General features: G+C 70.4%; 44 protein-coding genes and 2 pseudogenes (1 of these 46 running past the window's edge). 32 read left to right on the forward strand and 14 right to left on the reverse strand.

Annotated features, from left to right (window positions below; translation table 11 throughout):
* A pseudogene (locus GWK61_RS58335) lies at positions 1-288 on the forward strand (hypothetical protein); the annotation flags it as partial.
* A 480-nt stretch (positions 289-768) separates the two neighbouring features.
* Here GWK61_RS58335 and GWK61_RS04850 read toward each other — a convergent pair.
* Positions 769-4107 carry a DUF4132 domain-containing protein gene (locus GWK61_RS04850; protein ID WP_194905378.1) on the reverse strand — a complete coding sequence of 1113 codons (3339 nt, stop codon included), beginning with the start codon at positions 4105-4107 and terminating at the stop codon, positions 769-771.
* A gap of 184 nt (positions 4108-4291) precedes the next feature.
* Here GWK61_RS04850 and GWK61_RS04855 point away from each other — a divergent pair, with 184 nt between their 5' ends.
* The gene (locus GWK61_RS04855) at positions 4292-4996 is read left to right on the forward strand and encodes an AIM24 family protein (RefSeq protein WP_194905379.1); all 705 of its coding nucleotides are present in this window, start codon (positions 4292-4294) and stop codon (positions 4994-4996) included.
* A gap of 59 nt (positions 4997-5055) precedes the next feature.
* Here the strand turns inward: GWK61_RS04855 and GWK61_RS04860 are convergent, their stop codons facing one another.
* Positions 5056-5505 (reverse strand): MarR family winged helix-turn-helix transcriptional regulator, encoded by a 450-nt coding sequence (locus GWK61_RS04860; RefSeq protein WP_194905382.1) that lies wholly within the window; start codon positions 5503-5505, stop codon positions 5056-5058.
* 82 nt (positions 5506-5587) lie between these two features.
* Here GWK61_RS04860 and GWK61_RS04865 point away from each other — a divergent pair, with 82 nt between their 5' ends.
* A complete protein-coding gene (locus GWK61_RS04865) occupies positions 5588-5944 on the forward strand; it encodes a VOC family protein (protein ID WP_194905384.1) in 357 nt (118 codons plus the stop codon).
* A 54-nt stretch (positions 5945-5998) separates the two neighbouring features.
* Here the strand turns inward: GWK61_RS04865 and GWK61_RS04870 are convergent, their stop codons facing one another.
* From GWK61_RS04870 to GWK61_RS04890, 5 genes are all read right to left on the reverse strand, one after another.
* On the reverse strand, positions 5999-7276 hold the full coding sequence (locus GWK61_RS04870) for a sensor histidine kinase (protein WP_194905386.1): 1278 nt from the start codon (positions 7274-7276) through the stop codon (positions 5999-6001).
* The gene (locus GWK61_RS04875; protein WP_194905388.1) at positions 7273-7932 is read right to left on the reverse strand and encodes a LuxR C-terminal-related transcriptional regulator; all 660 of its coding nucleotides are present in this window, start codon (positions 7930-7932) and stop codon (positions 7273-7275) included. Before GWK61_RS04875 ends, GWK61_RS04870 begins: the two co-directional genes overlap by 4 nt.
* Positions 7933-8120: 188 nt before the next feature.
* Positions 8121-9206, reverse strand: coding sequence for an RICIN domain-containing protein (locus GWK61_RS04880; protein ID WP_194905390.1), 1086 nt, complete (start codon positions 9204-9206; stop codon positions 8121-8123).
* 14 nt (positions 9207-9220) lie between these two features.
* Positions 9221-10111, reverse strand: a complete 891-nt coding sequence (locus GWK61_RS04885; protein WP_194905392.1) for a CHAP domain-containing protein — start codon at positions 10109-10111, stop codon at positions 9221-9223.
* A 23-nt stretch (positions 10112-10134) separates the two neighbouring features.
* Positions 10135-11331 carry a golvesin C-terminal-like domain-containing protein gene (locus GWK61_RS04890; protein ID WP_194905394.1) on the reverse strand — a complete coding sequence of 399 codons (1197 nt, stop codon included), beginning with the start codon at positions 11329-11331 and terminating at the stop codon, positions 10135-10137.
* A 251-nt stretch (positions 11332-11582) separates the two neighbouring features.
* Between GWK61_RS04890 and GWK61_RS04895 the strand changes: the two genes are divergently transcribed.
* A complete protein-coding gene (locus tag GWK61_RS04895; protein ID WP_194905397.1) occupies positions 11583-12107 on the forward strand; it encodes a hypothetical protein in 525 nt (174 codons plus the stop codon).
* Positions 12108-12467: 360 nt separating this feature from the next.
* Here GWK61_RS04895 and GWK61_RS04900 read toward each other — a convergent pair whose 3' ends face one another.
* The gene (locus GWK61_RS04900) at positions 12468-14828 is read right to left on the reverse strand and encodes a M4 family metallopeptidase (protein WP_323747407.1); all 2361 of its coding nucleotides are present in this window, start codon (positions 14826-14828) and stop codon (positions 12468-12470) included.
* Between the two features lie 344 nt (positions 14829-15172).
* Here GWK61_RS04900 and GWK61_RS04905 point away from each other — a divergent pair, with 344 nt between their 5' ends.
* The 5 genes from GWK61_RS04905 to GWK61_RS04925 all read left to right on the forward strand — a co-directional run bounded on the left by GWK61_RS04905 (position 15173) and on the right by GWK61_RS04925 (position 21674).
* Positions 15173-15691 (forward strand): protealysin inhibitor emfourin, encoded by a 519-nt coding sequence (locus GWK61_RS04905; protein WP_194905399.1) that lies wholly within the window; start codon positions 15173-15175, stop codon positions 15689-15691.
* A gap of 304 nt (positions 15692-15995) precedes the next feature.
* Complete coding sequence (locus GWK61_RS04910; protein WP_194905401.1) at positions 15996-17057, forward strand: porin PorA family protein; 1062 nt, start codon at positions 15996-15998, stop codon at positions 17055-17057.
* A gap of 197 nt (positions 17058-17254) precedes the next feature.
* Positions 17255-18229 carry an RNA polymerase sigma factor gene (locus GWK61_RS04915; RefSeq protein ID WP_194905403.1) on the forward strand — a complete coding sequence of 325 codons (975 nt, stop codon included), beginning with the start codon at positions 17255-17257 and terminating at the stop codon, positions 18227-18229.
* A gap of 184 nt (positions 18230-18413) precedes the next feature.
* Positions 18414-20585 (forward strand): S53 family peptidase, encoded by a 2172-nt coding sequence (locus GWK61_RS56015; protein WP_267254215.1) that lies wholly within the window; start codon positions 18414-18416, stop codon positions 20583-20585.
* Positions 20586-20729: 144 nt separating this feature from the next.
* Entirely contained in the window at positions 20730-21674 is a 945-nt protein-coding gene (locus tag GWK61_RS04925) for an alpha/beta fold hydrolase (RefSeq protein ID WP_194905405.1), read from the forward strand.
* On the opposite strand, the gene GWK61_RS04930 is transcribed toward GWK61_RS04925, so the two are convergent.
* On the reverse strand, positions 21671-23287 hold the full coding sequence (locus GWK61_RS04930; RefSeq protein ID WP_323747408.1) for an MFS transporter: 1617 nt from the start codon (positions 23285-23287) through the stop codon (positions 21671-21673). The genes GWK61_RS04925 and GWK61_RS04930 overlap by 4 nt on opposite strands.
* A gap of 96 nt (positions 23288-23383) precedes the next feature.
* On the opposite strand from GWK61_RS04930, the gene GWK61_RS04935 reads away from it, so the two are divergent.
* Complete coding sequence (locus GWK61_RS04935) at positions 23384-23983, forward strand: TetR family transcriptional regulator (RefSeq protein WP_194905407.1); 600 nt, start codon at positions 23384-23386, stop codon at positions 23981-23983.
* Between the two features lie 27 nt (positions 23984-24010).
* On the opposite strand, the gene GWK61_RS04940 is transcribed toward GWK61_RS04935, so the two are convergent.
* A complete protein-coding gene (locus GWK61_RS04940) occupies positions 24011-24157 on the reverse strand; it encodes a hypothetical protein (protein WP_194905409.1) in 147 nt (48 codons plus the stop codon).
* A 424-nt stretch (positions 24158-24581) separates the two neighbouring features.
* On the opposite strand from GWK61_RS04940, the gene GWK61_RS04945 reads away from it, so the two are divergent.
* From GWK61_RS04945 to GWK61_RS04955, 3 genes and pseudogenes are all read left to right on the forward strand, one after another.
* Complete coding sequence (locus GWK61_RS04945; RefSeq protein ID WP_194905411.1) at positions 24582-26123, forward strand: hypothetical protein; 1542 nt, start codon at positions 24582-24584, stop codon at positions 26121-26123.
* Between the two features lie 188 nt (positions 26124-26311).
* Positions 26312-26458: pseudogene (locus GWK61_RS04950) on the forward strand (NADP oxidoreductase); the annotation flags it as partial.
* A 112-nt stretch (positions 26459-26570) separates the two neighbouring features.
* Positions 26571-28478 (forward strand): Na+/H+ antiporter NhaA, encoded by a 1908-nt coding sequence (locus tag GWK61_RS04955; RefSeq protein WP_228561757.1) that lies wholly within the window; start codon positions 26571-26573, stop codon positions 28476-28478.
* A gap of 7 nt (positions 28479-28485) precedes the next feature.
* Here the strand turns inward: GWK61_RS04955 and GWK61_RS04960 are convergent, their stop codons facing one another.
* Positions 28486-28716 carry an ArsR/SmtB family transcription factor gene (locus tag GWK61_RS04960; protein ID WP_194905413.1) on the reverse strand — a complete coding sequence of 77 codons (231 nt, stop codon included), beginning with the start codon at positions 28714-28716 and terminating at the stop codon, positions 28486-28488.
* Between GWK61_RS04960 and GWK61_RS04965 the strand changes: the two genes are divergently transcribed.
* A complete protein-coding gene (locus tag GWK61_RS04965; protein WP_194905415.1) occupies positions 28708-29991 on the forward strand; it encodes an alpha/beta hydrolase in 1284 nt (427 codons plus the stop codon). The two genes, GWK61_RS04960 and GWK61_RS04965, sit on opposite strands and share 9 nt — an antisense overlap.
* Positions 29992-30025: 34 nt before the next feature.
* Here GWK61_RS04965 and GWK61_RS04970 read toward each other — a convergent pair whose 3' ends face one another.
* A complete protein-coding gene (locus GWK61_RS04970) occupies positions 30026-32029 on the reverse strand; it encodes a glycoside hydrolase family 36 protein (protein WP_499699561.1) in 2004 nt (667 codons plus the stop codon).
* A 460-nt stretch (positions 32030-32489) separates the two neighbouring features.
* Between GWK61_RS04970 and GWK61_RS04975 the strand changes: the two genes are divergently transcribed.
* From GWK61_RS04975 to GWK61_RS05000, 6 genes are all read left to right on the forward strand, one after another.
* Positions 32490-33506 carry a LacI family DNA-binding transcriptional regulator gene (locus tag GWK61_RS04975; protein ID WP_369125550.1) on the forward strand — a complete coding sequence of 339 codons (1017 nt, stop codon included), beginning with the start codon at positions 32490-32492 and terminating at the stop codon, positions 33504-33506.
* Between the two features lie 59 nt (positions 33507-33565).
* Complete coding sequence (locus tag GWK61_RS04980; protein WP_194905420.1) at positions 33566-34882, forward strand: ABC transporter substrate-binding protein; 1317 nt, start codon at positions 33566-33568, stop codon at positions 34880-34882.
* Between the two features lie 3 nt (positions 34883-34885).
* Positions 34886-35920, forward strand: coding sequence for a carbohydrate ABC transporter permease (locus GWK61_RS04985; RefSeq protein ID WP_194905422.1), 1035 nt, complete (start codon positions 34886-34888; stop codon positions 35918-35920).
* Entirely contained in the window at positions 35917-36747 is an 831-nt protein-coding gene (locus GWK61_RS04990; RefSeq protein WP_194905424.1) for a carbohydrate ABC transporter permease, read from the forward strand. The genes GWK61_RS04985 and GWK61_RS04990 overlap by 4 nt, the downstream gene beginning before the upstream one ends.
* A 64-nt stretch (positions 36748-36811) precedes the next feature.
* Positions 36812-39466, forward strand: coding sequence for a CBM35 domain-containing protein (locus tag GWK61_RS04995; RefSeq protein WP_194905427.1), 2655 nt, complete (start codon positions 36812-36814; stop codon positions 39464-39466).
* A gap of 49 nt (positions 39467-39515) precedes the next feature.
* Positions 39516-39662 (forward strand): hypothetical protein, encoded by a 147-nt coding sequence (locus GWK61_RS05000; protein ID WP_194905431.1) that lies wholly within the window; start codon positions 39516-39518, stop codon positions 39660-39662.
* 407 nt (positions 39663-40069) lie between these two features.
* Here GWK61_RS05000 and GWK61_RS05005 read toward each other — a convergent pair whose 3' ends face one another.
* Positions 40070-41020, reverse strand: coding sequence for a helix-turn-helix transcriptional regulator (locus GWK61_RS05005; protein ID WP_194905433.1), 951 nt, complete (start codon positions 41018-41020; stop codon positions 40070-40072).
* A 40-nt stretch (positions 41021-41060) separates the two neighbouring features.
* On the opposite strand from GWK61_RS05005, the gene GWK61_RS05010 reads away from it, so the two are divergent.
* Entirely contained in the window at positions 41061-41933 is an 873-nt protein-coding gene (locus GWK61_RS05010; protein WP_194905435.1) for a sterol desaturase family protein, read from the forward strand.
* A gap of 36 nt (positions 41934-41969) precedes the next feature.
* Here GWK61_RS05010 and wsfD read toward each other — a convergent pair whose 3' ends face one another.
* On the reverse strand, positions 41970-43514 hold the full coding sequence (wsfD, locus tag GWK61_RS05015; RefSeq protein WP_194905437.1) for a glycan biosynthesis hexose transferase WsfD: 1545 nt from the start codon (positions 43512-43514) through the stop codon (positions 41970-41972).
* 634 nt (positions 43515-44148) lie between these two features.
* On the opposite strand from wsfD, the gene GWK61_RS59290 reads away from it, so the two are divergent.
* The 11 genes from GWK61_RS59290 to GWK61_RS05070 form a co-directional block, all read left to right on the forward strand.
* Complete coding sequence (locus tag GWK61_RS59290) at positions 44149-45441, forward strand: beta-ketoacyl-[acyl-carrier-protein] synthase family protein (RefSeq protein ID WP_323747410.1); 1293 nt, start codon at positions 44149-44151, stop codon at positions 45439-45441.
* 71 nt (positions 45442-45512) lie between these two features.
* The gene (locus tag GWK61_RS05025) at positions 45513-47282 is read left to right on the forward strand and encodes a CoA-transferase (RefSeq protein ID WP_323747411.1); all 1770 of its coding nucleotides are present in this window, start codon (positions 45513-45515) and stop codon (positions 47280-47282) included.
* Positions 47279-48307 (forward strand): 3-oxoacyl-ACP synthase III family protein, encoded by a 1029-nt coding sequence (locus tag GWK61_RS05030; RefSeq protein ID WP_194905441.1) that lies wholly within the window; start codon positions 47279-47281, stop codon positions 48305-48307. Before GWK61_RS05025 ends, GWK61_RS05030 begins: the two co-directional genes overlap by 4 nt.
* A gap of 14 nt (positions 48308-48321) precedes the next feature.
* On the forward strand, positions 48322-49320 hold the full coding sequence (locus tag GWK61_RS05035; RefSeq protein WP_194905443.1) for a ketoacyl-ACP synthase III: 999 nt from the start codon (positions 48322-48324) through the stop codon (positions 49318-49320).
* A gap of 21 nt (positions 49321-49341) precedes the next feature.
* Positions 49342-50163: an SDR family NAD(P)-dependent oxidoreductase gene (locus GWK61_RS05040; RefSeq protein ID WP_194905445.1), complete on the forward strand. Its 822-nt coding sequence runs from the start codon at positions 49342-49344 to the stop codon at positions 50161-50163.
* Complete coding sequence (locus GWK61_RS05045; protein ID WP_194905447.1) at positions 50135-51019, forward strand: SDR family NAD(P)-dependent oxidoreductase; 885 nt, start codon at positions 50135-50137, stop codon at positions 51017-51019. The genes GWK61_RS05040 and GWK61_RS05045 overlap by 29 nt, the downstream gene beginning before the upstream one ends.
* Before the next feature lie 2 nt (positions 51020-51021).
* Positions 51022-52353, forward strand: a complete 1332-nt coding sequence (locus GWK61_RS05050; RefSeq protein WP_194905449.1) for a beta-ketoacyl-[acyl-carrier-protein] synthase family protein — start codon at positions 51022-51024, stop codon at positions 52351-52353.
* A gap of 4 nt (positions 52354-52357) precedes the next feature.
* On the forward strand, positions 52358-53674 hold the full coding sequence (locus GWK61_RS05055) for a beta-ketoacyl synthase N-terminal-like domain-containing protein (RefSeq protein WP_194905451.1): 1317 nt from the start codon (positions 52358-52360) through the stop codon (positions 53672-53674).
* Complete coding sequence (locus GWK61_RS05060; RefSeq protein WP_194905453.1) at positions 53667-55220, forward strand: SDR family NAD(P)-dependent oxidoreductase; 1554 nt, start codon at positions 53667-53669, stop codon at positions 55218-55220. Before GWK61_RS05055 ends, GWK61_RS05060 begins: the two co-directional genes overlap by 8 nt.
* Positions 55217-56026, forward strand: coding sequence for an SDR family NAD(P)-dependent oxidoreductase (locus tag GWK61_RS05065; RefSeq protein WP_194905455.1), 810 nt, complete (start codon positions 55217-55219; stop codon positions 56024-56026). Before GWK61_RS05060 ends, GWK61_RS05065 begins: the two co-directional genes overlap by 4 nt.
* A 31-nt stretch (positions 56027-56057) precedes the next feature.
* Positions 56058-57671, forward strand: the 5' portion of a protein-coding gene (locus GWK61_RS05070) for a CocE/NonD family hydrolase (protein ID WP_194905457.1). 153 nt of this gene lie beyond the right edge of the window; 1614 of the gene's 1767 nt are visible here — the first part of the coding sequence; it begins with the start codon at positions 56058-56060; the stop codon falls past the right edge of the window.

A 57671-nucleotide genomic window follows, 5' to 3' on the forward strand; every position in this document is an offset into this window, starting at 1 on the left:
CCCGACGGCAGCGCGACCGCCGCCACCCTGGCCACCGGCGAGGTCACGATCGCCGACGGCCCCGACCGCCTCACACTCCGCCTGGAGGCCGACGCCGACCCGATCTCGACCGCACTCTGGCGCAACCTCAACGGCTGGCCGGCGGGCGCGCCGTATCGCAGCGTGGGCATCGAGCCGATGCTCGGGCGGGCTTTCGACCTGGCGAAGGCGGGCCCGGGCGAGCAGGCGCGGGTTCCGGCGTCCGGGGAGATGGTGTGGCGGCTTTCGGTGTGGGCGGAGCGGGAGTGACCTGAGAGCCCTGCTGAAGCCCGGCCAGTGCGGCCGGCCGGGCTTGGCGGGCCCGGAGCCACGGCGCGCTTCTAGACTTGGCCGGTGAGTATCGCGCTGACCCTGCTGGACGACGTCCGTTGGCGCGGTGTCCCCGTCGTGGGTGAGCGGCCGCAGGCGCTGTTGGCGGCGCCGGGCAATGGACTCAAGGGGCTGCAAGTCCTGGTGTCGCGGACGCGCAGTGCCTGCGGGCCGGATGCGATCGTCCGGGACGGCGTCGGATACCGGCTCGGTGTCGGGCCGGATGACGTCGACAGCGGCTGGCTGTCGCGGCTGGTCCGCGATGCGGCCTCGGCGCTCGATAGCGATCCGGCGCTGGCGGCGGGACTGGCGCGCGCGGCGCTGGCGCTGGACTGTGGCTCGGCGCACCCTTGTGGCTCAAGGGGGAAGTTAGGCGGCGTCGGCTTCACGGTGGCTACACGGCGGTATCACGGAGGACCGTCACTGGAGCCGCATCAAGTCCGCCAGCAGTTCCGAGGCCGTCACGGCGTCCAGCGAGGCGATCGTGCTCTGCGCCGGATCGGAGCGTGCCGACCACACGGCGATCCCGCTCAGCTTCTGCTCGGGGAAGATGTCGACCGCGCCGGAGGAGGCGATGCCCGGTTCCAGCCCGATCACCGCACGCCGTCCGCCGGGCAGCGCCTTGCTCACGGTGAACTGGAGCCCGGCGTCGGCCGGTCTGGCGCGTTCCCAGCCGCGCCGTTCCAGGCCGAGGATCCTGCCGGTGGGGACGGTCATGCCGTCGAATCGGTCGAGCGCGGCCGGGTCGGCGGCGTAGACCGGACGTCCCAGCTGGAGGAACGGCTGCGCGATCTCGTAGTCCACGAACACGTCCGCCCACGCCGGCAGGTGCTCACCGAGATGGAGCGGGTGCGCGATGCCGACCGATGCACCGGTCGGCAGGGTCAGTGTGTTGTCCTCGATGTCGGCGAAGGTGCCATCTTCGGCCACTCGGAAGCCGGTGCGCGGGCCGTCGCCGCTGCCGCTGCCGTGACCAGCGCCAGTGCCAGTCCCATCGCCGTCGCCGTCGCCGTCGCGAGCGCCGCCGTCCTCGTCGATCACCCACACCAGGCGGCGCACCAGATGCGACAGCAGCGGATGCCGCACGAACAGCTCCTCGAACTCCGCCACGCTCCACCGCCGCTGCGCCACCATCGCCCGTTCCAGGCGCAGCATCTGGTCCCCGGCCACGGTCCGCACGTCCTTCTTCAACCCGGCGAACCGCCGGTGCGCGGCCGGTGCGAGCTCCGGGTCGTCATCGGCGCCCGGCTTGGGCAGGTCCTTGCGCCGCTTGCCGTTCCCGTCCACGACGAACGGCCGGAGCTGATCGTCGAACCCGACCGTGAACCGGCGCGGCCCGTAGTCCAGCACCAGGGCGGTGTGCGCGTCCAGGCCGAAGTCCGGCACCAGCCGGTCGGCGAGTTCCTCAGGGCTGAGCCCGCGGCTCCGCGCCAGCTCGGCGATCTTGTCCTGGGCCCGCGACCTCAGGCCCTTGAACGGCACCTTCTGCGAGATGTTGTGGAGCTGGGTGAGCGCCGTGTCGGTACCCAGCTCGGCCAGGACGTCCAGCCCGGCGACGGCGCGGGCGTGCCCGCCCTGGCCCGGCCAGGCCCGGATCAGCGGGGCCAGCCGGCGCACCGTGTCGTCGTCACCCGACCAGGCCAGGGCGGTCAGCACCCAGCCGTCCTTCGGCGGCGTGCCGGCCGCGTTCCACATCTCGAACAGCTGCCAGGCGAACCGCGCCGCCGAACCCGGATCGCAGACCTCGGCGACCACGTCCAGGCCCGGATACCGGTCGCCGGGCCGGGACGCCGCCAGCATCGTGACCACGTGGTCGACGATCCATTCCGGCAGCCGGTTGGCGCGGTCGCGCAGCAGCAGCTCCGGCAGCGGCCGGCCGGCGAGCCAGCCGCCGGTGACCGGGACCTTCGCCAACGGCGTCTCGGTCGGTTCGGCGGCCAGCATCGCATCGATCGCGGCGCGCGCCGTGGCGCCGTACTTGGCCACGACCGCGCTGACGTCCAGGCCGTCGGCGGACAGGAAACGCAGCGCCGCCTCGGCGTCGCGTCGGGCCGGTCCCGGCGTTCCGAGGGCCGCGGGCAGCAGCAGCGGCACGGCCGCGTCGGCGTGCCGCGACAGCCAGGCGGCCGCGAACCCACGCGCCGCTTTCAGGCGTACCAACCAGTCCGCCATCAGGGTGGCGACTTCGGCGGCGACGAAGGGCAGCAGAAGGAAGCCGTTCGCCGGTCGCACCCTGGCGATGTGCAAGGCCGGCGGCAGCGCGTCGAGGCCGAAGCGGGCCACGGTCTGCCGGCCCCAGATCCCGGCCCGGAAGAAGTCGTTCGGCCGCCATTCGGCCAGCAGCGGACGTACCTGCTCCTCGGGCCCGGCGACCAGCACCTGGGCGACGCCGGCGTACCACAGCGTGCCCGCCGCGAAATCCGCGAGCGCCGCGGGCCAGTCGGGCAGATAGGCCCACTGGCCCCATTCGTCCGCGGCCCGGGCCCACTCGCCCTGCTCGTCCGGCTGCCAGACGATGCGGGGCGGAGGCGGGGCGGGCAGATCGCCGACGATGACCGGTTCGGCCCGCTTGGCCGACCGGGGCCGGGTCCACGGCGGTCGCACCAGCAGGTCGGGCAGCCCTTCGCACAGCCGCTCGTCGGCGGCCTGCAGCGCCGCGGCCGTGGCGCGCGCCGTCCGGGGAAGCTCGGCCTCCGAAAGGTCGCCCGCCAGCACGTCCGGCCTGGTCCGCAGATGCCGGATCAGCAGATCCGCCGCGATCTGATCGCTTTCCGCGGTGCGAGCCAGAACCCGGACCGCACGCACCGGATCGCGTTCCATCGACTTCAGCACGGCCGGACGGACGCCGCGTCGGCCGATCCTGGCCAGCAGCGTCTCGAAGGCCTGGTCGCCGGGGAGGGCCGCCAGCAGCTCGCGGGCGTGCGCGTGTTCGTCGGGCGACCAGTCCCGATCGAGCAGGGCGTCGGCGAAGGGGACGATGTCGGGACCGAGCGCGTCGGTGAGCGTCAGCAAGTTGCTGTTCCAGGTGTAGGCCCGCAGATTCAGCCCCGCGACCATGTCCAGCTGCTCCGCCGTGCCGATCGCGCACAACAGCGTGCCCAGGACTCCGTCGAACTCCCGGACCCCTGCGGCCTCGGCGCACAGCTCGTCGACCCACGGCGTCTGTCCTGGCACGAGGAACGCCACGAGCACCCGCGACCACCAGCCGTCGCGAGAGTGCGCGAGGGCGTCGACGACGGCTTGGTGGTCCGCGTCGTCGGCTGCCGTGAGCAACAACCGCATCCGGTAGGCGATGCGCTGCCGTTCGCCCCAATAGGAGTCGATCTCCTCCGGCCGCGGACGCTGCAACGCCTGCGACGACCCCGGCCCGTCGAGGAACACCCGTCCCAGCTCCGCCACGGCCTGCGCCGCGAACACCAGGCCGTGGCGCGCGACCCACACGTCGGCGAGCCGCGGAACCTGCAACCACTCCGGCTGGTAGAGAGCTGTCAGCCGGACGAGTGTCGCGACCGCGGCGCCCAGGGGCGTCGGCGTGCCCGCGACATAGGCGCGAGCTGCCGACACCAGCTCCGGATCGCTGTCCGGATGACTCAGGATCTCCTCCGACAGCTTGGATTGGAGCTCGGTCAGCTCCTTGTCGAACTGTTCGGCGGTCTCGTCCGGGACGACTTCCCTCGTCGTCCGGCCGCCCCGTCTCACCACTACGGAGTCCCGCCATGTCTCGGGTATCCGGAACGTCGCCTCGTCCACTGCGTCCATATGAGCCTCTCCCCGTTGATAACAGAATGTTGAGAAGCTAGCAGTGACCCCCGACGAAGGGGCCGCGTCGTGAGTTCCCGCTCCGGCGCTCGCTCGCAACCGCCGATCGCTATGGTGTGCGAGGGGGGCGGCACGGCCGCGTGACAAAAGATCCCCAAAACGGGCGCAAACAGGGGAGGCGGCTGTGCAAGCCAACGTCAAGGGCACCACGATGCCGGTGCTGGAGTTCCTGCTCACTCCGGGCGAGTCGATCATCTCGCCGCACGGCGAGCTGTCGTGGATGTCGCCGAACGTGCAGATGTCGCAGACCATGAACTCCGGCGGCGCGCGCGGCTTCATGGCCGGCCTGAAGCGGGTGGCGGGCGGCGGTGGGCTGTTCATGACGCGCTACGACGCCACCGGCGGCGGTACGGCGCTGCTGTGCTTCGCCGCGAAGGTGCCGGGCCACATCATGCCGGTGGACGTCCAGCCGCACCTGCCGCTGATCGTGCACCGGCACGGCTGGCTGGCCTCGACGCCGGGCATCACCGCCACCGTCGCGTTCCAGAAGACGTTCAGCCGCAGCCTGTTCGGCGGCGAGGGCTTCGTGCTCCAGCGCCTGGACGGCCAGGGCCGGGCCTGGATCGAGCTGTCCGGCGAGCTGTCGCACTACACGCTGGGGCAGGGCCAGCAGATGCTGGTGCACCCCGGGCACATCGGCATGTTCGAGTCGAGCGTGCAGTTCACGATGACGACGGTCCCCGGCATCCGGAACAAGGTGTTCGGCGGCGACGGGCTGTTCCTGGTGGCGCTGACCGGGCCGGGGCAGATCTGGCTGCAGTCGATGCCGTTGCCGAACCTGGCGCATTCGTTGGAGCCTTACCTGCCGCAGCCCAACGGGAACGGTTAGGACGACTAGAACGACCAGAACGACCAGAGCAGCTGCCTGAAGTACTTCGGCAGGTCAGATCACGGGGCTTCGGCCGCGTCCGGCTGCGCGGGCTTCAGCGCGGCGATACAACTGTGCAGCGCCGCGGCGAGTTCGCGGCGCTGTCCGGCGTCGAGTCCGGCGAGCATCTGCTGCTCGATGACGGTCACCGCGGCGTCGCAGGCCTGGAGCGTCGCGCGGCCCTCCTCGGTGAGCTCGATCCGCAGGATCCGGCGGTGCACCGGATGCGGGCTGCGCCGGATCCAGGTGCGCGCTTCGAGCTCGCGCAGGTTCTCGTTCATGCTCTGCGGGGTGATGAACGCGCGGCGCGCCAGTTCGGCGTTGGACAGGCCCGGCTCGTCGTCCAGGGCGGTGAGGACGGCGAACTGCGAGAGGGTGACGCCTTGGTCGTGCAGTGCCCGGGACATGTGCGCGTTCAGCGCGAGTTGGGCCTGCTTGATCAGGTATCCGGGCCGGTCGGTGGTCTCCACGAGTATCAGGTTACCTTGCATCGGTCGGGGCGTCGGCGTAGTGTCAATATCAGGTTTCCTGATACTGAAAGGTGCTCCCATCATGGCTGTCATCGGCCCGTCGTTCATCTCGCTGCAGGTCCACGACCTGGAGTCCTCCGCGCGCTTCTACGAGGAGCGGCTGGGACTCACCCGCGCAGCCTTCTCCCCGCCGCACGCGGTGGTCTTCGACACCCAGCCGGTCCCGTTCGCCGTCCGCGACCCCCTGGCCGACCTGGACACCGTCGACAAGCTCGGCTGGGGCGTCGCGCTGTGGTTCAAGGCCGACGACGTCGAGAAGATCCACGACGACCTGGCCGAGCACGGCGTGCGGATCGTGACCGCACCGTTCGACGGCCCCTTCGGCCGGACCTTCGCGTTCGCCGACCCCGACGGGTACGTCGTCACGCTGCACGGCTGACGGCTCGGGCGGCCTTCGCCGCGATGCCTGTAGTTGCCGCGCGTTGGCCACGCGTCAAGCGCGCTCCAACCTCACAGCCAGCTCCACGTAAGTCCCCGACCCCGGCGCGCTGTCGATCCGCGCGACGCCGTCGACCTCGGCCAGCCGGTCGGTGATCGAGTGGCTCAGGCCGATGCGGGGGCGGACGGTGCGGGCGTCGAAGCCGCAGCCGTGGTCGAGGACGCTGATCACGATTTCGTGTTCTGTCAGCGTCGCGCGCACGGTGGCGGTGTCGACGCCGGAGTGCTTGGCGACGTTGGTGAGGGCTTCGCCGGTGGCCTCGGCGAGGGCGGTGACGATCGCGGCCGGGAGCGTGGAGCGCAGTTGTGCGGCCTCGCGCAGTTGCGTGCTGTTGAAGTCCACGCGCAGGCCTATGCGCGTCTTGCCCTGCACCACGACCTGGAGCGCGGTGAGCAGGTCGGCGGGCTGGTCCAGGGGCTGGCCCTCGACGAGCGCGCGCAGCCAGGCGGCCTCCGTCGCCAGGTGGGCCCGCAGGTCCGCGTCCGGGAACCAGTCGCCGTGGGCGAGCGTCTCCAGCGTTTGCAACACGCGGTCGTGCAGCATGCGGGCGTGCCGTGCCCGCTCCCGCTCCCGGGCCAGTTCGTCGGCATGGTGCACGGCCGCGGCTCGGCTGGCGTCGGCGGCGCGGCCGCTGGACCGCAGGTGCCGGGCCACCGCCCAGGCGACGGTGGTGTTGGCGATGTAGCTCAGGGCGTTGGGTGCGCTGTTCCAGAGCGGGTCGTGGTGCTGCAGGACCGCCGAGGTGGTGTAGCTGGCGACGATCAGGATCGTGAGCCCCGCGACGGTGCGCAGCCTGGTGAACGTCACCCCGAGGGCGATGCACGCGATCAGGCTGAACGGGTACATGAAGTGCACCCACGTATGGAAGTCCCGCGGTGCCGTGAGCCAGGCGCCGACCGGGATCGCCGCCACCATGAAGACCGTGTCGAGCACCGTCGCCGCCGGCTGGTTCCGACGGGCCCGCAGCGTCACCGCGGACCACAGGACGCTCTCGGCGGCGACCGCCGTGATCAGCCCGAAGGTCGGCAGCGGCCGGGGGTAGCGCCCGGCGTCGAAGGCCGCGGCGAGCGCGATCTGGGCCAGTCCGGCCACCCTGAAGAACACCGCCGCGCGGGCCAGGACGTTCTCGACGCGGGCCGCCGTGGTCTGCTCGTCCGGATCTGCCGGGCTGCCGACAGTCCCCTGGCCGTCCGAAGCCTCGTGGCCGTCGTAGGCGTTTCCGCTTCCGGTGCTGGCGGCGGTGGCAGCCGCGCTACGCCGGATCAGTTTCACGACACCGACTCGTCGGACAGATATTCCAACGCCGCCCGCGTCAGCTCCGCCTTGTTCCCGACCTGGAGTTTCGCGCGGATCCGCTCCACATACGTGTCCACGGTGGCCTTGCTCACCTTCATCCGAGTGGCGACCTGCGAGTGGGTGAAACCGCGGGCGATCAGGCTGAGCGTCTCCTCCTCCCGGGGCGACAGATCGCCGCCGCGGGCTTGCCGCGCCGGCGGCGCCTGCTGGCGGGTGAGCTCGGCCTGCAGGATGTCAGCGAGCTGCGACGACAGGTAGAAGCCGCCGGCCGCCACCGTCTCCACCGCGCTGACGATCATCTCCGGGCTGGTCTGCTTGGTCACGTACCCCGCGGCGCCGCACCGGATCGCGCCGAGCACGTCGGCCGGCCGGCCGGACGCCGACATGACCAGCACCCGGGTCCCGGCGCTCAGCTGGGACACCGCTTCCAGGCACGGCTCCTCGCCGTCGTGGTACAGATCAAGCACCATCACGTCCGGATACCCGCCGGGCTCCGCGCCGGACAGCTCGGCGGCCAGGGCGGCCGGGGATTCGGCCGAGGCGACCACGCGCAGCGCCGGGGCCTCGGCGAGGACCTGTTCGATCCCCCGCCGGGCGATCGGGTGGTCGTCGACGATGGCGACTCGGATCATCTCGGGCTCCTCGGGGATGCGTGAGTCGCCTAGCGGTGCCATATCGTCTCCCGGACCTCGCCGGTTGGCAAGGGTAGTGATGAAGAATTCTAATGAAGAACACTGATGACGAACACTGATGACGAACACTGCGAAACGCCGTGCGGGCCGGCCCCGTCGAGACGGGACCGGCCACACCACTGGTGATGTCAGAACCACTCCTGGTCGGCGTTGCCGTTGCACGGCCACTGGATCACGTTCGCCCCCTGTGCCGTGCTGCCCCCGCTGACCCCGAGGCACAAGCCGCTGTTGTAGTCGACGATGTTGTAGACCGGCCAGCCGCCGTTGGTCTTGCCGGTCCAGCGGAACTCGAAGAACTGGTCCGGGTTGCCGTTGCAATCCCACTGGACCGCCTGCGCGCCCTGCGCCGTGCTGCCCCCGGATATCCCGAGGCACTTGCCGCTGTATCGGCTGAACAGCCTGGTGTAGCCGTCAGCCTGCCAGGGCCGGAACCACCACTGGTTGTCCCCGCCGTTGTACGACCACTGATGGACCACGGCCCCGTTGCTCGTGCTGGGACCGCTGACGTCGAGCATCAGCCCCGACTTGTTGTTCATCCAGGTCTCGCCGAGCTTGCCGCCGATGGTCCAGGTCGAGCCGTCCAGCGAGCTGTACCAGTCCTGATACGGCCGCGGATGCGTCGAGGGCCACGGCAGGTTCGGCGCGCCGTAGGCGTTGAGCACCCGGTAGGTCGCGTCCAGGCAGTTGTTCCCGAGCCCGGTGTAGCCGGCGCTGATGTTGTCAGTGGCCGCCTTCGAGGCCGCGCCCACCGAGCTGGTACCGGTCGTCTCGCACTTGTACATGGTGTAGGGATGCGCCGGCTCCGGCGAGTTGCTCTGCGAGTTCACCGCGTGCGACGGGTAGTCGTACTGGAAGGTGAAGTCGTCGATCATCTGCGCCCACGTGCCCTGCTGCTTCCACGCCCCGTTGAAGCCCGGCGCGTTGATCTGATAGGTGCCGTTGGGATTCTCGGTCGCGCCGTAGACCCACTGGTCCGTGCCGCCGATCAGGAAGCCCCAGCCGATGTGCCCGAAGTTGTTGCCCAGGACCGTGCCGCCGTCGGGCTCGATGAAGGCGCAGACCTCGCCGGGGCCGAGGGCGCGGGCCGCGGTGGCGCCGAGGCCGACGAGGCCGGCCACGGTCACGAGCACGGCTAGGACACCGGTCGCCAGGCGATGGCTCACGCGGTGGCCCGGGCCGCGGACCGTAGGGCCGGTTCTGTCACTGGAAATCATGCCGCTCACGCTCCTCATCGGATGAAGGCCAGGACGGACGGACCGCCCAGCGAGTTCGGGTACGGGTCGGGCCAGGGGATCCGGCGGAAGCTCATGATGTGCCGCCCGCCGCCCCCGAGGTTGAAGTTGAACTCGGCGACCGTGTACGAGCTCGAATCCACCTTCACGACCACGGCGACGTGCCCGTCCCCGTAGTCCCAGTAGTGCGTGGCGGACCACAGGTGCTGGCCGGGGTTGAACACCACGACCGAGCCGACCACCGGGGTCGTCGACACGTCACGGCCGTTGTCGCGCGCGTCCTGCGGCCAGCGCGCGACGTAGTTGATGTCCGGCATCAGGAACGAGAAGTCGGAGTTCGCCAGGACCAGGTCTTGGCAGTAGCCCGAGGCCTCCGCGGTGGCCAGCGACTCGGCGCGCGCGGCGTTGGTGAAGCCGGGCCCGTCGTTGAAGATCGGGCCGGCGGTCGTGCCGTAGACGCTGATGCCGCCGATGGACAGGCTCGGGATGGCGATCGCGGTCGTCAACGACGACGGACCGGAGCAGTGCGGGACGCCCGGGGAGTAGCCATCGGAGCCTTGGGCCGGGGTGGTGATGAAGTGGTCGTAGACCCAGTTGCCGTTGGTGAGCTTGTCCCAGGTACGCGACTGCTGCCACGGGGAGGTCCCGCCGTCGCCGAGGTCCTGCCCGCCGTTGTTGACCTGGCAGACGACCTGGACGGAATCGCCCTCGTGTAGCCATCCGACGACGTGGTTCTGCGCCGGCTGGCTCTGCTCGGCCAGGGTGCCATCGGTACCGGAGACCTTGTACGTGGTCGCGGCGTGCGCGGCGGTGGACGTCAGCGCGATCGAGCCGATCGCCAACGCACTCGCGGTGGCCAGGCGGACGAGGCTGTGCTTGCTGGACATGATTCTCCTTGGGTTTCGGCAGGTCAGCACGTCGGCTGCGGCCAGAAGCGGACCGCGTCAGCCGCGACGTAGAGCCCGGTCGCGCCGCGGTTGTCGAGGTGGACGGTGAGGCCGCCGGCGGCGGTGGCCCGGTAGACGCCGAGTTCCGCCCAGTCGTTGGTGAAGGCGTTCTCGTCTACCGAGGCCGCCGCCGTTCCGGACAGTCCGGAGACGGTGTAGGACGCGGCGGGATCGTCGGAGTAGTTGTCCGGCACGAACGCGTCGATCCGGTAGCAGGTGTTCGGTACCAAGCCGGTCGGCCGCCACGTAGCGGTGGTCGTTGCCGTTGCCGTGACAGAGCCCGAAGTCGGCGTGTAGCGCATATTCGCCAGCTCACCGTGGCCCGGACGCGTCGGCCACGATCCGGTCGTCGAGAACTGCGATGCCGGCGAACCCGGCCCGACCAGGGTGACGTCCGGCGAGTACGCGTAGCCGTACTCGGTCGTGCTCGGCACCGGCAGCTCGGGCGGGAGCACGGTTCCGTCGGCGGCGCGCGCCGGTCCGTCGGCGAGGTGCGCGAAGCCGTCCGGCCACGGGATCTGGTAGGTGGCCCCGAAGCTGGTCTCGGGTCCGCCGCCGCGCGGCAGGTGGAACTTCGAGTACTCGCCGTTGGCGTGCAGGTTGTAGTTCTCGACGGTGATCGACCCGTCGGCGTAGACGTCGTCCACGTAGCCGACGTGCCCGACCGGTCCGAGGTGGCCGTTGTCCCAGATCGGGATCGATCCGGGGGTCGCGACGGCGTCGACCACCCAGCCGTGGGCGCGGGCCGACGTCACCCAGTCCCCTGCGTTGCCCCAAGTGTTCTGGTCGACGTTGCTGACCGCCGCGTTCGCCGGCGACCAGTTCGGGGCCGGATACGCGGCGGGTTTCGGAGCGGGCTTCGGGGCGGTTTTCGGGCCGGCGCCGGAGCCGTTCAGGTTCTCGTACGCCTTCCACGCCGCGAAGGAGTCGCACTGTCCGTAGTACTCGTTCCACGGGTCGGCGCCCTGGTCCTGGTGTTCGAACTGGCCCAGCGTCTCCCACGGGTAGTCGTTCCCGAGGTGCTGGGCCCGTCCGACCACGAAGCCCGGCGACGGGCCGGCGGCGGCCTGCGCCGAGCCTGGTGTCCCCACCGTGGCGATCGTCGCCACCAGGATCAGCAGTCCGGCCAGGACCCGGCCGATGTGTGCGAGCTTCCCCACGATGTCCTCCGAGCGGTCAGCCCGGACGGCGTCCGGGTGGTGCGGGAGTGAACCTCTCCCCCGCTGAATCTGGCCGCACCACAGGGGGACATGTCATGTCAGGCGAACGCACCACGCGGCGGGGGACGGACACCCGACAGGCCGGCGACGGGACGCGGCGGTCCCCCCTTTGTCCGACATGACGGCAGGTCAGGGCACTGCCAGTGTCTGTCGACGAAGGCACCGACCCGATCCGCAGACGGAGGAATCCCATGCTCGCCAAGTCCATCCGCAAGACCGTCGCCCCGATCGCGCTCGCCGCCGCGGCCCTGACGTCCGTGGCCGTGCTGGCCCCGACGGCGTCCGCGGCGTCCAGCCAGAACTGCGCGAACAGCCCGAGCAACGGCAACTGCGACAACGTGCCGGTCTCCAAGGGCGACCCGTGCTGGAACAGCGCCTACCCCGTCGCCCCGACCAAGGGCGGAACCTTCTACTACAACGACAACGGCTGGCAGTTCAAGACCGAGCTGATGTACAGCACCACGTGCAAGTCCAACTTCACCTACACCGTGGTCACCCAGACCGGCGGCGGCGTGTACAACGTCTCCAACAAGATCCGCCGCGGCTCCGGCCCCGACGGCGGCTACCTGATGTACCACGGTCCCTGGATCCTGATGTACCCCTGGTCCGGCGGCTCCGAGGTCATCTCCCCGATGGTCTACTCGCCGGACAACCCGGCGGCGTCCTGCCTGAGCAACAACTCGAACGACCAGGTCGCCTGCAGCCCGTACTTCTAAAGGCGCGGCCGGCGGCCCGGCGAAATCACTGACGGCTGGCGCACCGCGGGATTCCCGCGGTGCGCCAGCCGTCGACGTCGGTTCGTCACCGGCCTTCCGGCGTCATCCGGTTGGGTCGGAAAACCTCTTCGCCAGGTTCCGAAGCCATTCCACGGCGCCGGCGATCTGGCCGGCGGTGACATTCAGACCAGGCCAGGAACCCAGGCGCTCGAGCTGCTCAGCGGACGCCGAGTACTCCCGACTTGCGTTGGCCGCTCGGCGCATCCGGCAGCCGCGCGGTCCAAACACGAGTCGGGGACAGCCGAATCCGGCTGTCCCCGACGGCGCTGGTGCCCAGTGCGCCCTAGTGCGCCTAGTGCGTCAGCTCACTGTGACGTCGTCGTACTTGGTGTACGTCGGGTCGCCCGGGTAGTTGTCGTCCTTGCTGGTCAGCGTCAGCGTGTAGCTGTGGCCGGCGGTGACAGCGGAGGTCACCTGCTTCCAGCCGGAGCTGGCGACGCAGGTCTTGGCCAGGACGGTCTTGGTGGTGCCGGAGGTGTTGTCCTTCAGCGTGGCCGTGGCCCAGTCGTAGGTGACGGTGTCCGGGCAGGTCACGTTGTACCAGAACGACAGCTGGCTGCTGCCGCTCGGGGCGGTGAAGGTCTGCGCGGCGGTCGAGGTGTTGCTGGGGCTGGTGCTGCCGAGCTGGGCCGCATAGGTGCCCGAGTGCGCTCCGGAGTTCACGGCCGCCGCCGTGCCGGTGGTGGTCCAGCCGGTGAGGTTGCCGGTCTCGAAGCCGCCGTTGGTGATCGCGCCACCACCGCCGGATCCGTTGACGGTCAACGAGAACGTGGCCGTGTGCGTCGCCGACGTCCCGGTTCCGGTCACCGTGATCGTGGAGGTGCCGGGCGGGGTGGAGGCGGAGGTGGCGATGGTCAGCTGCGAGCTGTTGCCGGCGGTGACCGACGTCGGGTTGAAGGAGGCGGTGGCGCCGGCCGGGAGGCCGGAGGCGGACAGGCCGACGGTCTGCGCCGAGCCGCCGGTGAGGGTGGTGGCCACGGTGGTCGTCACCGAGCCGCCCGGGTTCGCCGAGCCCGAGGCCGGCGACACCGAGATGGAGAAGCCGCTGCTGCCCGCGGTGCAGGTCGGGTCGCCGGACTGGGCCGGGACGCTGACCGCGTCCCAGGCCGCCTTGACCGTGTTGAACTCGGCGCACGTCGCGTCCAGGTTCTTCGCGGCCTGCAGCGTCCAGGTGCGGTAGTGCAGGTAGTCGCTGGCCGACGTCTTCATCAGCTGCGCGTTGTACACGATCTTGATGGCGTTCTCGACGCCGACGCCACCGGTGACCGTGGAGTTGTTGCAGGTCGGGCTGACCGGTCCGCCGGCCGGGTTGCTGCCCTCGGCCAGCAGGTAGAACCAGTGGTTGCCCGGGCCGGCCGCGGCGTGCACCTCAGCCGAGGGGATGCTGCTGTCGTAGCAGTTCGGGTCGTTGTTGATCAGCGACGGGTTGTACATGTTGCGGATCGGTCCGGAGCCGACCAGGTTGATCTGGTCGCCGACCAGGAAGTCCGGGACGGCGTAGGGCGCGGGCTCGTTCAGGAAGAACTCGGTGGAGGCGCCGTAGGTGTCGGCTATCCACTCCTGCGTGCCGTTGCCGGATATGCCGCCGGGGGTGTGGTCGTCGATGCCGTGGCCCATCTCGTGGGCGAGCACGTCGACCGCGCTGATCCACTGGCCCGCGCTGTTGTAGCCGATCTGGACCTGGGTGCCGTCGTAGTAGGCGTTCTCCTCCTGGTCGCCGACCCGGATCGGCCAGGCGCCGCCGTTGCCGTCCATGCCGTTGCGGCCCAGCCACTGCGACAGCATCCGGAACTCGCCCTGCGCCACGTACTCGGCGTCGACGCAGCCGGTCTCCCTGTTGGTCGCGTCGCCGTTGCCCCAGGTGTCGGTGGACTTGGTGAACGTGGTGTTGTTCGCAGCGTCCTGACAGGGCATGTTCGAGATGTTGGTGGGGCTCAGCGAGTAGGTGCCGCCGGAGTTGGTGGTGTTGATGGTCAACGGCTCCGGACCGTTCCAGGCCCCGGTGCCGCTGCCGTGCTCCACGTGCTCCTGGCTGTGCAGCACGGCGCCGGTGCGCGCGTCGACGTCCACGCTCAGCCGGCTGACGCCGTCCGAGCCGGTACCGTCCACGGTGGTCTCCCACGCCAGCGTCGCCGGACCCGAGCCCAACGCGTAGACGACCAGCCGGCTGCCCTCGACCTTGGACACCGACCGCAGCTGGCCCGACGCCACCGAAGTGGCCTTGGCGCTGGTCAGGACGGGAGTGGTGGACAGACTCCCGATCGCGTGACTCTGCGCCGCGGAGTGGAACATGACCTGGCCGGCCCCGTTGGTCACGACGACGAAGTCGCCGCCGACGACGGGGAGGCCGGAGTACGTGCGCTCGTACGGGACGTACTGGATCCCGCTGGAGGAGGCCACGGAGCCCCGGACGTACTGCTCGCCCTGGCTGGCGTACAAGAACGCCGGGTGGCTGGCCACCAGCGTGTCGGCACTGCGAGCGGCCAGCGTCTGGGCGGTAGCGGTAGCGGGGGCAGGCGGCGGTGTCGCGGTGCGCGCGGCGCCGGCGGCCGGAGTGGTCAGCGCGGTCGCGGTGGCGACGACGGTGGCCCCGGCGGCGATGCCCGCGGCGATCAGCCGTGGCATCCTCCGGCGGCTGGTGTTGGTGTGGTGCGATCTCACAGACGTTCCCTTCGCGTGGGGTGGTGCGGAAACGGGTGCGGGAGAGCGCTTGGCGAGAAAGGTGGCGTTGCCCAAGCGCCCCACAAACCATCAGAGCTTTGATCGTCCGACAGTTCGAAGCGGAACCTAATGACAGGTGTGCGGACGGTCAAGAGCCGATGCACGCAACGTGACAGGGATCTACCAACCCATGACCTTATTTAGTGATCCGTGACCGGGGATTGCCGATTCATTACCCTGACTTGGGGTGTTGTTGACTGAAACGCTCAACGCTCACGGGAATCAAACGCTCAGCACCCGCTCACGACGCGTCGGCGTACTCTGACCCTCCGAGGAGAAACCTGATGGCACGCATGAAGCCACGTCCGACAGACCTGCTGCCCGTGACATTCGGCGTCGGGCTGATCCTGCTGGCGTCGATGACCGCCGGCTGCGCATCCCAGCGCGGCGGCGCCACCGGCCGTTCCCCCGGCGACGGCCCCACCTCCGACACCGGTTCGCTGCCCCAGATCGCCGTCCAGCGCACCGGCGGATTCGCCGGACTCAAGGACACCGTGACGGTCGACCCGCACGGGACGTGGAACGCCACCGACCGAGCCGGCACGCACACCAGCGGCTCACTCGCCGCAGATCAGCTCACTGAGATCCGCACCCTGGCCACCGATCCCCGCCTCGCCACCGAGGCCGGCCAGACGCGGCCGCCGACGCGATGCCGGGATGCGTTCGCCTACCGGCTCACCGTCGGCGGCAGGCAGATCGAGTTCGTGGACTGCCCCGCCGACCCGGATCAGCCTGTGGCGAGCATCGAGCTGGTCAAGAAGGTTGTCGGATACACCATCTCCAACTCTGCGCGACGGAGCTAGCTCACAACCGGCTGGATTGGCGGCGGCTGACGACGGTGGCGCAGGGGCCGGCCAACGTTATCTGAGGCCTGAGGCCGCGGTCCTCCAAGTCGGGCGATCTGACGTCGGCGAATCGGGATCCGTAGGTGTGGACCGAGGCGGCGGAACGTACTGGATCAAGCAAGGTGAAGATTCTTCAGCTTGCCTCTTCCTACTTGCGGGTAGCTGGCACTACCCTTCCGGACACGGCTCGCTGTGACGACGGTCACAGTACCGGTTTCTTCGCGGTTCTCCCCTGTCCCCGGGCTCGTCAGGAATCGATACCATGCGCAAATCAGTTCTCGCATTCGCCGCCGGTGCTGTCGTGTGCGCCGCTGTCGCGGGGGTGATCCGGTTCAAGCTGGTGCCGGATGCCGAGCGCGTCCAGAGCGACCAGAACACCGTCACCCGCTATGCCGGGACGGCCACATACCTCGATCAGCGTGCGGTGGCCGGCGGTGATCTGGCGCACGCGTTCGTCAAGGGCTCGCCGTTCACCGCGGTGGAGACCGTCAAGGCGATCGGGATGCACGGCAACGTCGCGGTGCTGTCGGACGTGACGGCGATCAACGGGGCCGGCGGGGTGCTCGGCAATCCGACGTCGACGTGGGCCGTGGATCGCAAAACCTTGATGCCGGCGACCGCGCCGGCCGGCGTCACCGCCGACGCGCATCAGGGCCTTGCGGTGGGGTTCGCGTTCGCTCCCGGCAAGCACGACTACCCGTGGTGGGACGGCGCGACCGCTACGCAGGCCACGGCCAAGTACGTGCGCAGCGAGAGCCATGTCGGGCGCTCCACGTACGTGTTCACCGTGGACGCCTCCGGAGCGTTGAAGGACCCTGGCACGCTCGCGCAGCTCCCGCCGGCGGTGCCGGTGTCCGTGCTCAAGGGGCTGGCCGCGACGATGGCGCCGGACATGCAGGGCGCGTTGGCGGCGCTGCTGCCGCCGGGCGGCGACAGCGTGATGGTGCCGCTGTCGTACACGTCCGCGACGAAGACCACGATGTGGGTGGACCAGCTGAGCGGGACCACGGTCGACGCCGACGCGCACCAGACGGTGACCGCGCAGATGACGTCGAAGCTGGGGACGGTGCCGCTGACGGCGGTGCTGGACGTGGACACCAAGATGTCGTCGCAGGGCATCGCCGACGCGGTCCGGCAGTCGAAGGACGACGAGTCGAAGCTGCTGTGGCAGGGCACAGTGGCGCCCGCAGCGTTGGTGGTTCTCGCGCTGGCGCTGGTGGTCGGGGCGGTGATGACGGGGCGTCGGCGGGCTGGTGCGGATGGTTCGGCCGGTTCCGGTTCCGGCACGCCGGAGTCGCTCGAACCGTCCGCCGCGGAGGAGTGAGTCGGCACTCGGCCGTGCTGAGCTGAATAGCAACAGCTCAGGCCGCCGCCCCGCGATTGCGTGGTCTGCCGCGTGGTTTCACCGATGCAGGACGGCCGGGACGTATGAAGACCCGAGGGCGTCTTCCAGCACGCTGAAGAGCACGATCAAGGAGATCGAAGTACGCAACCAGTTGACCCGTGCCTGACACTATTGCGATGGAGTACGGCGACAGCGATAGCAACACCGAGACCGCCCTCGTCCGCGCCGCACAGGCCGGCGACGTCACGGCGCTCGCGCTGCTGCTGGAAGAACACCGAGCCGGGATGCGCGCCGTGGCGTTGAGCATCCTCGGCCCGGGGCCGGACGCGGACGACGCCGTCCAGGACGCGGTCCTGGTGGCGTTGCGCCGGATCGGGGACGTGCGGGAGCCGGCTGCGGTCGGGGCCTGGCTGCGGATGATCGTGCGCAACCGCTGTCGCGCACTGCTGCGCGACGCGCGCCGCCTGGTTCCCCTCGACGGTCGGGCCCTGGTCCCGCAGTTGGAAACCGCCGCCGGCCCGGACGAACTGCTCGATCGGCACGCGATGCAGGACTGGGTCTGGGAGGCGATCGAGCAGTTGTCTCCGGCGCTGCGGCTGCCGCTGGTGCTGCGGCACTTCAGTCAGCAGGTGACGGCGTACGACCAGATCGCGCAGGTCTGCGGCGTGCCGGTCGGGACGGTTCGCAGCAGGCTGAGTCAGGCGCGCACCAAGCTGGCGGAGGCGTTGGCCGCGACCGCGGAGGCGGCGCACAGCGACACCCGCACGCGCACCGCCGCGAGCTGGGACGACGCCCGCGACACGCTCGCCACCGCCGAGGCCGGCGGCTTCGGGCGGGTCGTCGCGCAGCGCTGGACCCCCGACGTGGCGTTGGTGTACGGCGGCTCGCGCATGGGTGGCAGTGCCCTGATCACGCGCGCCATGGACTGCGATCTGGCCGCCGGGGTACGCCAGCGGGCGGTGAACGTGACCGCCGGGCGTTCGCTGGCGGTGTGGGAGATGGCCGTCACCAGCCCGGCCGACGATCCGGAGCACTGCCCACCGTCGGCGGCGTGGGTGATGGATCTGGAGGGCGGCCGGGTGGCGCGGCTGCGGCTGTTCCATCCGCGGCCGTTGGCGGAATCCGTGGTGGAGCAACGGCTCGCGGCCTAGAGCTTGTCCGGTCGATCGGGCCGTTGCCGTAGGCCTCGTCGGCCGTGAGCACTGGGCCGGGCGGGCACCCTTGCACCCCGGTGGAACGGCCAGTAGTTTCACCACCGCCCACAGTGAATTCGAACCCTGATTCACTGTCGTGCACCCGCTCCACGCCACCGTCCCCGCCTTTCCAGGAGCCTTCGTGGAAACACCCCACCGGCACCGCGCGGTCAGATCCCTGATCGCGCTCGCCACCCTCACCGCCGCCGCGCTCTCGATCGGCACCGCCCAGAGCGCCCTCGCGGCGTCCGGCCCGGTCCCGAGCACCGCGTCCTCCGGCGGGCACCAGGTCGCCGTCAAGCGCCTGTGCGCCGCGCCGAGCGACGGGCGGATGGCCTGTATGGCGTTGGCCCGCACCGACATCCAGGCGGTGATGGCGGACGCCGTCGTGCCGAACGCCACCCCGTCCGGATACGGCCCGACCGACCTGCGCTCGGCCTACAACCTCTCCGGGACCGGCAGCGCCGCCGAGACGATAGCGATCGTCGACGCCTACGACGACCCGAACGCCGAGAGCGACCTGGCCGCCTACCGCAGCCAGTACGGCCTGAGCGCGTGCACCACCTCGAACGGCTGTTTCCGCAAGGTCAACCAGAGCGGCGGCACCAGCTACCCGGGCGGCGACTCCGGCTGGGCCGGGGAGATCTCGCTGGACGTGGACATGGTCTCGGCCATCGCGCCGTCGGCCCACATCCTGCTGGTCGAGGCGAACTCAGCATCGATGGCCGACCTCGGCACCGCGGAGAACGAGGCCGTGGCCCTCGGCGCGCGGTTCGTCAGCAACAGCTGGGGCGGTGGCGACAGCGCTTCGGACGCCGGCTACGACAGCTCCTACTTCAACCACCCGGGCGTGGCCATCACCGTCTCCTCCGGCGACGGCGCCTACAGCGCGGGCGTCGAATACCCGGCCGCGTCGCAGTACGTGACCGCGGTCGGCGGCACGAGCCTGACCCGGGCCTCGAACGCACGCGGCTGGACCGAGAGCGTCTGGAAGACCACCACCACCGAGGGCGCCGGCTCGGGCTGCTCCGGCTACGACGCCAAGCCCGCCTGGCAGACCGACTCCGGCTGTGCCAAGCGCATGGTCGCCGACGTGTCCGCGGTCGCCGACCCGGCGACCGGCGTCGCCGTCTACGACAGCTACGGCGCCGCCGGCTGGCAGGTCTACGGCGGCACCTCGGCGGCGTCGCCCATCATCGCGTCCGTCTACGCCCTGGCGGGCACGCCGGGCGGCGGCGACCGGCCGTCGCAGTACCCTTACCAGCACACCTCCGCCCTGAACGACGTGACCACCGGCAACAACGGCACGTGCAGCCCCGCCTACTTCTGCACCGCCGAGCCCGGCTACGACGGCCCCACCGGCCTGGGCACGCCCAACGGCGCCACGGCGTTCGCCTCGACCGCGTCGAGCGGGGGCAACCTGCTCCAGTCGCCGTCCTTCGAGGGATCGTCGGCCGGCTGGCAGGCGTTCGTCCCGACCGGGGGCACCGTGAACATGGTCGACTACAACACGGCCGCCGGCGCTCCGGCTACGGCCCACGACGGCACCTGGTACCTGGCCTTCAACACCAACGCCGCCGGCGGCTCGGTCTACCAGGACGTCAACGTCACCTCGGCGGCCAACAGCTCGTGGACCGCTACGGCGTGGGTCGCCGCGCAATCCGGCACCGCCAGCGGCACGTTCTGTGCCTGGGCCCTGGGACCGAACGTCAACAGCTGCCACAGCTACACGGTCGGCACCGGCTACACCCAGCTCCAGGTGGTCCTCAGCCTGCCGTCGACGTACTCGTCGATCCGCTTCCAGGTCTACCCTGCCGTCAACGGCGGCACCACGGATCTGGACACCACCAGCCTGGTCGCGAACAAGCTGACCGCCGGCTCCTTCGAGCAGAACACCACCGGTTGGCAGCGCTTCGTCCCGACCCGCGGCACCGTGAACATGGTCGACTACAACACCTCCACCGGCGCTCCGGCGCCGGCCCAGGACGCGAGCGGCTACCTGGCCTTCAACACCAACTCCGCCGGCGGCTCGGTCTACCAGGACGTACCGGTCAGCGCCGCGGCGGGCACCTCCTACACGGCGACCGTGTGGCTCTCGTCCCAGGGCGGGACGACCAGCGGCACCTTCTGCCTGTGGGGTCTGGGCCCCAACACGAACGCCTGCACGTCCTACAGCGTGGCCGCGGGGAGCTACACGTTCTACAAGGTTGTGTACACCGTCCCGCAGGCACTCTCGGCCCTGCGTTTCCAGGTGTACCCGACCGTCAACGGCGGCACCACGGACATGGATACGGCGACGGTGGTGACGAGCTGACGCGCGCGGCCCGGCGTGGTCTCACGCCGGGCCGTTTTTTGACGGCCGGAGCTGTGAGCCAGATCACGTCGGCCGGATCGAACTCGGGACCGCCTTCCGACTCTTGCCGGTGAATCGTTCACCTCCAAGATCGGAAGTTCGCACATGAGCACCGCTTCTACCGCTTCCAACTCGTTCGACGCCGACGGACTCACGCTGCGCTACCACGTCTACGGCTCGGGGCCGGTCTGCGTGGCCGTCCCCGGCGGCCCCGGCATCGCGTGGGACTATCTCCGGTCCCCGGAGCTGGAACGGCACCTGACGATGGTGTACCTGGAGCCGGCCGGCACCGGAGGCTCCGGTCGCCTCGCCACGCACCCGCACGGCTACACCCGCGAGGTGTACAGCCGGCACCTGACCGCACTGATCGAGCGGCTGATCGAGCGGCTGATCGAGCGGCTGATCGAGCAGCTCGGCGAGCAGCTGGTCGACCACCTCCCGGACCCCCGCGTCTACCTGCTCGGCCATTCCCACGGCGGCTTCGTGGCGCAGTACCACGCCCTCCGGTACCCCGAGCACCTCGCCGGCGTGGTGCTCTACGAGAGCGCACCGACCACCGGCCCCGACTTCGGCGCCGAAGCCGCCCGCATGGTCGCCGAACTCGCCGAACGGCACGCCGACCACCCGGCCCTGCCGGACGCGCTGAAGGCGTTCGCGGAGATCCCGACCATCAGCGACGACGAGTCGACGACGCGCGTGGCGCGCGGGATCGTCCCGGCGTACGTCGCCTCGTACTGGACGAACCCGGAGCCCTGGACCGAGCTCCAGAAGGCACTGCACGCCACATACATCTCCGGCCTGGACGAGCGCGGCGCCCCCGACACGGTCGACGACCGAGCCGCGCTACCGACACTGCGCGTCCCGGCGCTGGTCGTGGCGGGGCGCTTCGACGTGATCTGCGGCGTGCGCTGGGGCCGGGAACTCAGTGAGCTGATCCCGGACTCGCGGCTGCTGATCCTGGAGAACAGCGGACACCTCGGGCACCTGGAGGAGCCGGAGGTGTTCGCGGAGGCGGTGGTGGCGTTCGTGGGTGAGGCTGCTTCGGCCTAGCGGGAAACCGCCTTCACGCTAGGTGCGGCTGCGCCAACGGTCCCGTCGCTGGGGGCGGCCGGAGCGGTGTTCCTTCCCGGCAGGAAGATGAGGACCACGACGGCGCCGATCAGGGTGACGGTCGCCGAGCCCATCGCGGCGATGTGCATGGCGTGGATGAAGGCGTCGTCGGCGGGCCGTACCAGCGCCTTTCCGGCCGGTCCCAACTTCTCGGCGACGGCCAGGGTGGCCTGGACGGACTCGCCGGCGGTGTGCCGGGCGGAGACGGGCACCGCGCCCAGGTGGCCGGCGATGCCCCTGCGGTAGCTGGTGGACAGCAGCGACCCCAGTACCGCGACCCCGATCGCGCCGCCGACCTGTCGGAAGGTGTTGTTGACCGCGGATCCGGAGCCGGCCTTCTCCCGCGGCAGCGACGACATGATCATGACGGTGGCGGGCGGCATCACATGGGCCATCCCGGTGCCCATCGCGAAGAACAGCACCTCCAGCACCCAGATGGGGGTGTCCTGGCCGAGCAGCAGGAAGCCGGCGAAGGCCGCGGCGGTCAGGACGAGGCCCGCGGTGCACACGGCTCGGGCGCCGAAGCGGTCGACGGCCAGCCGGGCCCGCGGGGCGAAGAACATCTGGGAGACGGCCAGCGGCACCACGAGCAGACCCGACTGCAGGACGCTGTAGCCGCGAACGCTCTGGTTGTAGAAGACGCTGAAGAACGTGACGCCCATGAGGGCGAAGAAGATCAGGCCGATGGCGGCCACCGAGGCCGAGAACCGCCGGTTGCGGAAGTAGGTGACGTCGAGGGCCGGATGGTCGCTGCGGGCCTCGTACACGACGAAGCCGGCGAGGACCGCCATGCCGCCGAGGATCGTCCCCCAGGACTCGGGCCGGGCGAAGTCGCCCAGCTGGCCGCCTTTGATGATGCCGTAGACCAGCAGCGCCAGGCCGGCGATCGACAGCAGCACGCCGACCGGGTCGAGCCTGCCGGGCCTGGGGTCCTTGGAGTCGGGGACGATCGCGATCATGGCGATCATCGCGACGACCACGATCGGCACGTTGACCAGGAAGACCGAGCCCCACCAGAAGTGCTCCAGCAGCAGGCCGCCGGTGATGGGGCCCAGAGCGATGGCGAAGCCGACGGCGCCGGTCCAGATGCCGATGGCCTTGGGCTGCTCGTCGCGCTCGAAGACGTTCATGATGATCGCGAGGGTCGCGGGCAGGATCAAGGCTCCGCCGAGGCCCATCACCGCGCGGAAGCTGATGAGCTGCCCGGAGGAGTCCGACACCGCGGACAGCACGGATCCCGCGCCGAACACCAGCATGCCGGCGAGCAGCACCTTCTTGCGTCCGAGCCGGTCCCCGAGGAGACCCGCGGTGAAGAGCAGTCCGGCGAAGACCAGCGTGTAGGAGTTGATCGCCCACTCCAGCTGGCTCTGACCGGCACCGAGTCCGGTCGGAGCCGGCTGGGCGATGGTCTTCATCGCCACGTTGAGGATCGAGTTGTCCAGCATCACCACCAGGAGGCTGGACAGGAGCACCGTCAGGATGGCCCAGCGTCGGCGGTGGACCGTCTCGGGGACGCTTCGTAGCGGGGCTGGTGTCTCGGTCGGCGATTCCACGGAAGTCTCCAGTTCAGGCTCGTTTAGATGTTGTTAGTAATCTAAGCGTGCCGTAGGATGGATGTCAACCGACATCTATTCGAGGAGAGTGGTCCCGTGAGCCGCGTGTCCCAGGCCCAAGCACAGGAGAACCGGCAGCGTGTCGTCGCCACCGCTTCCCGGATGTTCCGTGAGCAGGGCCTCGCGGTCAGCCTCGCCGACCTGATGAAGGCCGCCGGGCTCACCCACGGCGGGTTCTACAAGCAGTTCGGTTCCAAGGACGACCTGGTCGACGAGGCCATCGCCCACGCCTTCAGCGAGCCGGCGGCGCACGGGCCGGCCGCGGCCGACGAACACGCCGCCGGTCACGAGGCCGCCCGCCAGGCGATGATCGAGAACTACCTCTCGGTCTGGCACCGCGACCACGCCGCGGACGCCTGCCCCGTCTCCGGATTCGCCGCCGACCTCGGGCGCGATCCCGACCAGGCCGCCCGCGCCCAGGACGTCTACGTCAAAGGCGTGCGGAACCGCGCCGCCCGCCTGGCCACCGGCGACGACGACGGCCTGGCCCAACTGTGCACCCTGGTCGGCGCCCTCACCCTCGCGCGCGCCACCCGGGGCAACCCCGTATCCGAGGAACTGCTGGAGGCCGCGCGTAGGGCTCTGATCGAGAGCAACGTTGGGCACTCGGAATCGGAAGAGCAGCAGACCGATTGACAGGAGACTGAAGCGCTGACGCGGGCATCACCAACCGCGCGGATCCGAGTCGGGCACGTGACCGAAGTCGACCACGTCGATGTGTTGGTCACCGAAATCCAGCAGGAGCGCGGTGGCGAACCCGTCGTAGTCGCGTCCCTCCACCGTTCGAGCCCAGACATTGTGGCGCCGCATGCAGGCCTCCAGGCGCCGCGCCACCTTCTGGAGACCGGCTTCGTGATCAGCGCCCCTTCGGCGACCGGCAGGTAGGCCTCAGCCACGTTGACCAGTTCGCCGACCTCTGCGGCCGTCACGCCCGTGACACCCCCCATCGACACGTCGTGACAGGGCGTCTACTTTCCCACATGGACCACTGACGCAGAACCCTGCGCCGGTGGTCGTCAGAGTCCTGGATCGACGGCGACGTCGGGGCACCGGCGCAACGGCGCGCCGCGAGTTGATCGGAGGGCACGTGAAGAGAGTCAGACGCAGGTGGCGGGTCGGTGGGGGGATCGCTTGCCTGGCGGCCATCTTGGCCCTCGCCGTACCGGTCGCCTCGGCGGGGTCGCGGGCCGGCGCTGCGGGCGCGGTATCGCCCGCGAGTGCGGCGAAGACGACGATGAGCTGCGCATCGAGCCGTTTCCTGTGCACAGAGGTCGACGACAGCGAGAACGTGTTCGGCGATGGCCACTACGTCGGACACGACGAGCCGGCCACCCTGTTCTACAGCAACACGCCAGGAGCCGGGAACGACAACACCTACCTGCTCCGGCTGCCCAAAGACCCGGCGGCGCAGCCGGTTCAGGACGGCTCCGGCTCGACGTGGAACTTCCAACTGCACCCGGCGTTCTGGTTCGGCATGGCGATGTGCGACGACCAGTCGGCGCCCGCGCCCGGGGCCAACGCCCCGTGCCGGCCGGACAGCGACACCAACATCTATACCAGCACGGATCCGAGCTCGCCGAGATACATCGGCAAGCACCCCGGCGCGGGCTTCATGGAGATGCAGTTCTACCCGCCGGGCTGGGTCCTGCAGCCCGCCGGCAACGGCTGCGACCCCACGAAGTGGTGCGCGGCGCTGAACATCGACAGCCTCTCGCAGAACTACAACACCGGAGCCACGAACAACGCGGCGTGCCTCAACAGCGCAGGCGTCGAGTACGTCAACTTCGCGTTCCTCACGAAGGACGGGAAATCCACGACGCCGGCCGACCCCACCAACGGCAACCGGTTCAACCTCGACGCGGCGCGTGACTACTTCATGAGCTCCGGCGACTCCCTCGCCGTCCACATGTTCGACACGCCGTCGGGCTTCCGCGTCGACGTCAACGACCTGAGCAACGGCAGCCACGGATCGATGACCGCCTCGAAGCAGAACGGCTTCGCCCAGGTGGCCTTCCAGCCGACGGCGACGACCTGCACGACGATCCCGTCCGCCTACCACCCGATGTACTCGACATCCAGCGAGAACACGCGGGTCCCGTGGACGGCGCACTCCTACAACACGGCGTTCTCCGACGAGACCGGCCACTTCGAATACTGCGCCGCGGCGGACCCCACCACGCAGAACTGCACCCAGTCGGCCGGCACCGAACCACTCGACGCGGACGACAACTTCTGCTTCAACCCCGGCGACTCCTCACTCGTCAAGATCGGCGGCTGCGGCGGCGGAAACCCCACGGACGACGACTACGACGGCGTCCCGTACCAGAAGACGTGGCCGGGTAGCGGCGGGACGACGCCGACACCGGAACCGATCATCTTCAGCAGCCCCGTCATCCACGGCTTCCAACCCTTCGACCGCGCGGCGTTCGAGACCGACCTGCCGCGCATCGAGGACAACGGCACCCTGGCCAACCCGTGCAACCGCACCACCGGCGCGAACTGCGTCAACCCGCCGCCGGGGGCGAACTTCTACCCGATGTTCACAACCAGGAACATCGGACCAGCCTGCGTGTGGCAGGAGGGCGGAGCCTCCATCCCCGGCACCACCAGGACATTCGGCGGCTCGTCGACAACCGAGTTCGGCCCGCTCCTCGGCCTGACCTACCCCCGGCCGACCGGACCGGTGACGTTGTACAACGACTTCCGGCAGGTCCTGCCGAACAACCCGTGCACACTGTTCGGCGGGATCAGAGCGGGGACGAAGCCGCTGATGTAACCGGCTCCCCCCGCCTCACCAACTGGAGGTTCAGCTGACGGGCTCCGCCGACTTCGGCGGAGCCCGTCGCGCGCGCCTCAGGCGGTGGGTCGCGGAATCCCTGGTGGACAGCGCGGCCCTGGCCGGCGGTCACCGGCGAGTCGATACCGCCCGCGCGGCTTCTCCTGGGCTTCGAGGAGCTCGGCGCCGTGCGCGACGTCGGCGCGGTCCCGGCCGTGTTCGGGACGCTGGACCGGGTCCGGCAGCTGGAGGAGGTCGCGGGTTTCGTCATCGGGCTGGCGTTCTCGGGGACCGATCCGAACTCCGCCGTCCCGTGCGTCGGCGGCGCACAATGACGCCGCGAATGCCGGCACCGCAGCGCTGAGAACCACGGAAATCGAAGAATTCGCATATCCCTCGCCTCCCTCCCCGAGCGCGCGGTGCCTCTGATTCGGCACAATCGCCGGTATGGCGATCTTGCGCTCCTCCCCGCCGGCCCCGGAAGCCGCGATGACCTCGGCCGACGACCGGAGCACCCCACGGCGGCAGTTCCTGCGCACCGAGACCGGTAGCGCCGCGCTGCTGCTGGCCGCCGCGGTCGTGGCGCTGGCCTGGGCGAACATCGCCCCGGCCGGGTACGACAGCGTGTGGGCGACCCGGGCCGCGGTCACGGTCGGGCGCTACGGCGTGGACCAGGACCTGCGCGGCTGGGTCAACTCCGGCCTGATGACGTTCTTCTTCCTGGTCGTGGGGTTGGAGGCGCGCCGGGAGTTCGACATGGGCGAGCTGCGCCGGCGCAGCCAGCTCGCGCTGCCGCTGGCCGCCGGGGTCGGCGGGGCCGTGGTGCCGGTCGTCGTCTACCTGGCGATCAACGCCGGGCACCCGTCGTGGCACGGCTGGGGCGCGGCGATGAGCACCGACACCGCGTTCGCGTTGGGCGCGCTGGCGCTGGTCGGGAGGGGTCTGCCGCTGCGGGTGCGCACCTATCTCCTGACCGTGTCGGTCGTGGACGACGTCGTCGGCATCCTGGTGATCGCCTTCGTCTACAGCAGCCGGGTCGAGCTGGTGGCGCTGCTGGTCGGGCTGGCGCTGCTCGGCCTGGTCCTGGTGCTGCGGCAGCGCGGCGTGCGCTACGGGCCGCCGTACTTCGTGATCGGCCTCGCGGCCTGGGTCGCCTTCTTCAAGTCCGGCGTGGACCCGGTGGCCGTCGGGCTGGTCATGGGGTTGCTGACGTTCGCCTATCCCGCCGCCCGCGACGATCTGCAGCAGGCCAGCGAGCTGTTCCGGAGCTTCCGCGAGCAGCCGACGGCCGAGCTGGCGCAGAGCGCGCGGCTGGGGGTGTCGGCCGCGATCTCGCCGAACGAGCGGCTGCAGAGCTGGTACCACCCCTGGACCAGCTACGCGATCGTGCCGCTGTTCGCGCTGGCCAACACCGGTATCCCGATCGACGCGAGCTTCCTGGCCGACGCCTACACCTCTCCGATCACCCTGGGCATCCTGATCGCGTACGTGGTCGGCAAGCCGGCCGGCACGCTGGGCTCCGCCTGGCTGCTCACCCGGGCCAGCCGCGGCCGGGTCCGGCTGCCGGTGGGCTGGGCCGGGGCCGCCGGCGCCGGGGCGGCCGCGGGCATCGGGTTCACCGTGTCGCTGCTGATCGCCACCCTGGCCTTCCACGGCGTGCAGCTGGAGCAGGCCAAGCTCGGCGTGCTCACCGCGGCGCTGGCGTCCTCTGCGCTGGCCTGGGCCGTCTTCCGGATCACGGCACTCCTGCCCAAGCCGGCCCGCCAGCGGGCGCTGCTGGGCACCACCGAGTCGATCATCGACCTGGCGGTCCCCGTCGACCCGCACCGCGACCACGTGCGCGGCCAGGCCCGGGCCCTGGTCACGATCGTCGAATACGGGGACTTCGAATGCCCCTACTGCGGCCAGGCCGAGCCGGTGGTGCGGGCCCTGCTGGCAGAGTTCGGCGACGTCCGCTACGTCTGGCGCCACCTCCCGCTCGACGACGTCCACCCGCGCGCCCGCCTCGCCGCAGAGGCCTCCGAAGCCGCGGCCCGCCAGGACGCCTTCTGGCCGATGCACGACCTGCTGATGGCGCACCAGGACGCCCTGACCCCGGTCGACCTGCGCCGCTACGCGACCGGACTGAACCTGGACCTGGCACGCTTCACCGACGACCTGCGCAACCACGTCCACGCCACCCGCGTCGCCGAGGACGTCGACTCCGCCGACCTGAGCGGCGTGTCCGGCACGCCGTCGTTCTTCATCAACGGCAGGCGCCACCACGGCGCGTACGACATCGAGACACTCGAGACCGCGGTCAAGGCCGCCTATGCGCGGGCGCGGATCGTGGGGGCGTCGAAAAAGCCGGATTGAGCTGGAGCTAGCCGGGCGCGGGGTTCGCCAGAAGCAACCCCGCGCCTAGCGCCGTGACCATGTGCACGACCTCGCGACCGTCCCGGGCGCTGGCCAGCAACCCGGCCTCGCGCAACGCGGTCGCCTGCACCGATGCCGTCGGCGCGCTGACCGCCAGCCGGGCGGCCAGCGCGCCGGTGGTGCAGCCGGCGCCGACCGCCCGCAGAACTACGCCGATCCGACCGGCCCGGTGCTGCACCTGCCGGTCATCAAGTCCCCAACCACCGACCCGGCGCACCGCGTCGGCACGTTGTTCGTCGACCCGGGCGGGCCGGCGGCTTCCGGGGTCGGGTTCGTGCAGCAGCAGCCGTCGCCGTTCTCGCCCGCGTTGCGGGCCCGCTTCGACATCGTGTCGTGGGACCGGCGGGGTTCCGCGGCGTCCGACCCGGCACTGCACTGCCTCGACGACTCGGCCCTGGACGCCTACAACCACCTTGATCCGGCGTCGTCGGACGTGAGCGCGCTGATACGGGCCGGGGCTTCGTATGCCACCGCGTGTCGCAGCGCGTCAGCGGCCGGCCTGACGTCGGACGGCGGGACGCTCCAGACGGCGTTCGACACCAACCTGCTCCGCTCCGCGATCGGCGAGCAGAAGATCAGCTACCTCGGGTTCTCCTACGGCACCTTCCAAGGTGCCTGGTATGCCGAGCTGTTCCCCACCCACCTCCGATCCATCGTGCTCGACGGCATGTTCGATCCCTCACTCAGCGGTGAGCAGATCCTGGTCGGTGAGGCCGCCGAGTTCGAGGGCGAGCTCAGGTACTACGAATCCGCGTGCACCGCGAGCGGCGGCGTAGCCTGCCCGGCCCCGGATCCGGCGGGGATGAGCGCCCTGATCGACGCCCTCACCACCCGGGTCCGCACCAGCCCGCTGCCGGTGCCGGGCAGCACGCGCACGGTCGGCCCCGGGGAACTGGCCTCGGCGTTCACCTTCCTGGGTCTGGCCCCTGAGGTCACCTGGGGACTGGCGAACGCCGCGCTGGCGCAGGCGGCCGCCGGCGACGGCACCGGGCTGCTGGCGATGGCGGACGCGTGGACCGGACGCAACCCCGACGGCACCCACGACGGCACCGCGGTCGACGGCACGGCGCTGTGGTGCTCCGACCGTCCCTGGCCGACGAGCGCGCCGGGCTGGTCGGCCCTGCGTGCGGCGGCAGAGGCGGCAGGCCCGCACATCGGCGCGAGCCGCGCCGAACAGGCCCTGCCCTGCACCGCCTGGAACCCGCCGACACTGGCGCCCGCCGCGCTGACCGCACCCACCGCACCGCCGATCGTGGTGGTGTCGACGACCGGCGACCCGGCGACGCCGTACCAGTGGGGCGTCCACGCTGCGCGAACCTTCGCGCATGGCGTGCTGCTCACCTTCCAGGGACACGGTCACACCGCCTACGGACGCTCCAACGCCTGTGTGACAGATGCTGTCGACAAGGACCTGATCAACGGGACGCCGCCAGTAAGCGGGACGGTCTGCTGATCACGGCGATGCGCATCCTGGTGCGGTTCATCGCTCAGCGGGTTGTGATCGCGATCAAGAAGGCGGCAGCCGATCCGCCCGCCGTGTCGACGCGCAAGATGCCCTTGGCGACGTCCCAGTCGAGGCTGACAGGCCGCTGAGTCGGATAGCGCACCTGCGGTGTCACGGACTGGCCGGCCAGGTGGGAAACCGGCAGGTTCACATCCGACGGTCCCCCGCGCCGCCAGACCAGGACGTAGGTCGTGTCGCGGGCACGTAGGCCGAGGCAGAGCCAGTCGTCGTCCCAGCCTGGCAGACCCAAGGGCCAGAACGGCGTTCCGGCTGCGATGTCATGACGGAGTTCCTTGTGGACGCGCAGTCCCTCGGCGACCAACTCCAGTTGGTGCGGGGTCATCCGGTCCAGATGCCCGGACAGATGGATCCGCCCGAGCAACGCGCAGGCCACGGTGAACCCGATCTCGTCATCGCTGAAGTCAGGTTGTGGATAGGCCCAGACGGCGGCCTGCTCGGGGGCTATCGCCGCCGGAGCGGCGGCCGCGATCGGCGGGTACCGCAGGGGATCCTGCTGGTCGCTGGTGGATTGGAGCTGGGCCACGGCGAGCAGGGCATAGTCGGCGCGCATCGCACCGGACGCGCAGTTCTCGAGCGTCAGACCCGGGTGGCGGTCGAGGACCGCGGCGAGCCAGGAGGTGTAGGCGCGCTGGTGGTCCAGGAGCCCCGCACCGGGGCTGCCCGCGGCGCCGAGATCTGTACCGGGGCCAAAATCTGTACCGATGCCAAAACCCGTGCCGGGCCCCGGGTTGATGTTGTAGTCGAGCTTGAAGTATCCGACGCCGTAGTCGGCGACCAGCCGGTCGACGACGCCGTCCAGATGAGCGCGCGCCGCCGGGTGCCGCAGGTCCAGGTGGAGTCGGCCGTGTTCGACGACGGCGACGCCGTCGCGCTGGAAGAACGCCTGCGTGGGCAGCTGTTCCGCGACGGGGCTGCGGACGCCCACGACCTCGGGTTCCAGCCACAGCCCGGGGGCCATCCCGGCGGCGCGGATCGCGTCGCAGACTTCTGCGAGGCCGCCGGGGAAGCGGGCTGTGGACTCGCGCCACTCCCCCACGCTGTCCCACCAGCCTTCGGCGTCGTCGTCGTACCAGCCGGCGTCGATGACGAAGTACTCGGCGCCGACTCGCGCCGCGGCGTCGACGAGCGGCAGCAGGCGCGCGGTGGTCGGGTCGCCCATCAGGGTGTTCATGTAGTCGTTGAAGATCACGGGAAGGGTTTCGTGATCGGCGTGCGGGCGGCGTATCGCGCGGCGGTAGGCGGTCAGGGCGCCGATCGCAGCGGTGAATCCGTCCTGCCCGGAGTCGCCGACCCCCAGGGCGACGGCTGCGGTGACCGTCGTGAACTCCTCGCCGGGACGCAGGGTGCAGCGCCACTGGTGGTCACGGTCGGTGGGCCCGAGCAGGGCGAGGTAGGCGCCGTCGTCGTGCTCGCCGACCTCCCAGCGCCAGCCGCCGCTGCTCTCGATCTGCCAGGCCACGGCCTGCTCGCCGGCCTGCCGACTCAGTGCTCCGACGGGCAGGTACCGGCCGGTGGACCAAGTTCCCTGGCTGGATCGAGAGAAACAGCCACGGGGACCGTGCTGGTGAGCGGCGCGGCTCAGGTCGGGAAGCTCGGAGCGGAGTCGCCGGCTGTGCCAGCGGCCTTCGGCCAGCCAGTCGCTGGCCGCCCAGTGCAGATCGAACCCGTCGAGACGATCGCGATCCGGCTCATCACCGGAGCCACCTGAGCCGCCTGAGACGCCAGGACCGCCGAGGCCGGGCAGAACCAGGCTGCTGACAGCCTCGACGATCACTTCCGACGCGCCCTCGTTGACCAGCCTGGTCCACGAACGAACAACGGGCACGCCGGGTATCGCCGCATAGTGAGCCTCGACCGCCAGACCGGTCACCGGATCCGTGAGGTCGATACGCAGGTGGTCCCAGTCTTCATCCCGCCCGGCCTCGTGCCCGCGGTAGACCAGCCTGGCTCCGGCAGCGGTCTCCACACTGCGCTCGCCGGACCAGTTACTGCCCGATCCAGCCAGCCGTAGCTCCACGAGAGGCAGCCCGGGACCGCCATCCTGTCGATCGTCCGGCTCCTGCCCGAACCCGACCAAACCCACCGACCCGTCGCCACGCACCCGAAAGTGCAACGCGACTGACGGTCGGCCCCAGACGATGCCCTCGACCTGCGAGCATGCCGGCGCAGTGGACCCTTTGGGCACGGTGCGACTCCTTGTCAACGTCCTAGCGCGGCTCGGAAACCGTTTTGTGAACGCCGGTTTGCCAAGCCTTGACATCCAAAATGTGACCGGTAACAATCCTGGCATGCGTGTGACCGGTAACACAAGTGACGGCGCCTCCGGGCCGAGCCCCCGCCCCGGGCCGAGTCCTGGTCTGAGTCCTGGTCAGGGTCCTGGTACGAGCCCTGGTCCAGGTCCTGGCGGCAAGGGCAGGTCCGTCAGCATCCGCGATGTCGCCAAGACCGCCGGCGTCTCGCATCAGACGGTTTCCCGGGTGATCAACGACAGCGCGTCCGTGAAGGAAGCGACACGAATGCGTGTTCAGGAGGCGATCCGCGTCCTGGGCTTCCGCCCGAACGTGGCGGCCAGGGCTTTGGCGTTCGGCGACACCCGGTCGTTGACCGTCATCACCTCGAACACCACCCTGTACGGCTACGCCGCCACGGTGCAGGGAATCGAGGAGGCCGCGCGCGCCGCGGACTTCTCGGTCGGTATCAGTGTGCTGGAGTCCGAGCGCCACGAGCGCGTGCAAGCGGCGGTGGCGCGGGCGGTGGAGAACAGCACCGCCCTGATCGTCATCGCCTACGACCAGGCCGGAGTCCGCGCGCTGGACGCCGTGCCCGCCGGCCATCCCTGCGCCGCCGCGGTGGAGGCGCCAGAGTCCTCCGTCGACAGCGTGCCGCCGCGGGTCTGGATCGACGACGCGGAAGCCGCCGCCGAGGCGACCCGGTACCTGCTGGGCCTCGGCCACCAGACAGTGCACTACGTCGCACTGCCCTCCACCACCAACGCGAGCCGGCGCACGGCCGGCTGGCGTTCGGCCCTGGAGTCCGCCGGCGCCCCGGTTCCCATGCCGGTCGGGGCGGGCTGGGACGCGCGGGCCGGCTACGAGGCCGGTCTGCGGCTGGCCAAGGACCCGGAGGTCACGGCGGTGCTGTGCGGCAACGACGACCTGGCACTGGGTGTGCTGCGCGCGATGCACACCTCCGGCCGCCCGGTCCCCGACAGCGTGAGCGTGGTCGGTTTCGACGACGCGCCGCAGTCCGCCTTCTACATCCCCGCCCTCACCACGGTCGAGCTGGACTTCGTCGACCTGGGCCGTTCCTGCTTCACCCTGCTGCAGAGCGTGCTCGCCGGTACCCCGGCCTCTGATGCGCACGGCCACCCACAGGTGACCCCGCCGCGGCTCATCGTGCGCGAGAGCGCCGACACCCCCCGCCCACAAGCGCTCGGTTCCTGATCCCTCCCTCCGAGCCGTTCCGCTCTTCCTCCCGTCCCACCACCGAAAGCAGCCCTCCTATGACGAACAAGACGCTTATAGCGGCCGTCGGCTGTGCCGTCGCGTGCACCCTGGCCGCGTGTTCCAACCCTTCGAACGGCCCGGCGACCTCATCCGGGGGATCCGCGCCGGTGAGTCCTACCGCCTCGCTCAAAGGCGTGACACTGACCCTTCTGACCGCGCAGAACAGCGTCGACGAGCCGAAGCAGGTCATCACCGCCTTCGAGAAGGCGACCGGCGCGACCGTCAACACGGTCGTCGTGCCGGACCCGTACGAGTCCAACGTGCCGACCAAACTGGCCTCCGGGGAGAAGCCGGATCTGGCCTTCTGGCAGCCGACCCAGTCCACGCTGCCGATGGTGAATCCCGCGCAGAACCTGTTGCCGCTGGACGACGAGCCGTGGGTGAAGCTGCTCGGCGCGACCGAGCAGGGACTCGGCCAGGTCGGCGGCCACCGCTACGCCGCGGTCGTCACCTCGCCGGCGGTGCTGGGCGTCTACTACAACAAGGCGGCCTTCGCCCAAGCCGGCATCACCACCATGCCGACCAGCTACGACGAGCTGCTGGCCGACGCCAAGCAGATCAAGGCCAAGGACTCCGGGGTCGCGCCGTTCTTCGAGGTCGGCGGGGACAAGTGGCCGCTGCAATGGCAGGTCCAGTTGCAGATGACCGACCTGCCGGACACCTTCTGGCAGAACCTGAACGCCAACAAGGCCAGCTGGACCGACCCGCAGATCGTCGCGGCCATCACCAAGTACAAGAGCCAGGTCCTCGACGGCGGACTCGCGCAGCCCACCTACAAGACCGGCACCTTCGTCGACCAGGGCCAAGCCCTGATGAAGGGCACCGCGGCGATGGCGGTCAACGTGACGTCGCTGCAGAACGAGATCCAGGCCTCCAACACCACCGCGCAGATCGACAGCACCATCGGCTGGTTCCCGATCGCGAACTCGGCGGCCCAGGCCGAGTACTCCCCGGACCAGACCAACGGCGTGGTGGCCTTCAACACCGGGGACGCCAAGCGCGAGACCGCAGCCCGCCAGTTCATCGACTTCTGGCTGACCACCGACTACAAGGACTACATCGCCGCGAACAAGATCGTCTCCGTCGAACCCGGCGTACCCAGCCCCGACGGCCTGCCGCAGACCGCGCTGGCCCAGGCCGCGGCGCTGCCCAAGGCGGTCGGCGTGTTCCAGGTCAAGGCACTGACGGCACCGGACATGCACCTCGCGCTGGCCGACATGATCTACGGCAGCAAGAGCCCGCAGCAGGTCGCGCAGGCCTGTGAGGACCAGTTCGTCCAGGTCCTCAAGGCCCGTGGCGTGAGCGGCTTCTGATCCATGACCGCGCACGCTCCCGGCCTCGCAGAGGCGAGTACAGGAAGCGCGGGCGCGACGCGGGCGGACGGGAGGAAGCTGAAGGTCTCCCGTCCGTACCGCTCCCCCCGCTCCCCCGACTCCCCCCGTTTCGGTCGCCGCCCGGCGCCCGGATCGGACGCACGACGCGCCGTCGCCCGCCAACACCCGTGGTGGTTCGCGCTGCCCGCGCTCGGCGTCTTCGCCGTCTTCTTCCTGCTCCCGAACCTCCTGAACTTCTTCTACCCGTTCACGAACTGGTCGGCCTTCCACAGCTCGATCTCCTTCGCCGGGCTGTCGAACTTCCAAGCCATCGCCCACGACGGCTCGCTCCAGACCGCCCTTCGCACGACCATCGAGTACGCGGTCGGCGTCGCCGTCTTCCAGAACGCCTTCGGACTGGTCCTGGCACTGCTGCTGGAGAAGGACACCCGGTTCAACCGCTTCTTCCGAGCGGTGTTCTTCCTTCCGGTGCTGCTGTCGGCGCTCGCCGTCGGCTACATCTTCCAGGCGCTGCTGTCCCAGGACGGCGCCGTCAACGCGATCCTGTCCGACCTGACCGGCGGTCACGTGGACATCGCCTGGCTGGGCTCGACCACCTGGACGCTCGTCCTGCTCACCGTCATCCACGGCTGGAAGTGGATGGGCCTGGCCATGCTGGTCTATCTGGCCGGGCTCAAGTCCATCCCGGCCGACGTCACCGAGGCCGCGGCCCTGGACGGGGCCTGCGGCTGGCGCACGTTCTGGTCGGTCCGCTTCCCGATGCTCGCCCCGGCGGTGACGTTCAACGTGACGACCGCGCTGATCGGGTCGATGAACACCTTCGACATCGTCCAGGCCACCACCAAGGGCGGGCCCGCCGACTCCACCCAGGTGTTCAACATCTACATGTTCCGGGTCTTCGGCCAGGGCCTGTACGCGCAGGCCTCTGCGATGAGCCTGATCCTGTTCCTCATCGTCGTCCTGCTGGCCATCCCGGTCATCGTCGTCCTGCGTCGCCGAGAGAAGGTCCTGCTGTGATCCCGCCTTCTGTCCGCCGGCTGCTGCGTCCGGCCGCGGTCCTGGTGCTCGCCCTGATCACCATCGGCATCCCGGCGTGGCTGGTCCTGGTCACCTCGGCCAAGCCCCAGGGTGAGGCGATCAAGCCGAACCTCGCGCTGCCGCGCCATTGGCAGCCGGGCTCGAACTACCGCACCACGTTCGACGAGGGCCAGATGCTGCGCGGGTTCCTGAACTCGATCCTGGTGGTCATCCCCTCCGTCATCCTGGTGCTGCTGCTGGGCGCCGGCGCGGCCTGGGTCTTCGCCAGGCGCACGGGGAAGCTGGTCGGCGCGGCGTATGCGCTGTCCATCAGCGGCCTGCTGCTACCGCCTGCCGTCATCACCATCGTCATGGAGCTGCGCCAGCTGGGCATCGCCAACACCCGGCCCGGCATGATCGCGGTCTACACCGGGATGTACTTGTCCACCGCGATCTTCTTCATGACGGGCTTCATCCGCACGCTGCCGTACGAGCTGGAGGAGGCGGCGCGGATCGACGGCGCGAGCTCGTGGAAGGTGTTCTGGCGGATCATCCTGCCGTTGCTGCGGCCGGTGATCGCCACCGCGACCATCATGGTGATGCTGTTCGCCTGGTCGGACGTCTTCTACGCCTTCTTCGTCCTCGGCGGCGGACCCGACGCCACCATGCCGCTGAACCTCTACCAGGTCGCCAGCGCGGCGCTCTACCTGAACAACTGGCACCTGATCTTCGCGTACGTCACTTTGATGTCGCTGCCGATGGTCGTGGTCTTCGTCATCGCCCAGCGTCGCATCATCTCCGGGATCACCAGCGGCGCCGTGAAATAGCGCCGGTCTCTCGCCGCTCCCGCTGTTCTTCTTGCTCATCTTGTTCGTCTTGAAGGGGACATCCATGTTCCGCAAGCCGCTCAACGCCTTGATCGCCGCAGCGCTCGCCTTGCCGGCCGGGCTGTTCGCGGGCACCGTCACCGCACACGCCGCGACCCAGCAGATCACCGTGGACCTCGGCTCCGACACCGGCGCCGTCTACCACGGAGCCTCCGGGGCGCTCTACGGCCTGGCCCAGGACGGGGTCGCCGGAGCCTCCCTGTTGGAGCCGCTTCACATACGCACCCTCGCCCAGAAGCCCCCGGGCGGCGCGCAGCACCCCGGCGGCGACGCCGACAAGGTCGCCGGCGAGTTCATCAACGCCGGAGGATCGCAGATCCTGGTCTATGTCCAGGACTATTACTCCACCTGGCCATATGCCAACCCCGGGATCTCCTCTTACGCGTCCACCGTGGACACCGTGGCCGCCTCCCTCAAGGCCAGTCCTTACCACAGCCACTTCGTCTACGTGCCCTTCAACGAGCCGGACGGCAACTGGTACGACCTGAATCCGTCGAGTTCGGGCTACGCGGCCGGTCTGGCGGCCTTCGAGTCCGACTGGACCACGATCTACCACCGCATCCACAGCGACGATCCCGGAGCCTCGATCGCCGGCCCGAACACCGCCTCTTACAGCGCTGGCTTCTTCTCCGACTTCCTCACCTACGCCAAGGCGAACAACGTCCTCCCGAACATCCTCACCTGGCACGAGCTCTCCCCGACCTCGGTCAACGGCGGCTTTCCGGCCAACCTGGCCAGCGTTCACTCCATCGAATCCGGCCTGGGCCTGTCCCTGCCGGTCAACATCGACGAATACGCCGACCGGCGCGACCAGTCGGTGCCCGGCCAGCTGGTGCAGTGGCTCTCCATGTTCGAGAACGCCAAGGCCGACGCCGACCAAGCGTTCTGGGACATCGCCGACAACCTCGCCGACAACGCGGTGCAGACCGCGAAGCCCGACGGCGCCTGGTGGCTCTATGACTGGTACGGACAGATGACCGGGGACACCGTTGCGGTCACGCCGCCGCACCCGAACACCGTTGACACTCTTCAGGGCATTGCGACCCTTGATGGTGGGAAGAAGCAGGCCCGCGTCATCCTCGGCGGGACGTCGTCCGCCTCGAACCTCGTTCTGCGCAACATCCCCGCGTCCGTCTTCGGCGGCAGAGTGCATGTCTCTGTGCAGTCGACGACGTGGACCGGCTACGACGGCGCCGCCTACACGCCCAAGGACATCGCCGAAGGCGACTTCGCGGTCTCCGGCGGCAGCGTCACGATTCCTGTTGCCACCACCGACCCGATGGCCGCGTACCAGGTGATCGTCACGCCGGCCACCGCGGCACCCGGGACCGTCGCCGGCGACACCGCTTGGAGTGGCAGCTACGAGGCGGAGAACGCCGCGATCACCGACGCCACGGTCTACAGCCAGGGTTCGTTGTCCAACCCGTACGGCTACGCCACCTCCGGCGGGAAGGATGTCGGCGCGATCGACAAGTCCGACAGCCGGGTGCAGTTCACCGTCACGGTGCCGACCAGCGGGCGATACCTGCTCAGCACCTTCTACGGCAACCAGACCGCGGCCGTCGCCCAGCAGATCTTCCGTGTCGACAGCGGGGCCTGGTCCTTCCTGAACTACCCGGCCACACTCAACTGGACGTTCCGGTCCCACCTGGATCAGTACGTCACGCTGACCGCAGGCACGCACACTCTCACCTACGGCGTCTCAGACCCCTCCATCGGCACGACGACGGGCCAAGTCACCCTTGACCGGATCGACCTGACCGCCGCCGCCTCGACGGTTCCCGGCGTCACCGGATCCGCCGCGCGCTACGAGGCCGAGAGCGCCGACCTGGCAGGCGGCGCGGGCGTCGCCTCGGCCCAGGCCGGCTACACCGGAACCGGATACGTCACCGCGCCGTCCGGCTCCACCACCACCTTCACTGTTGAAGCCGACCAAGACGGCTATTACACGCTCGGGCTGCGGTATCAGACCGGCGCGCCGGCGACGGCGAACGGCTTCCAGCTTGCTGTCGACGGCACCGCCATCGAGAGCATCTCCACGACGCCGACCAGCGGTGGCGCCTGGAACCAGACGGCCAACCGGGTCTGGCTGCACGCCGGGATCAACAACCTCGCGTACACCGCCGCCGGAGCGGCCACAGCCGCCGTCGACCGGCTCGACGTCACGCCCGATGCCGCCGACGCCACATCAGCCAGCACCTACCAGGCCGAGTCCAGCGCCAACACGCTCGGCGGCGCGGCGGCGGTCGAGACCGACGCCAACGCTGTCGGCGGGAAGTACGTCGGCTGGATCGGCAACGGCGCAGCCAACACCCTGACGTTCAACGTCACAGCGCCCCACGCCGGGAGCTACGCCCTCGCCATCACCTACGCCAACGACGAGAGCGCCAGCTCCAACAACTACAACGAGAATCTCGTCGACCGCGCCGCACAGATCACCACCTCGGGCGGCACCGCGACAACGCTCTACTTCCGCAACACCTACGCCTGGAGCCAGTGGTGGACCATCGACACCACGGTGCGGCTGAACGCGGGAGCCAACACCGTCACCTTCGCCAATCCGACCGCCTACGCGCCCAACATCGATCAGATCACGCTTGCGCCGCTCAGTCTGAGCTGGGCTGGGCTGAGCCGGCTCGGCACGATCAGGGCCGTGTGACGAGGGCCGTCCCGGTGCGATTCCCGCGCCGGGACGGCCGTGGCGTGGCTTGCCTTTGCGCTCGGCGAGGACCTACGGCGTCGTCACGGTGCCGCCGTTCACCACCGTCGCGCAGAGCAGGTACGACTTGTCGGCGGGCCGCCATGAACCGTCCGAGGAGGCGTTCCAGCCGGGGGCGTCGGTGGCGTTGCACTGAGCCGTCGGGTCATCGGGTCATCGGGTCATCGCAGTACCTGCCAGACCTCCTGGCCGGTCGGCGGGTGGGTGCGGTTGGTTTGTGGGTTTTAGAAGCTTTTTACGGCTTCGCGCATGGTTGGATGGCCTCGCGGGGGACGCAGTTCGGTGGTGCATCGCGGGTTGCGCTGGCGGCCGCCGGTTTTCGCGGACACGACCACGCATGGGTCCGAGTCACTGCGCACACGTTGTGTGGGCGGCTGCCGGCCGCGTTTGGTGGGTGCCAAAGATCAAAGGCAGCGCCTCCGGCGGGCCTCTGCTAGGGCCTCTGCTCGGAGGGATGACCAACCCCGCGCGCCGCCGCCGGTCTGAGTGTTGGTCGCCTTCGTCCCGCCTGTGGTGCGGACGGGGTCCACTCGGTGCGCGCGCTCAGAAGTCGGCCGTGGCATCGAAGACCCCTGCTTCGCGCCGATACTCTGAGGGCGCCTTGCCCGTCCACCGGTGGAAAGCGCGCGTCAGTGCCGACGGCGTCGAAAAACCGAGGCGGGCCGCGATCGCCGTGACCGCCAGGTCTGGTTGGGACAGCAGCGTCAGCGCCTGTTCCCGCCGGAGGTCGTCGGCGATGGCGGCGAACGATGTGCCTTCCTGCATGAGCTTGCTCTGGAGGGTGCGCGGGCTGACAGCCAGGGCGCGGGCGGTCGCCGCGAGGCCGGGCTGAGACATGTCCTGGAGCAGATCGGTGACGGCCGTCGTCCAAGGCACTCGGTGGTGGGTGATGCGGCGTTCGGCGTAGGGGCGAAGCATCGAGCGCACCACGGCGTCGGCGTCCGGAACCGGTACGCGCAACGATTCGCTCGTGAAGACGCACGCATCGGCGGGCTGGCCGAACGCGACCTGTCGAGCGAAGGCCGCCTCGTAGTCGCCGGTGTCGTCCGGCCGAGCTCGGCGCAGCGCCACCCGGGACGGGCCGGCCCGGTCGCCGGCCACGGAGCGGATGATCCTGCACAACAGCGCGAAGCAGGCCTCGACCGTGTCGGGGTGCGCCGGCAGGCCGTCGGGCGCGCGCAAGGAGACAGACACAGCGTGCGGCCGCCGGGTCAGGACGATCCGTTCCCGGCCGAACAGCGGATGGAAGCGTTCCAGGTCCTCGAGCAGCGAACCGATGTCCGGGCTGTTGACGGCGATCGGACCGACCAGCCCGCCGAGCACGGTGACCTGGGCCCACGCCGCGAACGCCAGGCCGGGCCGATCCACACCGGCCGCGCGAAGCGCCTCCCAGGTCGCATCCGGGGCCGAGTCCGGTGCACCGTGGATCGCGGCGAACCGGGCGATCTGGCCGGCGACGGGATCTGCGCGTGAAGACAAGTGGTCTGCGTCCACGGAGCGGTGTCCTCCCTTCCACGGAATCGAGGATTGCGGCATGGAACTCGACAGGCCGACGAGGCCGCTGCTCACCTACGGTACCTATCCCGTGCTCGCGTTCGTCACGGCCGCCGCCTTGTGGTCGGCGGTGCGATGGAATCTGGACCGCGACGCCGTGATCGGCGCGCTGACCGCGGTGACCATCGTCATCGTGTTCAGCGTCGAGCGCGTGAACCCGCTTCAAGACCGCTGGTCCATGACCAAGGCCAGCCTCCTCGGCCGCGACCTGCCCTTCATCGGACTCGCCGTCGTCGTGGAGCAACTGGCCACCGCCGGGGTGTCCGTGGTCGCGGCTTCGACCATGCCGCGGGACGGCTTCGGCCCCCTGGCCCGGATCCCCATCCTCGCGCAAGCGGCGTTCGCTCTGGTCGCCCTGGACCTGCTCTGGTACGGCTACCACCGCGCCGCCCACACGGTCTCCCGGCTCTGGCGCGTCCACGGCCTGCACCACGCGCCGTCCCAGCTCTACGTCCTCATGCACCAGGTATTCCACCCGTTCGATCTGCTGGTGTCCCGCTTCGTGATCTCGCTGATCGTCTTCAAGACCACGGGGATCTCGCCGGACGCGGCCTTCATCGCGATCGCCGTACTCGGCCTGCAGCAGACGGTCAGCCACGTGAACAGCGACCTGCGGGTCGGCAAGCTCAACTACGTGCTCATCGGCACCGAAACGCACCGCTATCACCATGCGGCGCAGGAACGGGGGAACTACAGCTCAGTGGTCGCGATCTGGGACATCGTCTTCGGCACGTTCCTCTACGAGCCGCGCCGCGTTCCGGACGCATTCGGCCTGGAGGACCCCGCCTCCTTCCCGGACCCGCGCCGCTTCCACGCCGCGTTGGCGTGGCCCCTGCGGCGCGCCGCCGTCTGAGCGCTCGCCGGCCGGACCGTCTGCTCGTCCAGCTGCTCACGTGCCCACCGCCGACGGCTGCCGCGCCACCACGACGTCACGCTCGCCCCCTGCCTCCGGGTCGGTCACCGAGTGCCGCGCAACGTGTGCGGCGAACAGCCACAGCGGTGCCAGCGTGGCGCAGAAGAGGCTGACGACGAGGTGCTTCGTGACTTCGTTGCCCTCGCCGAGGACGGCGGTCAGGTACTGGATCGCCGAGCACGCGGTCAGGGTGAGCGAGACGGTGGCGAATGCCCGGCAGAGTGAGCCCTTCTCGCTGCGGCGGCGAAGAAGGAACGCGACGCCGAGGCAGGTGAGCCAGTACACGACGATGCCGCCGAAGCCGGTCCAGGCGAAGTGGTTGGCGATCCAGGAGACGACCGCTACACGGTGATCCACTCGAAGTGACCTGCCCGAACTGTCGGCCTGCGTGTAGTTGCCGATGTAGTAGCCGGTGCGGAACATGCGCAGGTAGGGGCCTGATCCGCTGGCTATGACGCGGGCCGCCAGTCGTGGGTGGGTGACAAGGTATCCGCCGAGGCGGGCGAAGGTGACGCGGGAGGGGTCGAACGCGGGATCGTCCTGGATGGGGTGCGGGGACCAGGCGCTCGTACCGCTGTACGCTCCGATCGACCGTGGCAGGCCCAACCCTGCGGCGACCGCGCCGGGATCGCCCGACAGCGGCATGAGGGTCATGGTGAGCTCGTTACGGACGTTCGTCTCCCGGTCATTCGGTCCGCCGCCGAACACCCCGGCCTCACCCAACGCCATGCCGACGAGCGAGGCGACGATAAGCACGGGCACGACGCGAGTCCGGCGCCGGGCACCGCTCCACAGGCCATGGTTCAGTTCGCGCCCTGCGAAGAAGACCCCGAGCGGGACCACCAGGGTCAACGTCCCGACCTTCGCCCCGACGGCGAACACAGCACCGGCCCCGGCGACAACACACGCCGCACGTTGAAAGCGGTTTCGCGTCAGCGCCGCGACGCCGGCGACCGCGAACACCGCCAAACCCCACAGAGCGGCGGTCTCTGTATAGGGCGAGTTCGCGTAGTCGGCGAAGGTCGCCTCGGCAAGGACCAGGAACAACGCCGCCAGGAACACGGCTCGTGGCAGCGGCCGCAGACTACGCACCACACGCGCCGCACCCCAGACCACGAAGCCGACGACGACGCAGTACTCAACAGCCAACTCACGCAGGTCGACAGCTCCGTCGAGTCCAAGGACATGCTGATGCACGAGCGCAGCAAGCTTCGCGGGAAGACGCATCGTCGTCAGATAGGGGTCGCAGGATCGCCCCGGCCCGCTGAACGGATACCTCTCCACCAAGTACCGCCAATACGGAAACCCGTTGCTGTGCACCGCCCCCGCATCCGCACCGAGCGGACACAGCAGCCGGGATCCGTCGTTGTTGTCAGCCATCCCCACCGGAACCGGCACCAGTAGTCGTACCGCCATCAGCACCGCCGCGGTGATTCCCAACCCGATCGGGTCCAAGACGGCCCTCAAAGCCGTCTTCAGGGCAGCCATCGCCCGCAAGCGGCGGCCTTCGCTCTCGTCCATATGTGCTCCTGCGCGTTCGCGCTCGCAGTTCTGTTCTGCCGTCGCAGTCGTGGCTCAGGTCGGATCGGATCACACGCCAGAGCAGGCCCTTCACGCCGCCGATTCGGTCGAGGGCCGGGAGCTTGCCCGCCTCTTCCACGCAGGCGTCCAGCCCCGCCGAGATCTTGCAGACTCCCGCGCCGACCTTCGGATCCGTAGTGTGCGGGGCGACCTCCAGCGTTACTGAGGCGTCGTCGAGGAGAAGGTGAGCAGCGCACTCCACGTTCCGGGGTTGCCTTCGCCGAAATGACCCGGCCGCCACAGGATCGCCAGGCGCGGCACGGTGCCAGCCGGTATAGAGCTTCAGCATGCGCCCGCGCCCTGGCGTATTCGGTGAACTCGGCGTCGCGCCCCGCGTCCCCCATCCGTGCACCACGTCCTCTCGACCGCAGCGCCGATGCGCGCTGCTAGTCCACTAATGCAGGGAGCGTGATGGAAGGTTGCATCCGAGGGGCAGATCGTTCGGCGGGCCGTCCGGCAGTGTCACGGCTCCGCCAGCCCTGGCGATGTCCAGTACCGCGGGTACCTGTCGGGCAACCGAAACGGTACTCGGCGGGTCATGTACGAGTCCTGATTAACTTCTAACGTTGGCGACGTGAGATCGACCGAATCTGTCCACGAATTTCGAGCCCGGGAGCCGATCGCGGTGACCGGCATCGGCGCGGTGCTGCCGGGCGGAAGCGGCAAGGACGCGTTCTGGCAGAACATCTCCACCGGGACGTCGCAGATCGGCAAGCTGACCCGGTTCGACCCGGACCGGGAGCGACTGCCGGTGTTCGCCGCCGCCCAGATCGACGATTTCGACCACCGGCCGTATCTGCCCGGGCTCAGGCCCTCGCACGCGGCCAAGTACACCCGCGAGATCCTGATCGCGATGTCGGCCGCCGAGCAGGCGCGGCAGGACGCGGCGCTCCTGCCGGGAGCTGTCGACCCGCGGCGGCTGAGCATCGTTATGTCCTCGTCCCGGGGACCGCTGGACTGGTGGAGCACCGCCATGGAAGCGGGCCCCGATGCGCCCTACGCCGACAGCGGCGCCATGTTCCGCGGCCTGCCCGGGAGCCCGGCCAGCATGGCCGCCATCCGGATGGGAGCCCAGGGCCTGGTCACCACGATCAGCAACGCCTGCGTCGGCGGCCACCACGCGATCGGCCTCGCACTGCACGAACTGCGCTCCGGCGCCAGCGACGCGGTGCTGGTCGGCGGCCACGAGTTCCCCATTCTGGCGCAGGTCGCCAGGTGTTATCTGGCGCTCGGCGACGGGGTGATCTCCGGCGAGCGGGACGAGCCCGCCCGCGCCGTGCGCCCCTACAGCAAGGATCGCGAGGGCTTCGCACTGGGGGAAGGGTCCGTGGTGCTGTGCCTTGAGCGCGAGTCGTCCGCACGCGTACGGGGCGCCCGCATCTACGCCAACATCCTCTCGCACCGCGCGCTCAACGAGGCGGACCATCCCACGACGATGGACATGACCGGCGAGCTGACCGCGGGCCTCATCCGTGAGGTGCTCGCCGACGCCGGCCGGACGCCGGACGAGGTGGACTACGTCTGCGGCCACGGAACCGCGACCCGCTACAACGACCTGGCCGAGAGCCGCGCGCTGCGCGCCCTCTACCCGGACCGCGGCGCGGACCGGCTGCCGCCGCACGGCTCCAACAAGCCGATCTACGGACACACCTTCGGCATGGCCGGCATCATCAACACCGCCGCGACATCCCTCATGCTGCACCACCGGACGATCGCGCCGACCGCGAACCTCGTCCACCCCGACCCCGAGTGCGACCACGACCACGTGGCCGAGGGCCCCCGGAAGGCAGAGCTCGACCTCGCGGTGTCGATGTCGTTCGCCTTCGGCAGCCAGACGTCGGTGCTGGCCCTGGGCGCCGCCCGATGACCGCGCCCCATGTCGCGCCACATGTCGCACCCCATGCCACGCCTCATGCCACGCCCTATATCGCAGCCGACGTGGACGACCTGGTGCGCCGCTTCGTCCGGCCGGACATGCACCTGCACTTCGCCGCGACCCTGTCCAGACCCAATGCCCTGATATACGCGGTGGCACGGGTGCTGCGCGGAGCGGGCCGGCTCACCGTGAGCACCACCGCCGTCCACTCCAGCGCCCACGCGCTCGCGCTCTCCGGTGCCGTACGCCACGTGGAGTCCTGCTTCTTCGGCGACACCTATCCGTCGCCGCGCCCGAACCGGATCTACCGGGACCTGGCCGTCGGCCTGCCGTTCACCGCCCAGACCTGGTCGCTGCTCAGCTACACCCAGCGGCTGGTGGCGGGAGCGACGGGTACGCCCTACGCGGTCACCGCCTCACTGGCGGGAAGCGACCTGACCCGAGGCAAGGAAGCAGACCTGTGGTCCGTGCCCGACCCGGCGGTGCCCGGCGGGCACGTCACCCTCCTGCGGCCGATGCGCCCGGATCTGACCCTCGTCCACGGAGTCTGCGCCGACCGGCGGGGCAACGTCGTGCTCTGCGCTCCGCTCGGCGAGGGACCGTGGGCCGCGTACGCGGCGACCGGCGGCGTGCTCGCCTCCGTCGAGCGGATCGTGCCCGACGAGGTCGTCGACGCACATCCGGACCGGGTCGTGATCCCGGGACAACGCGTGATCGGCCTGGCCGAGGCAGAACTCGGCGCGCACCCGCAATCGCTCAGAAGCCAAGGCGTGGGCGGCGTGACCGGATACCGCGACGACTACGACTTCATGACCGAGATCGTCCGCGACTGCGCGGACGCCGATACCGCCGAGGAATGGTTCCGCACCTGGGTGACCGAGCCGGGTGGACATGACGGCTATCTCAAGGCCCTGGGGCGGGAGCGGATCGAAGCGCTGGCGCTCGACCACACGGCACCGGAGCGAGACGGCGCCGACCGGGATGTCGAGACCGCGGGCGGCCAGCCGAAGCCGACGACCAAACAGGCGACCGAGCCGGTAACCGAGCCGCCGACCGAGCAGGAACGCCTGCTCGTGCTGGCGGCACGAGCGATCATCGCGCAGGTGGAGACCGGCGGCTACGACACGCTGCTGGCCGGCATCGGGTCCTCCCACATGGCCGCCTGGCTGGCCGCGGCCCTGCTCCGCGAGCGCGGCCGTCCGGTCCGGGTCGCGGCAGAGCTCGGCTTCTTCGGCATGGACCCCGAGCCCGGCGACGTCTTCCTGTTCAGCCAGGCGCACGCCCAGCGATCCGAACAGCTCAGCAGCATCCTGGAGATACTCGGGGCCCAGGTGGCCGGCAACCGGCGCTGCCTCGGCGTCCTCGCCGCCGCGGAGGTGGACGAGGAGGGAAACCTCAACACCACCCTGCTTCCGGACGGACGCTGGGTCACCGGTTCCGGCGGCGCCAACGACATCGCCTCGACCGCGGACTGCCTCGTCGTCGCGCCCGCCTCGCCCCGGCGCTACGTGCCGCGAGTCTGCTACGTCACCAGTCCGGGGCACCGGGTGCGCGAGGTCGTCAGCCAGTTCGGACGATTCCAGCGGCCCGGCCCCGGCGAGCCGTTCCAGCTGCGCAGCTGGCTGCCGACACCGAAGACCGACGTCACGGCTGGTCCAGAAGGTCCAGAAGGTCCAGAGGGTCCAGACGGTCCAGACACTCCGGACGAGCTGATCGCCCGGCACACGCGCTGGACGGTGAAGCCGGCCGGCGACGCGCGGCCCGAACCCGACATCACGCCCGCCGAACTGGCGCTGCTGCGCCGCCTCGACCCGGAAGGTCACTACCGATGACCACACAGACCGTCCCGGCCGCGAACCGCGGCCGCCTGGCCGCCGCGACGCCGTCCCGGCTGATCGGCATCGGCCACTACTTCCCCGGCGAACCGGTCACCAACGCCTACTTCGAGGGGTTGGAACACCTCGGTATCGACGACGCCTGGATCCGCGAGCACACCGGGATCCGCTCCCGGCACTGGCCGGAGCGGGACGACGAGCGCGCGGTCGAGATGGGCGCACGCGCGGTCGAGGCGGCGCTGGCCGACGCCGGGCTCACGGCGCCGGACATCGACCTCGTCATCGGCACCACGTCCACGACCCGGCCGCGCGTCAACCCGTCCTCGGCCACCAACCGCTACATGGACATCTCACTGCCGCTGCAGAAGCAGCTCGGGCTGCACAACGCCGTCTGCTTCGACGTCGGCGCCGTCGCCTGCGCCGGGTTCCTCTATTCCAGCGTCGTGGCCTGCTCCCTCATGGCAGCCCTCGGCGCGCGCAACGCGCTGGTGGTCTGCGCGGAGAACCCGAAGCCGATCCTGAACTTCGACTACCGCTACTCGGTGCTGTTCGGCGCCGGCGGAGCGGCGGCGGTGTGGCAGCGCGGCGAGGAGGGGACCGGCTCGGGGCTGCTCGACGCGGTCTTCAACTCCGACGGACGCTATTTCGACGCCTTCGACATCGACGACGACGACAAGATGATCATGAAGGGGAAGCAGGTCGGCGACGTCGGGCCGAAGATGCTCGCCGACGCCGCCCGCGCCGTCCTGGCTCGCAACGGCCTCACCAAGGACGACATCGACTGGTTCATCCCGCACCAGGGCAACCTGAACATGATCCGCCAGGTCTGCGCGGACCTGGAACTGCCGGAGAAGCAGGTGCTGGTCAACATCGAGCACCGGGGGAACACCTCCAGCGTCAGCATTCCCAGTTGTCTGTCCGAACAGATCGCCGCAGGCACCGTCAAGCCGGGCGACCTCGTGCTCTCGATCGGCATCGGCCGCGGATTCAACTCCGGCGCCATGCTGTTCCGGTACCGATGAGCGGCCGATCCCCGATGGAGAGCATCGGCGCCGGCGCCGCGGCGACTGACGGCGGTATCTGGGCCCGAGCCGGACTCGGCTTCACCGGATTCGGCCATTACTACCCCCGCAACCTCGTCCACAACTCGGATCTCGCGGACGGCGCCGAGGGCAATGCCGTCGACCAGGCGGTGATCGGTTCGGTCGAGGTGCGCAGCCGGCACGTGGCCGCCGACGACGAGACGATCGACTTCATGGCCGCGCGGGCCGCGACAGCCGCTCTGGAGCGGGCCGGCCGCGCCCCCGGCGAGGTCGACCTGCTGGTGCTCGGGAACTGGACCGAACGCCAGCTGGTACCGGAACTGGCCCCGCAGGTCGCTCTGCGGCTCGGCGCGCACCGGGCGCTCGCTTTCGACGTCTGCGGCGCCTGCACGGGATTCGTGCACGGTGTGCAGACCGCGGCCGCCCTGCTCGCCGCGAACCCGTCGTGGCGAGTCGCCGTCGTCGTGAACTCTGAGCACTTCTCCCGCCGGGTGCGCCCGGGCAGCAAGGGGACCCTGGTGGTAGGGGACGCCGCGGGCGCAGCCGTGCTGGAGAAGCGCGGACCCGACGCGGGCCGAGGCTTGATCGACTCCCTGCTGCACAGTGCCGGCGAGTCGGCGGAGGCGGTGACGGTGCGGCCGCCGCTGGGCTGGATCAAGAGCAAGCCCGAACTGGTCGAGCTGGGCGTCGCGTCCAACACCGCCGTCGCCGCCGAGCTGCTCGAGCGCAACAACCTCAAGATCGACCAGATCGACTGGTTCGTCCCCCATCCCGGCACCGGCCCGATCCACGCGGCCGTGCGCGAGCGGCTCGGCATCGACCCCGAGCGGTTCGTCACCACCTTCGAGACGCGGGCCAATACCGGCTCCGCCTCGATCCCGACCACTGTGTCCGAACATCTGGAGAAGGGCGTGTTCCGCCGTGGAGACCTCTGTCTCACCCCCGCCGTCGGGTCCGGCTGGTTCTACGGAGGTCTGCTGTTCGAGCTCTGAGGCACCGGGTGCGGTGAACCCGTGAACGCATCCGTGAACCCTGATTCTGGCGCCGGTCGCGGCCTGGCGTTGGTCACCGGCGGCAGCCGCGGGCTCGGGCTGGCCATCGCCCGGCACCTGGCCGGGACCGGCTGGGACGTCGTCATCGCCGCACGCGACCAGAAGGCACTGGAGGCCGCCGCCGACGAGGCGGCGGCCGACGGGCTGAGGCTGCATCCGGCGTCCGCCGACGTGACCAGCGAGGCCTCGGTGGCCGGCCTGTTCGAGGAGCTGGCCGGCCGCGGACCGCTGCGGCTGTGTGTCAACAACGCGGGCCGCAACTTCAACCACCAGCTCGTCCGCGTCGCCGGCGCCGACCGGCGCGAGCTGCGCGCGCACCCCACCGACGCCTGGGAGCGCGTCATCGGACTCTGCCTGACCGGGGTCTTCCTGGTCGGCCGGCACGCCGCCGCCGCCATGCTGGCCGCCGGGACCCCGGGCGTCATCGTGAACATCTCCTCGACGGTGCGATCCGGCTCCTACGGCCAGTCGGCCTACGCCGCGGCGAAGGCCGGTGTGGAGTCGCTGACCCGTACCTGGGCGGTCGAGCTGGGCGAGTACGGCATCCGCGTGGTCGCGGTCGCACCGGGCGTGCTCGACGGCAGCACGCTTCGCGAGCGCAGTGCGGCGAACCCGCGGCACGCCGCGTACATGGAGCGCCTGCGACGCCAGGTCCCCCTTCAACGCTGGTGTGAAGAAGACGACATCGCGACCGCCGTGGCCTTCGCGGCGGACAACCCATCCCTCACCGGAAACGTATTGGAGGTCGACGGCGGTGGACTACCCAAGCGGGTCTACGACTGAGCAGGCGGCACCGCCGCAACCCACGGCCGGCCCGCCGGCCGGGTTCGCGAGCGGACTGCTGACCGGGCGGACCGTGCTGGTGACCGGCGCGAGCAGCGGCATCGGGGAGCTCACCGCCCGGCGCCTGGCCGCCGCCGGAGCCCGCACGATCCTGCTGGCCCGCAGCGAGCAGGAGCTGCACACGCTCGCCAAGGACATCACCGAGGCGGGAGGCGCGGCGGCGGCCGCCCCGGCGGACCTCGCCGACGCCGCGGCGCTCGAGCGTGCGGTGCGCGGTGCCGAGGAACTGCTCGGGCCCGTGGACCTGCTGGCCCACTCCGCCGGCTGGGCACACGGTCAGGTCTTCCTGTGCGAGCAGACCGAGCAGCAGTGGACCAGCACGATCGACGTGAACCTCAACGGGGCCTTCCGGATCTGCCGGCTGGTCGTGCCGGGCATGATGGAGCGCCGGTCCGGCGGCATCGTCCTGGTCTCCTCGATCGCGGGCAGCCGGGGACTGCCGTCCAACACCGCCTACTGCGCCGCCAAGTTCGGCCTGCACGGACTCATGTACGCGCTGGCCGCCGAACTCGGCCCGTTCGACATCCGGGTCAACGCGGTCGCCCCCGGCCTGACCCGCGCCCCCGGCACCACCGACCCCACGCGATACGCCGACGAGTTCATGGCCAGCCTGGCGCGCCACCACGGCCCGGCGGATCTGGACTGGTCCCGCTACCTCACCCGGGCGGTGCGCAGCACGGCCCTACGCCGCCTCGTCGAACCGGACGAGGTCAGCAACGCCGTCCTCTACCTTCTGTCGGACCTGTCCACCGGTGTCACCGGCCAGATCCTCGGCGTCGACGCGGGAGTGCTGTGAGCATGAGCAGCGGGGAAACGGTGCCGCGCGGCGCCCGGGACGCGCTGGTGACGGGGATGGGCTTCTGCCTGCCCGGAGGTCCGACCGGCCCGGTGTCCACCGCCGACGACCTGTGGGACGTCGTCTCGCGCGGGCGCTCGATGCTGGACCACGACGGGTTCTTCCACGGCCTGGTGGACCTGCCGGAACGGCACTTCGCCGACAAGCTGCCGGAGATCCCGCAACGCCATACCCGGCACTACGCCAACGTGCACCGGTACGGCCTGCTGTCGCTGGTCGAGGCCTGCTCGGACGCGAAGCTCGACTTCCGGGCCGGCGAGCTCGCGGACGCCGCCGTGCTCACCGCGCGTGCCGGCGTCGACAGCAACTTCGACAGCTACCTCGCCTGGTACCAGGCCGACCCGGAGCGCATCAGCCCGGAGGACGCCAAAGCACTGTTCGTCCGCCTGGTGATCGCCGGAACCTCCAATGACGTGGGGAGCGTGCAGACGGCGCTCACCCGCAGCACCGGCGCCAGCTACACGGTCACCTGCGGCTGCGCCTCGTCCGCGGTGCTGCTGGGGATCGCGCGCAGACTCATCGAGAGCGGCGAGTCGGACCTGGCCGTGGTGACCGGCGTGGACGTGTTCGACACCGAGCGGATGCGGCACGCCGACCGGCTGCGGCTGGTCGCGGAGCGGACCGGGATCACGGCGACGCACAACAGCGCGCCCCCGACCGCCCCGCGCTTCGACCACCCGATGCGGCCCTACGACCGCCGCTCGGACTGCGTGAATTTCGGCGACGGCTCGGTCACGCTGATCCTGGAGAGCCGCGAGCACGCCGACCGGCGCGGGGCGCGGCCGTACGGCAGGCTGCTCGCGCAGGCGACCACCCGCGGCGGCCTGCCGAGCGCCGTGTCCATCGACGAGAGCGGTTCGGCGTTGTCCGCGGCGGTGCGCGCGTGCGTCGCCGACCGCGTCGGCCTCGATCAGATCCCTTACATCAACGGCGGCGCCGAGGGCGATCCGCTGTTCACGCTGATCGAGGCGAACGCGGTCCGCGACCTGTACGGCGCGGCCGCGCGCGATGTCCTGGTCAGCTCGCAGGAAGCGTGCTTCGGTCACAGCGGCGCGCCCCTGGGCAACCTCGGCGTCGCGGCCACGTTGCTCATGATGGACCGCGGCCGGGTCTGCCCCACGGCGAACTGCGAACAGCCGGACGAGATCTGCGGCTTCGACCCGGTGCCGGGGACCGAGGCCCGTCCGCTCGCCTTCGACCACGCGCTCAGCTTCAACTACCAGATCGGCGGCGTGACCAGCGCCATTCTCCTGGAGGGCGCGAATGCCTGCTGAGCCGATGACTCAAGGGGGTGCGGTGCGGTTCGCCCCCGCGCGATCCGCGCGCGTCCGGCTCGCCGGCGCCGGAGTGGTCCTGCCCGGGCCCGACGGCGCGTGCGCCGACCTGAAGACCTTCTGGGAGATCGTGCACGGCGGTCTGTGCTGCCTGTCGCAGTACGAGTACCCCGGCTCACCGTTGCGCATCGCCGGCCTGGTGTCCGGCTGGGATCCGGTCCGCGAGCTGGAGATCGGCGAGAAGTTCGCGTCCCGCGCCGCGCGCGCGTCGCTGCTGGCGCTCGGCGCGGTGCGCGCCGCCCTGGCCGATGCCGGGCTCACCCCCGAAGAGCTCGACGACGGGCGCACCGTCCTGGTGTCGGCCTCGCTCCAGTTCGCGTTCGCGCAGGCGGGACAGTACTTCGACAAGCTCGCCGCGGGTGGTCCGGCAAACCTGGGCATGGACTACTGGATGACCGGCACACCGCCGGCCGTGCTCGGCAGCGTGGCCACCACCCTGGGCATCACGTGCCCGACGCTGAACCTCGCGGGTTCCTGCAACGTCCCGCTGCGGGCCCTGGAAGTCGTCCTGGGCATGTTCCGCTCCGGAGACGCCGATCGCGCGGTGATCGTGGGCGTGGACACAGCGGTGGATCCGGTCTACGTCGCCAGCGCCGTGTACACCAGCCGACAGGGGTACCGCGCCTCGTCGCTGTCGGCGGATCCGGCCTCGATCCGGCCGCACGACGAACTGCTCGACGGCAACGCGACCGGAGAGGGCGCCGTCGCCGTGGTGTTGGAGAACCCTGAGACACGCGGGGCGAAGGACGGATCCTCCGGAACCGAATGGCGGCTCCACACCCGGACTTCGCGCAGCAACGGTCCGAGCGTCGTGGCGACCGGGCCGCCGGACCGGGTGGCCGACGACATCGTGGCCGTGCTCGCCGCGGCGGACCGGACACCCGGCCGGATCGCGTTCGTCGACGACTACGCCGACGGCAATCGCTTCGTGGAAGACCACTTCTGTGCCGTGGTCGCCCAGGTCCGCGAAACCCTCGACTACGCCGGACCGCTCACGGTCACCAACCAGGAGGCCGCGTTCGGACACGTCGCCGGGACCGGCGGCCTGGTCCGGCTGCTCGGCACCTTGATGATGCTCGAACACGGCACCGTCGGCCCGGTGGTCAACTGTCGGGAGCCCTACAGCGCGCTCGCTGCCGACCCGGTGGTCGGCGCGCCCCGGGCCACCGACGGCGACGCGGCGCTGGTCGTCGCCGCCGGCGCCGGCGGCGACGCGACGACCGTGCTCGTGGAGCGGCTGAGCGGTGGGATCGATGCCTGATACCTCTCTTTCCTTCCGGATACCCTCCGACGTGTCGGTGGGCGGCGACCGTTCGCACACCACCGGTCTGGTACTGGCCGACGATCCGACAGCGGACGCCGCGATCCGTGCAGCCTTGACCGAGTGCGGGACCGATCTGTTCGCCGACACGTCCGCCGACCCGTCTGCCGCGCCGGACCGGACACCGGAGATCTGTTGCGTAGCACTGGTCGGCAACGACGCCTACGGCGCCGCCGCCGCCGACCCGTTCCGTCAGCTGCCGCGCGAGCGCGTCCTGGCCGTCGCCCGCGCGATGGCTCGCCGCGGACGAGGCCGCATGGTGCTCGTCACGGACAGCGGCCCGCAGGTGCACACGGGCGGATCGCCCGAGCGCGCCGCCGCCCGGGCCGCGGATCTGACGTGGTGGCGTCACCTGGCCGCGACGGTGGCCGCCGACGGGGTGGCGGCGAACATCGCCGCGTTCGGATACGCGCCCTTCCTCGGTCACACGCTTTCGCCCGGAACCGAGTCCGAGCTGCTGCGCCACCTGGTCATCCGCCGCTGTGCCGAGCCGGCCGACCTGACCGGAGTGCTCGGCCTGCTCACCTCGCCGGGCTCGTCCTACCTGGTCGGCGAGACGATCCCGCTCGACGGCGGCATGGATCTGGACTTCATTCCCGCTCCTCGACCCGGGGTGCCGAGCTCCCGACAGCCGACAACGACGCCGCCCGGCGCAACGCAGTCCGCTGATGGGCCGGCCCGGCGCCCGGTGACCCTCGTGGTGGGCGCGAGCAGCGGCATCGGTCGAGCCGGAGCGCTGCACGTGGCCGCGCAGGGCTCGGACGTCGTGCTCACCGCGCGCCGCCGCGCCGAACTCGATGACGTCGCGAGCGGGATCACCGAGCTCGGCCGCCGAGCCTGGGTCCTGCCCTGCGACGCCGCCGACGGCGACGCGGTCGCCGCCCTCGCCGACCAGGCGTGGCAGATCGCGGGCCGGGTGGACCAGCTGCTCTACGCTGCCGGACACCTCGAGTTCGGATCCGCGCTCACCGGGCCGGAGGCCTGGGATCGGACGTTCGCGGTGAACTTCGGCGGTTACCGCATCCTAAGCGCGGCACTCGTGCGCCGGTGGATCGACACCGCGACCCCCGGAGCGATCGCCGCCGTCGCCTCGGTGGGCAGCACGTCCGTCCCGGTGGCCCAGGTCGAGGCCTACGGGGCGAGCAAGGCGGCCATGGTGCAGTATTCGCGCTGCCTCGCGGCGACCACCGCGCGCCACGGGATCCGGGTGAACTGCGTCTGCCCCGGCATCATCGAGACCGCGATGGGCCAGGCCGCGGGTCCGGACTTCCGCGACGGTTGGCTCAAGCGCATTCCCGCGGGCCGGGTCGGTCAGCCGGCCGAGGTCGCAGCGGTGCTGGGCTACCTGCTCAGCCCGGCCGCGGCTTACCTGACCGGAGCCCGGCTGCGGGTGGACGGCGGCTACGGCCTCGGCGGCCTGCCGCCGCTGGCTCGACCCGACGGCGTCCTCGGAGCGGACCCGCGCCTGGTCGGTGAGGCTCGGTGACGGCCGGGCCCCTCGCCGGACGCACCGCGCTGGTCGCGGGCGGGTCCTCCGGCATCGGCGCGGCGACCGCCGTAGCCCTCGCCCGCGAAGGAGCGACGGTCGCCATCGCCGCCCGCCGCGCCGCGGAACTGGGCGAGGTGGCGGACGCGGTCCGCGACCAGGGCGGTCGGGCACTGACCGTGCAAGCCGACTTCGCCGCCGCCGACGGCGTCACGTCCTGCGTGGAGACGGTCCGGGACCGGCTCGGACACATCGACCTGCTGGTCTACAGCGCGGCCGCGGTCCGGCTCGGTCCGGTGCACGAGACCGCGCCGCGGCACTGGGACCTGATGCTCACGCTCAACCTGACCGCGCCCTTCCTTCTGGTACGTGAGCTGATGCCGTCGATGCTCGACCGCGGCTACGGCTGGGTGGTCGCCATCGGCTCCGCCGCGGGGCTCCAGGCGGTCCCGGGCACCGGCGGCTACGGCGTGACCAAAGCCGCGCTGCACCGGCTGACCGAGCTGGTCGCCGAGGAGGGGCGAGACCGCGGCGTGCGCGCGGCGGCTGTCTGCCCCGGCTGGGTGCACACCCGGCTGGCCGCCGATCCCGCGTCGCAGGGCGTGCCGGAAACGGACGTGCTCTCGGCCCAGGACGTCGCCGAGACGGTGGCGTGGGTCGTCACCAGGCCCGCCCGGATGGCCGTCGGCCCCCTGGTCCCGGTCGCGCCCGTCGCCTCGCACGCCGACGCGGTCGGCGGCCTGAGCCGCTATGCGTTTTCCCCGGCGGTCCCCGCCGCCGTACCGGACGGCCGGCGGCGAGGGTGACGTGGCAGACGAAGGAGTAGGTACTTCCGGAATGCGTACCCTGATCGAGCACGAGGTGGCCGTTCCGATGCGCGACGGCGTGGTCCTGCGCGCCGACGTGTGGCGCCCGGACGACGGGGCGCGGCATCCGGCGATCGTCTTCCGGACTCCCTACGGGAAGGCGGACCTGCGCCTGGACACCTTGTCCCCGGCTCAGTGCGTGGCCGCCGGCTACGCGGCCGTGGTCCAGGACGTGCGCGGCCGGTTCTCCTCCGCGGGACAGTGGCGGCCGCTGAGCTGGGACCACGAGGGCCCCGACGGATACGACACCGTCGAATGGACGGCCGTGCAGAGCTGGTGCGACGGCAACGTCGGCATGGCCGGGACCTCCTACCTCGGCATCGTCCAGTGGCTCGCCGCCGCCGAGGACCCGCCGCACCTGCGCGCGATCGCGCCGGCGATGACGACGTCGCTGTCCCTGGACCGCGAACAGACCGGCGGCGCACTGCGGCTGGACCACATCGTGAGCTGGCTGGCGCTCACGGCGGCCGACTGGATGCAGCGCGCCGTCGCCACCGGAACCGCCGTCGATCCGGCCGCCGCGCGCGCCGTCGCCGACATCCTGACGGACCCGACCGGAGCGATGCGGCACCTGCCGCTCGTCGAACTGCTCGACGTACCCGGGGTCCCGGCGGGAGTCAGGGACCTGATCGAGGGCGGCGCGGCGAGCATGATCGAGGTCGACTGCGCGCGGATCCGGGTGCCCACCCTTTCGGTCACAGGCTGGTACGACGTGTTCGCGACGGGCACCGTCTCGCTGTTCCGGGCCATGCGCGCCCAGGACGCGGAGCCGGGGCGCCACCGCCTGATCGTCGGGCCCTGGACCCATTCCGGCAGCCTGCCGCAGGTCCAGGGCGAGCTGAACACCGGGCTGTTCGGTTCCGGGCTCGGCAGCCGACTTCCCGCCGCCCACCTGGAGTTCTTCGATCGCCACTGTGTCAGTGAATCAGCAGGCTGCGGTTCCGCCGAGCCCACCGGGCCCACCGCGCCCACCAGGTCCGAGCCGGCCGCGGTTCGGTACTTCCTCATGGGCGCCGACCGGTGGTGCGAGGCGGACGATTGGCCGGTCCAGAGCGCGAGCGAGATCTGCTGGTACCTGGACGCCGACGGCGACAGCGGTGCTCGCACGGCGGCGGGATCGGGCCGCCTGCTTCCGAAGCCGGACCCGGAAAGCTCTCGTTCCGACGGATACCGCTACGACCCGCACGATCCCGTTCCCAGCCACGGCGGCCGGGTCCTGCACCTGGGCCGGCTGGCAGGCGGGCCTCTCGACCAGGGCCGGTTGGAGGCCAGAGACGACGTGCTCTGCTACACGTCGCCGATACTGGACCGGCCGCTGGTCGCGGTCGGGCGCCACCGGGTCCGGCTGTTCTTCTCCAGCAGCGCGCCGGACACCGACGTGATCGCGAAGCTGGTCGACGTGCACCCGGACGGTCGGGCCCTGATCGTCGCCGAGGGCAGCCTGCGCCTGCGTCATCGCGACGGATTCGATCGCGAGACGCTCCTGACGCCCGACGAGGTCGTCGAGATCCGGATCGAACTCGGAGACAGCGCCTGGTCCTTCGCCCCGGGCCACCGGATCCGCCTCGACGTGGCCAGCAGCAAC

The sequence above is a fragment of the Catenulispora rubra genome (assembly GCF_015356825.1).
In the GTDB taxonomy this organism is placed as follows: domain Bacteria; phylum Actinomycetota; class Actinomycetes; order Streptomycetales; family Catenulisporaceae; genus Catenulispora; species Catenulispora rubra.

Bases quoted from the DNA above. Each gene is read 5' to 3' on its own strand.
- GWK61_RS04940 (WP_194905409.1), bottom strand. From the start codon at position 24,157: ATGCGGCGCCACAATGTCTGGGCTCGAACGGTGGAGGGACGCGACTAC.
- GWK61_RS04895 (WP_194905397.1), top strand. From the start codon at position 11,583: ATGCTCGCCAAGTCCATCCGCAAGACCGTCGCCCCGATCGCGCTCGCC.
- GWK61_RS04910 (WP_194905401.1), top strand. From the start codon at position 15,996: ATGCGCAAATCAGTTCTCGCATTCGCCGCCGGTGCTGTCGTGTGCGCC.
- wsfD (WP_194905437.1), bottom strand. From the start codon at position 43,514: ATGGACGAGAGCGAAGGCCGCCGCTTGCGGGCGATGGCTGCCCTGAAG.
- GWK61_RS05055 (WP_194905451.1), top strand. From the start codon at position 52,358: ATGACTCAAGGGGGTGCGGTGCGGTTCGCCCCCGCGCGATCCGCGCGC.
- GWK61_RS05030 (WP_194905441.1), top strand. From the start codon at position 47,279: ATGACCACACAGACCGTCCCGGCCGCGAACCGCGGCCGCCTGGCCGCC.
- GWK61_RS05010 (WP_194905435.1), top strand. From the start codon at position 41,061: ATGGAACTCGACAGGCCGACGAGGCCGCTGCTCACCTACGGTACCTAT.
- GWK61_RS04885 (WP_194905392.1), bottom strand. From the start codon at position 10,111: ATGTCCAGCAAGCACAGCCTCGTCCGCCTGGCCACCGCGAGTGCGTTG.
- GWK61_RS04985 (WP_194905422.1), top strand. From the start codon at position 34,886: ATGACCGCGCACGCTCCCGGCCTCGCAGAGGCGAGTACAGGAAGCGCG.
- GWK61_RS04880 (WP_194905390.1), bottom strand. From the start codon at position 9,206: ATGATTTCCAGTGACAGAACCGGCCCTACGGTCCGCGGCCCGGGCCAC.
- GWK61_RS05050 (WP_194905449.1), top strand. From the start codon at position 51,022: ATGAGCAGCGGGGAAACGGTGCCGCGCGGCGCCCGGGACGCGCTGGTG.
- GWK61_RS04850 (WP_194905378.1), bottom strand. From the start codon at position 4,107: ATGGACGCAGTGGACGAGGCGACGTTCCGGATACCCGAGACATGGCGG.
- GWK61_RS04915 (WP_194905403.1), top strand. From the start codon at position 17,255: ATGGAGTACGGCGACAGCGATAGCAACACCGAGACCGCCCTCGTCCGC.
- GWK61_RS05060 (WP_194905453.1), top strand. From the start codon at position 53,667: ATGCCTGATACCTCTCTTTCCTTCCGGATACCCTCCGACGTGTCGGTG.
- GWK61_RS04865 (WP_194905384.1), top strand. From the start codon at position 5,588: ATGGCTGTCATCGGCCCGTCGTTCATCTCGCTGCAGGTCCACGACCTG.
- GWK61_RS04980 (WP_194905420.1), top strand. From the start codon at position 33,566: ATGACGAACAAGACGCTTATAGCGGCCGTCGGCTGTGCCGTCGCGTGC.
- GWK61_RS04875 (WP_194905388.1), bottom strand. From the start codon at position 7,932: ATGATCCGAGTCGCCATCGTCGACGACCACCCGATCGCCCGGCGGGGG.
- GWK61_RS04995 (WP_194905427.1), top strand. From the start codon at position 36,812: ATGTTCCGCAAGCCGCTCAACGCCTTGATCGCCGCAGCGCTCGCCTTG.
- GWK61_RS05035 (WP_194905443.1), top strand. From the start codon at position 48,322: ATGGAGAGCATCGGCGCCGGCGCCGCGGCGACTGACGGCGGTATCTGG.
- GWK61_RS04925 (WP_194905405.1), top strand. From the start codon at position 20,730: ATGAGCACCGCTTCTACCGCTTCCAACTCGTTCGACGCCGACGGACTC.
- GWK61_RS04905 (WP_194905399.1), top strand. From the start codon at position 15,173: ATGGCACGCATGAAGCCACGTCCGACAGACCTGCTGCCCGTGACATTC.
- GWK61_RS04945 (WP_194905411.1), top strand. From the start codon at position 24,582: ATGAGCTGCGCATCGAGCCGTTTCCTGTGCACAGAGGTCGACGACAGC.
- GWK61_RS04955 (WP_228561757.1), top strand. From the start codon at position 26,571: ATGGCGATCTTGCGCTCCTCCCCGCCGGCCCCGGAAGCCGCGATGACC.